Origin of the sequence: Burkholderia sola (genome assembly GCF_905400185.1) — a bacterium.
GTDB lineage: Bacteria > Pseudomonadota > Gammaproteobacteria > Burkholderiales > Burkholderiaceae > Burkholderia > Burkholderia sola.
Genome location: NZ_FR989676.1, coordinates 1,478,787 through 1,536,457, shown reverse-complemented (window position 1 = coordinate 1,536,457; position 57,671 = coordinate 1,478,787). Strand labels below are relative to the sequence as shown.

Genomic DNA, 57,671 nt, shown 5'->3' with positions numbered 1-57,671 from the left:
AGCATCGTCAGCCAGCTCGCCTGGTCGGCCGCGCTGCCGAGGCGCATCAGCACGAAGCCGGCCGCGATCGTGAACAGGCCGCCCGGAATCACGACGCCCGGCCCGTAGCGCAGCGCGAGCCGTTCCCCGACCGGCGGCACGATCAGCGTCGGCAGCGTGTACGCGAGCAACGCGAGGCCGGCCGTCACGCTGTCGTAGCCGAGCGCGACCTGGAACCAGATCGGCAAGTAGATCATGAACGGCCAGAAGCTGAAGTTCATCCCCATCGAGCCGAAGATTGCGCCGGTGAACGCGCGGATCCGGAACACCGAGAAGTCGAACATCGGCCGCGCGCTGGCGCGCTCCGCGATGACGAAACCGGCCAGCGCGAGCACGGTCGCACCGAGCACGCCGAGGCCGGCCGCGCTCGTGAGCCCGAGTTCGGCGCTTTGGGTGATGTAGAACGCAAGCCCGAGCACCGCGAGCGACAGCGTGACGATGCCCGCGACGTCGAGCGTGCCCGCATGCGGATCGCGCGATTCCCGCACCGCGCCGCCGATCAGCACGAGCGCGACGGCCGCGAGCGGCGCATGGACGAGGAACACCCACGGCCAGCTCGCGAGCGCGACGATCGCGCCGCCGACGATCGGCCCGAACCCGAGCCCGATGCCGAACACGATTCCCCAGATCCCGAACGCGCGGCCACGCTCGCGCCCTTCGCGAAACTGGTGCGACAGCACGGCGATCTGGCAGATCAGCATCGCGCCGCCGCTCGCGCCCTGCAGCAGCCGGCCCGCGACGAGCACCGGCACGTTCGGCGCGAGCCCGCACAGCAGTGACGTCGCGCCGAACAGCACGGTGCCGATCACGTACACGCGCTTGCGGCCGAACCGGTCCGCGAGCGTGCCGGCCGCCATCAGCACGGTCGTACACGCGATCGTGTACGCGTTCATGATCCACTGCATGCCGTTGAAATCGCCATGCAGCACGTGTTCGAGCGTCGGCAGGATCACCGGCACGCTCGATATCTCGAGGCCGAACATCAGCGACGTGAGACAGACGGCCGCGAGCGCGACCGCATTCCTGCGGGAGTCGGATAGCGTCATGCGTATTGCGCGGCGGCCCGGCGACAGGCCGCGCGCCTCCAGGTCAGTAGGATTCGCCGCGTGCGGCCGGCAACGCACGCTGAGCGGGAATCGGTACTATAGTGAGAATTCATCTCCCCATTGACGCACGCCTTTCCATACACTGGGGAATATCAGGACCCAATCGACGCAACACCTCACCCACGATGACCGACAGACTCGACGGCGTCACGACCTTCGTCCAGGTCGTGGAATCGGGCAGCTTCGCGCTGGCCGCGGAGCGGCTCGACATCACGCGCTCGGCGGTCGGCAAGACGATCGCGCGGCTCGAGAAGCGGCTCGGCGCACGGCTGCTGCAGCGCACGACGCGCAGCCAGAGCCTGACCGACGACGGCCAGGCGTACTACGACCGCTGCGTGCGCGCGCTGGCGGAGCTGGAAGCGGCGGAAGCCGATCTCGACTGCGGCCGCCACGAGGCGCGCGGCAAGCTGCGGCTGAGCGTGCCGCTCGCGTTCGGGCACCACTGCGTGACGCCGATCGTGCTCGACCTCGCGCGCCAATACCCGCATCTGCGGATCGACGTGTCGATCACCGACCGCTTCGTCGATCTCGTCGAGGAAGGAATCGATCTCGCGGTCCGGATCGGCACGCTCGCGGACAGCACGAGCCTCGCGGTGCGGCGGCTCGGCACGCAATACGGCAGCCTCGGCGCGGCGCCGTCGTATCTCGCGCGCTACGGGACACCGAAGACGCTCGACGACCTGAAGCACCACCGGACGATCGCGTATTCGCGTTCGGGCGTGGTGCAGCCGTGGGATTTGCGCGCGCCGGACGGCTCGACAGTGCGGATCGACATGCCGCATCAACTGAGTTTCGACGACGTGCAGGCGATCGCCGCGGCCGGTGCGTCGGGGTTCGGGATCGCGTGGGTGCCGAGCTGGCTGCTCGACCATTACGTGAAGCGCGGGGAGATGGTGGTCGTGCTCGATCGCTGCTTCGTCTGCGAAGGCGACATTCACGCGATCTGGCCGAAGACGCGCTACCTGCCGCGCAAGACGCGCTGCGTGATCGACGCGCTCGCGCAGGCGATTCCGCCGATGATCGAGCGCCCGGATGACGCGCGCTGAGATGAGTGGAAGCCGACGCGCCGTGCGGCGCGTCGGGCCCTCACGCAGCGATCACGCCGCGCCGAGATCGGCGAGCGGATGCGCGAACAGCTTCCACGGCGACGTCAGGAAATGCCGCACGCGTTCGGCGCGCAGCTCGACGAGCGACGCGGGCGCCCAGCGCGGCTTGCGATCCTTGTCGACGAGATGCGCGCGCACGCCTTCGCAGAAATCGCCTTCCTCGATCGCGCGTGCGACGATGCCGAGCTCCATCCGGAACGATTCCGCGAGCGTCATCTGCCGGCCGCGCAGCAATGCCTCGCGCGTCACGGCGAGCATCGTCGGCGAATGGCTCGCGAGCGCATCGAGCGTCGCCTGCAGCCATTGGCGGTGCTCGCGCGCGAGTTCGTCGCGCGCCAGATCCTGCGTGAGCGTCGCGACGATCCGCTCGACGGTCGAACGCTTGTCGAAGTGGCGGACGATCCACGGCATCTGGCTGTCGAGCGCCGCATGCGGCACCACGTTGCACGGCGGCTCGAACACCTTGCGCAGCAACGGCAGCGCGTCGCCGTCCCACTTGACGCTTTCGATCCGCGTCTCGAACGTGTCGAGCCACGCGGACGGCACGCACAGGTCCGCGAGCTTCGCGCTCAGCGCGTCGGCGCCCGACAGCATCGCGCCGGTCAGCCCCACGTACAGTTCGAGTTCGACCGGCATGCGCGACAGGAAATGCGTCGCGCCCACGTCGGGCACGAGGCCGATGCGCGTTTCCGGCATCGCGATCTTGCTGCGCTCGGTCGCGACGCGCAGCGCCGCGCCCTGCGCGAGGCCCATGCCGCCGCCCATCGTCACGCCGTCCATCAGCGCGACCACCGGCTTCGGGAACGTGTGGATCGCGTAGTCGAGCCGGTATTCGTCGACGAAGAACGGCAGCCAGGTTTCGCGCTGCGCGACCATCCTGTACAACGCACGCACGTCGCCGCCCGCGCAGAAGCCCTTCTCGCCCGCGCCGCGCAGCACGACCGCGACGATCTGGTCGTCGTGGCGGCAGCGCTCGAACAGCGCCGCGAGTTCGCCGATCATCGCGTACGACAGCGCGTTGAGCGCGGCCGGCCGGTTCAGCGTGATCAGCGCCACGCGGTTCACCACGCGAAACAACACCTCGGGCGCATGCTCCGCGAATGCGTCGTGATTCGTCACCGGCGTGCTCATCGTTGCGGCTCTCCATCGGTATGCCATTGCGGCGCGCGCTTGCCCAGGAACGCCGCCACGCCTTCGCGCGGATCGGCCGTGTCGAACAGGTCGACGAAGCGTTCGCGCTCGACCGCGAGCGCCGCGCTGCGCGGCACGCCGCGACGCGCGAGGCCGATCAGCTCCTTGCTGTAGGCGACCGCATGCGGGCTTTGCCGCGCGACGTTGCGCGCCAGCGCGAGCGCCGCATCGCGCGCCGCGCCGCTTTCCACCACGTCCTCGACGAGGCCGATCCGCAGCGCGGTGGCCGCATCGACGCGCGCGCCGGTCAGGATGATCTTCTTCGCCCAGCCTTCGCCGACGAGCCAGGGCAGCGTCTGCGTGCCAAGCCCGCACGGCAGCAGGCCAACCGACGGCTCGGGCAGCGCCATCTGCGCATGCGTTTCGGCGATCCGCAGATCGCACGCGAGCGCGCATTCGAGGCCGCCGCCCATCGCATAGCCGTTGATCGCCGCGATCGTCACGACGCGCGCGTCGTGCAGTGCCTCGAACGCCGCGCCGAAGCGCGCCGCCATCGCGCGCGCGACCGCGCGATCGCCGTCGGCGAACGTGTTGAGGTCGGCGCCCGCGCTGAAGAACTTCGGGCCGTCGCCGGTGATCACCAGCGCGCGCACGTGCGGGTTCACATTCAGTTCGGCAACGGTCTGCTGCAATTGCTGCAGCCCGTCGGCTGTAAAGGCGTTCGCGGGCGGACGCTTGAGCGTCGCGCACGCGATCGCGCCGTCGTCGACGAAGTCGAGTTCGATCATGAGGCGTCCTTCTTCGTGACCGGTTGGTACAGGCGGATCACCGCCGAGAAATCGAGCTGGCCGTCGCCGCGGCTGCTCATCGTCTGGTACAGCTGCTGCGCGAGCGCACCGAGATAGACGGGCTGGCGCGCCTGCTTCGCCGCATCGTTCGCGAGGCCGAGATCCTTCAGCATCAGGTCGGTGCCGAAGCCGCCCGTGTAGCCGCGCGACGACGGCGCGGTGTCGATCACGCCCGGATACGGGTTGTAGGTATCCGAACTCCAGCAGCGGCCCGTCGACGTGTTGACGATGCCGGCCAGCACCTTCGGGTCGATGCCGAGCGCGACGCCGAGCGACATCGCCTCCGACACCGCCGCCATCGAGATGCCGAGCACGAGGTTGTTGCAGACCTTCGCGACCTGCCCCATTCCCGTCGCGCCGCAGTGGACGATGTTCTTGCCCATCCCGGCGAGCACCGGCTTCACGCGCTCGAAGTCCGCGTCGCTGCCGCCGACCATGAAGGTCAAGGTGCCGGCCGCCGCGCCGCCGGTGCCGCCCGACACCGGCGCATCGACGAACGCGCCGCCGTGCTCGCGCACCAGCGCGCCGAACGCCTGCGCGCTCGCCGGGTCGATCGTGCTCGAATCGATCACGGTCGCGCCCGCGCCGAGGCCGGCCAGCACGCCGTTCTCGCCGGCGAGCACCGAGCGCACGTGCGGCGCGGCCGGCAGCATCGTGATCACGAACGTCGCGCCCGATGCCGCATCGCGCGGCGACGCGGCCACTTGCGCGCCGGCGTCCTGCAATGCGCGCAACGCGTCGGCGCTCAGGTCGAACGCATGCACGTCATGGCCGGCTTTCAGCAGGTTCAGCGCCATCGGCGCGCCCATGTGGCCGAGGCCGATAAATCCGATTTTCATGTTCGTTTCCTTCGCCGCTCAATGCAGCCGGATCGTCGTGTTCACCGGGCCGGCCGTCGTGTCGTCGTCGAACCAGCGCGCGGTGACCGTCTTCGTCTGCGTGTAGAACTGCACGACCTGCTTGCCGTACGGGCCGAGATCGCCGAGCTTCGAGCCGCGCGAACCGGTGAAGCTGAAGAACGGCACGGGCACCGGGATCGGAATGTTGATGCCGACCTGGCCGACGTCGATCTCGCTCTGGAACTTGCGTGCGGCCGCGCCGCTCTGCGTGAAGATGCCCACGCCGTTGCCCATCGGGTTCGCGTTGACCAGCGCGATCGCGTCGTCGAGCGTGTCGACCTCCATCACGACCAGCACCGGCCCGAAGATTTCATGCGTGTAGATCGACATGTCGGTTTTCACGCCGGAGAAGATCGTCGGGCCGATGAAGTTGCCGTCCTCGAAGCCCGCGACCTTCACGTCGCGGCCGTCGAGTTCGAGCGTCGCGCCTTCCTTGATACCCATGTCGATCAGCGACAGAATCCGCGCCTTCGCGCCGCGCGATACGACCGGCCCGACGTCGGTGCCCGCTTCCGAGCCCGCGTTGACCTTCAGCGTCCTCGCCTTCGCGACGAGATCGGGCAGCCATTCGCGCGCGCTGCCGACGAGCACCGCGACGGACGTCGCCATGCAGCGCTGGCCGGCCGCGCCGAAGCCCGCGCCGACCAGCGCGTTGATCGCCTGCTCGCGGTTCGCGTCGGGCAGCACGATCGCGTGGTTCTTCGCGCCCATCATCGACTGCACGCGCTTGCCGTGCTGGCTGCCGAGGTTGTACACGTGGGTGCCGACGGCCGTCGATCCGACGAACGAGATCGCCTTCACGAGCGGATGCGTGCAGATCGCGTCGACGACTTCCTTGCCGCCGTGCACGACGTTCAGCACACCCTTCGGTACGCCGGCCTCGAGCGCGAGCTCGACGAGTTCCATCGTCGACATCGGGTCCTGCTCGGACGGCTTCAGCACGAACGTGTTGCCGCACACGATCGCCATCGGGAACATCCACAGCGGAATCATCGCGGGGAAATTGAACGGCGTGATGCCGGCGCACACGCCGATGGGCTGGCGCAGCGTGTAGGTGTCGACGCCGCCCGCGACGTTCTCCGCGAATTCGCCGAGCTGCAGCGTGCCGATCGAACACGCGTGCTCGACCACCTCGAGGCCGCGGAAGATGTCGCCTTCGGCATCGGGAAGCGTCTTGCCCTGCTCGGCCGTCAGCGTCTTCGCGATGCGCTGCTGGTTCGCGCGCACCCGATCCTGGAACTTCAGCATGATGCGCATGCGTGCGGAAATCGGCGTGTTCTTCCACGTCGCATACGCGGCGTGCGCGGCCCGCACGGCCGCGTCGACTTCCGCGACGGTCGCGAACGGCACGCGCGCGAGTACCTGCTGCGTCGCCGGGTTGACGACGTCGCGCCACTCGTGGGTGGCGGACTCGACGAAAGCGCCGTCGATCAGCAGCTTGACCGTCGGCACGTCTTGCCCCGTACGGGGCGTCGGATTCGCGTTCATCAGTGCACTCTCCTTGCAGTGAGCCGCGTGGCGTCAGGCGACACGCGGCCGGTTCGGTTCAGTCAGGCTGCGGGCGGCGCGCCGTGAAATGCGACGCGCTCGGCCCGTTTCCGGTCATTTCAGTTCGTTGGCGAAATCTTCTTCCCAGTATTCGCCGGGCATGCGCGCGGTTGCATCGTCGCCGCGCTCGATCTCGCGGCGGCGCAGCTCGACGCGGCGGATCTTCCCCGAGATCGTCTTCGGCAGCTCCGCGAATTGCAGCCGGCGGATGCGCTTGTACGGCGCGAGCTTCTCGCGCGAGAAACGGAAAATCTCCAGCGCGAGCGCGGGGCTTTCTTCATAGCCCTGGCGCAGCGTGATGAACGTCTTCGGCACCGACAGCCGCACCGGGTCCGGGCTCGGCACGACGGCCGCCTCGGCGATCGCCGGGTGCTCGATCAGCACGCTTTCGAGTTCGAACGGGCTCAGCCGGTAGTCGGACGACTTGAACACGTCGTCCGCGCGGCCGATGTACACGTAATAGCCGTCGTCGCGACGCATCGCGATGTCCGACGTGCGGTAGTGGCCGTCGCGCATCGCGTGGGCCGTCGCGTCGGGATTGTTCGCATAGCCCGTCATCAGCCCGACCGGGCGCGTGACGCCGTCGCCGATCGGCAGCGCGACTTCGCCTTCGGTCACCGGCGCGCCGTCCGGGTCGAGCAGCGCGATCCGGTAGCCGGGCAGCGGCCGGCCCATCGAGCCCGCGACCACCGGCTGGCCCGGCGAATTGCCGATCAGGCAGGTCGTCTCGGTCTGGCCGTAGCCGTCGCGAATCGAGATGTTCCATGCCTTCTTCACGCGCTCGATGATCTCGGGATTCAGCGGCTCGCCCGCACCGACGATCTCGCGCAGCTTCACGTCGAACGACGCGAGCGGCTGCTGCACCAGCATGCGCCACACGGTCGGTGGCGCGCATAGCGTCGTCACCCGGTATTTGACGAGCGCATCGAGCACGACCTTCGGCTCGAAGCGCGCATAGTTGAACGCGAACACGCACGCCTGCGCATTCCACGGTGCGAAGAAGCAGCTCCACGCGTGCTTCGCCCAGCCCGGCGAGCTGATGTTCCAGTGGATGTCGCCCGGCTGCAGGCCGACCCAGTACATCGTCGACAGATGGCCGACCGGATAGGTGCGGTGCGTATGCTCGACGAGCTTCGGCTTCGACGTCGTGCCCGACGTGAAGTACAGCAGCATCGGATCGTTCGCGTGCGTGACGGCGTCCGGCTCGAACGCAGCGCTCGCCGCATAGCCGTCGTTCATCGCGAGCCAGCCTTCGCGCGGCGCGCCGGCGACGATCTTGTGCTTCAGGCCGAGGCCGGCCTGCTCGAACTTCGCGGTTTCGTTTTCGTCGACGATCGCGTAGGTCGCGCCGCCGATCTGCACGCGATCGCGCACGTCGTCGGGCGACAGTTGCGTGGTGGCGGGCAGCACGATCGCGCCGAGCTTCATCGCGGCCAGCATCGCGTCCCACAGCTCGACCCGGTTCGGCAGCATCAGCAGAATGCGATCGCCGCGCACGACGCCGATCGAACGCAGCCAGTTCGCGATCCGCGACGAACGCTCGGACATTTGCGCGAACGAGTACGGATCGCCGGTGCCGGTCGCCGCGTCGACGATCCACAGCGCGGGCTGGTCGTTGCCGCGCGCCATCGGGTCGAAGTAGTCGAGCGCCCAGTTGAACGCATCGAGCACCGGCCATGCGAAATCGCGGTACGCGGTGTCGTAGTCGGTGCGATGGCGCAGCAGGAAGTCGCGTGCGTCCAGGAATGCCTGTACCGTCATGTGTCGTCTCCGTCCAGTCTCCATGCCCAGCGGTCAACCGGCACAGGTGCCGCGGCACCTGAACCGTTCCGTGTTGCACGGCGCACGGTCACGTCGTTGCGTGCCGCGTTCGCCGCGCTGCCCTCGTGCCTGCGTCGTGCGCCTGCTCGTTCGATTGCGTGATGCCGGATCGGAGCGCCGCGGCTCAAAGCTGCCGCGCGATCACCATCCGCTGCACTTCGCTGGTGCCTTCGTAAATCTGCGTGATACGTGCGTCGCGATAGTGACGCTCGACTTCGTAATCGACCAGGTAGCCGTAGCCGCCGTGAATCTGGATCGCATCCGAGCAGACGCGCTCGGCCATCTCGGACGCGAACAGCTTCGCCTGCGACGCTTCCGACAGGCACGGCAGCCCGGCCGTGCGCAGTTTCGCCGCGTGATGCACGAGCAGGCGCGCGGCGTTGATCTGCACGGCCATGTCGGCGAGCTTCTGCTGGATCGCCTGGTGCTCGGCGATCGGTTTGCCGAACTGCACGCGCTCGCCCGCATAGCGGCGCGCCTTGTCGAATGCGGCGCGCGCGATGCCGAGCGCCTGCGCGGCGATGCCGATGCGCCCGCCTTCGAGGTTCGACAGCGCGATCTTCAGCCCTTCGCCGCGATTGCCGAGCAGGTTTTCTTCCGGAATCGCGCAGTTTTCGAACGTGATCGGGCACGTGTCCGACGCGCGGATGCCCATCTTCTTCTCGGGCTTGCCGACGATGAAGCCCGGCGTGTCGGTCGGCACCAGGAATGCGGAAATGCCGCGCTTGCCGGCTTCCGGGTCCGTCATGGCAAAAACGATCGCGACACCCGCGCGCTGGCCGTTGGTCACGAACTGCTTCGCGCCGTTCAGCACCCACTTGCCGTCGCGCAGTTCGGCCCGCGTGCGCAGGTTGTTCGCCTCGGAACCGGCATGCGGCTCGGTCAGGCAGAATGCGCCGATCACGCGGCCGGCCGCCATGTCGGCCAGCCAGCGATCCTTCTGCGCGGGCGTGCCGAAGCCGAGGATCGGCCCGCAGCCGACCGAGTTGTGCACGCTCATCATCGTCGCGCACGCGGCGTCGCCGGCCGCGACTTCCTCCATCGCGAGTGCGTAGGCGACGTAGTCCGTATACGAGCCGCCCAGTTCCTGCGGCACGATCATCCCGAGCAGGCCGAGCTCGCCGAGCTGCGCGACGATCGCGTCGGGCAGGTGCGCGTCGTGGTCCCACTGCGCGGCGCTCGGCGCAAGCATCTCGGTGGCGAAAGCGCGCGCGGCGTCGCGGATCATCCGCTGGTCTTCGGTGTAAAGCTCGTCCATGGTGCTGCTGTCTCCCGCGGCCGCCGGGCGCGACCGTCCTTGCGTTTCGATGCAACAAGTGTAGGCAAGCGCGCGCGACTGTTCGATGCTCGCGTCGCTCATTTACACTGAGCGTTTTTGCCACACCGGCGACACCGATGAAGCAGGAAGACAAGGGAACCGTCGCGATCAGCCTCGTCGCGTACAGCGTCGCGCTCGCCACGCGACGCGGCGTCGCGGCCGAGCCGCTGCTCGCGCAGGCCGGCATCGCGCCGGCGCTGCTCGCGCAGCCGCGCGCCCGCGTGTCCGCGCAGCAATACGGCGCACTGTGGAACGCGATCGCACGCACGCTCGACGACGAGTTTTTCGGGCAGGATCGCCACCCGATGCGCAGCGGCAGCTTCATCGCGATGAGCCAGGCCGCGCTGTCCGCGCGCGACGGGCTGCACGCGATGGCGCGCGCCGTGAACTTCATGCACTGCGTGCTCGACGACCTGCATGCGGAACTCGACGCGAATCCGCAGCGCGTGCGGCTGCGTTTCGTGCACCGCAACAACGGCGCGACGCCCGCGATGTTCACGTACGCGACCTATTTCATCATCGTGTACGGGCTCACCTGCTGGCTGATCGGCCGGCGCATTCCGCTGCTGCATGCGAGCTTCCGCTGCGACACGCCGCCCGCCGACCACGAATACCCGTCGATGTTCTGCGACGACATGCGGTTCAACGAGCCCGATTCGTATGTCGATTTCGATCCCGAATTCGCGACGCTGCCGGTCGTGCAGAACGCGAAGACGCTGAAAACGTTTCTGCGCAACGCGCCGGCCAGCTTCATCGTCAAGTACCGCAACCCGAACGCGCTCGCGCAGCGCGTGCGCGCGGTGCTGCGCGGGATGCCGCCGGCCGCGTGGCCCGGCGCGGGCGGGATGGCCGCGCGGCTGCACGTGGCCGAGGCCACGCTGCGCCGCAAGCTGCACCAGGAAGGCCACGCGTACCAGTCGATCAAGGACACGCTGCGGCGCGATCTCGCGTTCGAGGCGCTGGCCGACCCGGCCCGCACGATTGCCGACGTCGCGGCCGCGACCGGGTTCGCGGAGCCGAGCGCGTTCTACCGCGCGTTCCGTAAATGGAGCGGGCGCAGCCCGGCCGACTATCGCGACGAAGTGCTCGCGCGCGGCGGCGGCGCAAGCTGACGCCGGCCGGTGCGGCCGCACCTTCGCGCTTTCGGCCGAAACCGCCTAATCTTCAAGCATCGGGCCCACGCCCTTTTCGCGAGCCGGACGGCACGCGGCCGTGCGCCGCCCGGACGCCCCGATGCGTTTTCACCGTCATGAGCCGCCGCCGGCGCCTGCCGCGCCGGCCGGCCGCTCCCGTCACCCGCTGTCCGCGCGGGTCGCGCGCGCCGCGCTGTTCGCGGCGCTGCTCGTCGTATGCGCCGCGGTCGCCGCGCCGCCATCGGCCGACGCGCCCGCCGCGCATCCGGTCGTCGTGATTCCCGTCAACGGCGCGATCGGCCCGGCCAGCGCCGATTTCATCGTGCGTTCGCTCGACCGCGCGGCCCGCGAGCGCGCGCCGCTCGCGATCCTCCAGCTCGACACGCCCGGCGGCCTCGATACGTCGATGCGGCAGATCATCAAGGCCATCCTCGGCTCGCCAGTGCCGGTCGCCGCGTTCGTCGCGCCGGGCGGTGCGCGGGCGGCGAGCGCGGGCACCTACATCGTCTATGCGAGCCACTTCGCGGCGATGGCGCCGGGCACCAACCTCGGCGCGGCGTCGCCCGTGCAGATCGGCATCGGCGGCGCCGCGCCGCCGGGTGCGAATCCCGCCGCGCCGCGACCGACCGGTGCATCGGGCGCGTCCGGTGTGTCGGACGCGGCTGCCGTGCTGCCGACCGATACGCAATCGACCGAGATCCGCAAGGCGATCCAGGACGCTTCCGCATACATCCGCGGCCTCGCGCAATTGCGCGGACGCAATGCCGAATGGGCCGAGCGCGCGGTGCGCGAGGCCGTGAGCCTGTCGGCGAACGAAGCGCGCGCGCAGCACGTCGTCGACCTGATCGCGCAGGACCCGGCCGACCTCGCGCGCCAGCTCGAGGGCCGCACGGTGACGACGACCGCCGGCACGCTGCATCTCGCGAGCGCGCACGCGCCGCTCGTCGTGCTCGCGCCCGACTGGCGCAGCCGCTTCCTGGCGATCATCGCCGATCCGAACGTCGCGCTGATCCTGCTGACGATCGGCATCTACGGGCTCTTCTTCGAATTCGCGAACCCGGGCTTCGTGCTGCCGGGCGTCGCCGGCACGATCTGCCTGCTGGTCGGCCTGTTCGCGATGCAGTTGCTGCCGGTCAGCTATGCGGGCCTCGGCCTCGTATTGCTCGGGCTCGGCTGCCTCGTCGCCGAGGCGTTCCTGCCGACCTTCGGCGTGCTCGGGTTCGGTGGAATCGTCGCGTTCACGATCGGCGCGCTGATGCTGATCGATACCGACGTGCCCGGCTACGGGATTCCGTGGCCCGTGATCGCGAGCCTCGCGCTCGGCGGCGCGCTGCTCGTCGCGGGCGTGTCGAGCGTCGCGCTGCGCGCGCGGCGCCGCCCGGTCGTGACCGGCGCCGAGGCGATGCTCGGCAGCATCGGCGAAGTGCTCGACGACGGCCTGCAGCCGGACCAGCCGCAGGGCGCGGCCGGCACGCCACCGTCGGCCGCCGGCTGGGCGCGCGTGCACGGCGAGCGCTGGCGCGTGGCGAGCAGCACGCCGCTGGCAGCCGGCTGCCGCGTGCGCGTGACCGGCCGCCACGGGCTGACGCTGACGGTCGCGCCGCTCTACGACGTGCCCGGCCCCGCCCATCCCCAGGGAGAACCTTCATGATCGGTTACACGTTCGGCTTCAGCAGCGTCCTGGTCGTCTTCGTCGTGGTGCTCGTCGCGTCGTCGATCCGCATCTTTCGCGAGTACGAGCGCGGTGTCGTGTTCATGCTCGGCCGGTTCTGGAAGGTGAAGGGGCCGGGGCTCGTGCTGATCATCCCGATCGTCCAGCAGGTCGTGCGGATCGACCTGCGCACCGTCGTGTTCGACGTGCCGGCGCAGGACGTGATCACGCGCGACAACGTGTCGGTGAAGGTCAATGCGGTCGTGTATTTCCGCGTCGTCGATCCCGAAAAGGCCGTGATCCAGGTCGCGCGCTTCTTCGAGGCGACGAGCCAGCTCGCGCAGACGACGCTGCGCGCGGTGCTCGGCAAGCACGAACTCGACGCGCTGCTCGCCGAGCGCGAACAACTGAACGCCGACATCCAGAAGACGCTCGACGCGCAGACCGATGCGTGGGGGATCAAGGTGTCGACGGTGGAGATCAAGCACGTCGACCTGAACGAGACGATGATCCGCGCGATCGCGCGGCAGGCCGAAGCCGAGCGCGAGCGGCGCGCGAAGGTGATTCATGCGGAAGGCGAATTGCAGGCGTCGGAGAAGCTGCTGCAGGCCGCGCAGCGGCTCGCGCTGCAGCCGCAGGCGATGCAGCTGCGCTATCTGCAGACGCTGACGACGATCGCGGCGGACAAGAATTCGACGATCGTGTTTCCGCTGCCGGTCGATCTGCTGGGCGCGTTGCTGGATCGGTTGGGGACGAAGCGCGAGCCTTGAGACGCGCGTGGGCCGGCCCGCACGGCGCCGCGGGCCGATACCGATAAGCGCGGGCGCGTGGGCTGCGCCGCCGCGCCCGCGTCAGGCCAGCAGCTTGCGTTCGGCCTTGCCGTACTTGATCGACTTCTCGTCCGGGATCATCAGCCCCGTGTGCTCGTCGCGGCCCTGCAGCAGGAAGCGCGCGTCCGGGTTGCCGATCTGTTCGGCCGCGAGCTTGCTGTCCGCGCCGATCTCGCCCTTCTTCATCCGGTTGACGATCACGCCGGCCGCGGTGTCCTTGAAATCGCGCAGCATCCACGCGTCGCCGTCGCTGTCGCCGAACACCAGCAGCGGGCCGTAGCCCTTCTTCGACGCGAGCACGTTGCGAATGCCCACCGTCTTGCCCGGCCCCCAGTTGAAATGCCAGCCGGCCGGATAGGTGCTCGTGTACTTGCCGTCCTGCATGTCGAGACGCAGGCCGATCACGTTCTCGGGCGGCACGCCGTAGCCGTAGTTCGGATTGCCGGCGAATACGCGCACGACGTCGTCGAGCGACGCGGTGCTCACGTACACGTCGATGCCGTTCGCACGCAGCGTATGCATCACCGCGCGGATTTCCTCGTGAATGCGGATGCCGTGGAAATGCGTATCGGCCACCACGCCTGCCTTGCCCGGCAGCGCTTTCGGGCTTTCGTAGCGGACCTTGCGCAGCGCGTCGCCGATCCCGTGGTTGTTCGACGCTTCCGCCATCGCCTGCAATTCAGCGGTCGTCATGTTCTTGTAGAAGTAGATGATCCACTTGTAGCCGACTTCGAGCGGGTGCGTGTCGCAGATCGCGTCGTACATGAAGTACAGCTTCGCGCGGAAATCCTTGAACGGATCGGTCTCGCGAATCTCGTCGAGGCTCTTGTCGCCGCCGAGGCCCTTGTAATTCGCATGGAGCCAGCGGTAGTCGGACTCCACGTCGGCGGCGAGGTCCTCCATCGTCACCGGCTTGCCGTCGACGGTCGTGTAGTCCTTCATGAACGCGCCCTTCGGCACGTCCTTCCACATCACGGCGACGAACTCGTCTGGCGTCAGCTTGTACTGCAGATGGTTGATCTGGTACATCAGCAGCGCTTCTTCGCAGTCGTTCATGATGCACGTGTTGTCCCAGTCGAACACCGCATACGGGCGGCGCTTCGCGTCGTAGCGCGCGCTCTTGACGCCATGCCGGTCGAGCACCGCCTGCAGGCGCGCGGCGTTGAACGGCGACCAGCGGCCCGGGTCCAGCGCATCCGGCGCGGTGGCGCTCTTCGCGCCGGCGATGCCGGCCTTGAGCATCAGCGGCGTCGCGGCGGTCGCCGCGGCAAGGGTGTTCATGAACCGGCGGCGTTGCATGGTCTCTCTCCGTGGAAATGTCGAATCGGCTCGGTCGCTGCCCCGCGCGACGCGCGGCACACCGGCCTCGCGAAGCCGAAAAGGCTTCGAATCGGGGCGGATGATGTGACGAAATTATTTCGGCAATTTGACAGCGTCGTGCCGCGACGCGACGGGGAGTTGATCCGGCGCGACATGCCGGGCGGGCGCCGGAGCCTCGCGGGGGGGCTCCCGGCCGGCTCCCCGCCTAGGACGCGTGAGCACGCCCCAACCCTCCGGCCCCGACCGCCGCAAACCTAGAGCTTCCCCTCCATTTCGACCGTTCATTAGGAGAAGCCCTCATCCCCAAGGGCTGGCGTATGAGACCAAACCGGCTATGATTGTTACATCGAACAATGGCACATTAAATGCTGGCTGAATAATCCGCTCGGGATCATCGGCGGAGGCGTTCCGGATCAGCGCCCCAGCCTCGCACTGGACCCGCGTCGCGCCGAGACGCAAACGCGGGCCGACACATGGAGACGCATCATGACCGCCCACCATCCGCTGCCGGAAGTCCACCTCGACGAACTGCCGCAATTCCGCGCGGTTCAGCAGCTTGCCTACCGCTGCGTCGAGACCGTCGGCGCGATGCTCTATCCGGGCATCACCGAAAAGGAAGCCGCGCGCCTGCTGACCGAATGGCTGCAGGATCACGGCGTGCACGACTGGCTGCACAAGCCGTTCGCATGGTTCGGCGACCGCACCGCGTTCGACGGCTTCTCCGGCCTCAAGCACATGGGCGGCTTCAATCTCGCGTTCTTCCCGAGCAACCGCCAGCTCGAAACCGACATGCCGGTAATCCTCGACGTCGCGCCGGTGCTCGACGGCATCGTCGCCGACGTCGGCTACGCGCACTGTCTCGGCCGCAACCCGATCCTCGAGCAGTTGCAGGACGACCTGATGGACCATCGCGACCTGATCGTGCGGCTCGTGAAGGCGCGCCGGCCAATGGCGGAAGTCGCACAGGAAGTCGACGCGCTGTGCCGCCGCCAGGGCGTCGAGCCGCGCCACAAGGCCTATCCGTTCAAGGTGCTCGCGCATCGCGTCGCGAAGATCCACAAGCTGTCGAAGCCGCGCTTCGTCGCGCGCTTCGGGCTGAATGCGACGCGCAACCTGCTGCTCGACCAGGGCCGCGCGGCGAAACGGCAGGGCTGGTCGCCGCTGTGGTCGATCGACCGCCGCTCCGAGCATGCGCCGGTGCCGGGCCTGTGGGCCGTCGAGCCGCATCTCGGCTTCGCCGGCGTCGGCGCGAAATTCGAGGAACTGCTCGTGATCACCGACGACGACGCGTACTGGCTCGACGACGACCTGCCGCACGTGCGCCGCTGGCAGTGCCGCCAGGCTGAACGCGCGCAGGCCGCGGCGAACGTTCCGGCCGCCGCCTGACGCGCCCGCACCTCTCCCTCGACTCCCTGAACGACGGACTCACGATGCAGCCTCTTTCCGACGAAGCGCCGCTGGCCCTGTTCGAATCGGTTCACGGCGAAACGGCGGTCGCCTCCGGCGACCTGACGCTCGCGGTCCGGACCTGGGGCGACCCGGCCCGCTCGCCGGTCGTGCTCGTGCACGGCTATCCCGACGACAGCAGCGTCTGGCAGCACGTCGCGCCGCTGCTCGCGCGCCGACACTACGTGATCGCGTACGACGTGCGCGGCGCGGGCCTGTCCGGCGTGCCGACGCGCACGGCCGACTACCATCTCGCGAAGCTGACCGACGATTTCGTCGCGGTGATCGATGCGCTCTGCCCCGGCCGGGCCGTGCACCTGGTCGCACACGACTGGGGGTCGATCCAGGGCTGGGAATTCGTCACCGATCCGCGCCTGGCCAGCCGTATCGCGTCGTATACGTCGTGCTCGGGGCCGTGCCTCGACCACGTCGGCTTCTGGCTGCGCGAACGCGTGCTGCACCCGACGCCCGCATCGCTCGCCAGGCTCGGCGGCCAGCTCGTGCGCTCGTGGTACGTGTATCTGTTCCACCTGCCGTTTCTTCCCGAACTCGGCTGGCGGCTGTGGCTGGGCCGCGCGTGGCCGGGCCTGCTGCGCCGGCTCGAGAAAACGCCTGTCGCGCCGCGCCCGACCCAGGCCGACGACGGCGCGCGCGGCGTGCGCCTGTATCGCGCGAACTTCATCCGCTGCCTGTTCGCGCCGCGCGAACGCTATGCGCACGCACCGGTGCAGACGATCGTGCCGCTCGGCGACAAATACGTGAGCCCCGCGCTGTCGGAGAACCTGTCGCGCTGGGTGCCGCAGTACTATCGCCGCGAAGTCGCGGCCGGCCACTGGCTGCCGCTCGCCGATCCCGCGCGCATCGCGGATCTCGCCGGGCAATTGATCGACGCGGTCGAATCCGGCAACGAACCGCCCGCGCTCGCGAACGCGCGCCGCCGCGCCACCAGCGGGCGCTTCGGCGGCGAGGTCGCGGTCGTCACCGGCGCGGGCAGCGGGATCGGCCGCTGCGCGGCGCTGGCCTTCGCCCGCGAAGGCGCGACGGTCGTCGCATGCGACATCGATTTCGCGAGCGCCGAACGCACCGCGCTGCTCATCGGGCTGACCGGCGCGCACGCGCATGCGAAGCGCGTCGACGTCGGGTCCGCCGACGAAATGGAAACGCTCGCGGCATGGGTCGGCAGCGAACTCGGCGGCGCGGACGTCGTGATCAACAACGCGGGCATCGGCATGGCCGGCGGCATCCTCGACACGAGCACGCGGCACTGGGAGCGCATCCTGCACGTGAATCTGTGGGGCGTGATCCACGGCTCGCGGTTGTTCGCGCAGCAGATGGCCGCGCGCGGCACCGGCGGGCACATCGTCAATACCGCATCGGCCGCCGCGTTCGGGCCGTCGCGCGACCTGCCCGCGTATGCGACGACGAAGGCCGCGGTGCTGATGCTCAGCGAATGCATGCGCGCGGAGCTCGCGGACAAAGGCATCGGCGTGACGGCCGTGTGCCCCGGTTTCGCGGAGACGGGAATCATGGCGTCGACGCACTACGCGGGCGCCGACGCGCAGGACGAAGCACGGCTGCGCAAGCGCGCGACCAGGCTGTACCAGATGCGCGGCCTGAAACCCGAAACCGTCGCGCAGGCGATCGTCGACGGCGTGCTGCGCAACCGCCCCGTCGTCGCGGTCGGCGGCGAAGCGCACGCGCTGCGCTTCGTCGGCCGCTTCATGCCGTGGCTGGGCCGGATGATCGCGCGCATCAGCATGGCGTCGCATTGACGGCGCACGACGCCGCACAAGGACAGGGGGACAACATGACCGATACCGCCGACTATCACAAGATCAGGGCCCGGCACGTGAAGTTCGACTTCAGCGACACGCCGGTCACCTGGGTGCCGAACGATCCGGGCAGCACGCACATCATCAACACCCTGAACCTGCTGTTCCCGGAAGGCGAGCTGTGGTTCTGCCGCGTGTACAACAAGGCGCTGCCGCTGATCGCCGATGCACGCCTGCGCGACGAAGCCGAAGGCTTCCTGCGGCAGGAAGCCGTGCATTCGCGCTCGCACGGCGGCGTACTGAAGCACTACTACGACCGCCACGGCATCGACACGAAGCCGTTCACGCAGAAGCTCAACCGGCTGTTCACGCGCGTGCTCGGCGAAGCCCCGCTCGGGCTGAAGATCGGCCATACGCGCTTCTGGCTGCGGCAACAACTCGCGGTGATCGCGTCGCTCGAGCATTTCTTCGGCTATCTCGGCAACTGGGTGCTGAACGCGCACGGGCTCGACGAAGGCCGTGCGGACCCGACGATGGTCGACCTGCTGCGCTGGCACGGCGCCGAGGAAGTCGAGCACCGCACCGTCGCGTTCGACATCTACCGGCACCTGGGCGGCACCTATCCGGAGCGCTGCGTGCACATGGCGTTCGTGATCCTGCTGCTGCTCTACTACATCACGACCGGGGCGAAGTTCATGTACCGGCGCGACCCGGACGCCGGCCGCTACCCGGGCTTCGTGCTCGCGTGGTGGCAGGGTTCGCGGCGCGGGCACCTGCCGTCGTTCTGGAAGGTGATCGGCGCGGCGCTGCGCTATTTCAAGCCGGGCTATACGCCGCACCGCGAAGGCTCGACCGAGCAGGCGCTCGCGTACCTCGCGCGCTCGCCGGCCGCGCAGGCGGCCGCGCACGGCGGCAACTGGGGCACGACGAAAGGCGCATAAGCGGGCTTCCGGCCGGTTCGGGGGCGGCGCCCGCCGAAATGCGTACAATCGCGGCTTCAATTTCCCGGAGGTGCCGCGATGGCCATGAAGAAAACCGATCTCGAAAAGAACAAGGCGCTCAAGCTGACGCATGCGATGAAACAGTCGAGCTCCGCGCGTTTCGGCAAGGGCGCCGACGAAGCGGCCAAGCTGGACCGTCGCGCGCAGCGCAAGCTCGACCAGGAACAGGGCCTCGTGCCGTTCGCGTGCAAGCTCAACGCCGAGCTGGTCGAACAACTGAAGGCCCGCGCGGCCACGCACCCGGCAGGGATGACGGGCCTGCTGTCCGAGCTGCTCGTGAACGGCCTCGCGCAACGCGACGCGTAACCCGCGCCCGCATCGAAAACTGTCGTTGACGCCGCCGCTGCGCGGCGACGCGCTCGCTCGCGTGCCGGTGTTCGCGCTCATCGCCATCGCGCTCCATCGCCGGGCACATGCACGAATCGGCGCGTCATCGGTGGCGCTGGTGCGTGAGCGCGCCGATCAGTACCGCCGCCCCTCACACAAGGCCTCGCCGGAAACGGTCGAGGCCTTTTTTTCGAGCTTGCGCGCCAGCGGGAACAAGGGACCGAAAGCACTCGCGTATTGAGATTCTTTTCAGGAAGTTGGTCGCATCGATGCCGCGTGGACACAATACGAATCCCGAACGCCTTGTGTCACCCCAAAAGGCGTTCCCACCCATCGAAACCGGAGATTATCTGATGAACGCATCCCGAGTGATACTTGCTCTCGCCGCAGCATTCGCCGTCAGCGGCAACGCCGTGGCCTGCGACGATCCTGACCACGACGCGCCCGCTGCCCAGCAACAGACCAGCGACCAGGCGAGCACGGAGGAAGCAGCCAGCCGCTGAGCGCCGCGCGCGTTGCCCGAGCAAGCCGGCACGATGCCCGGTCGCCCGGGCATCGCCGACTCGTTCACGGCATGCACTGAACCGGGCTCGCACTCGTTTTTCATCTGGTGTGCGGACCTTCCACATTATTCGCATACCGTATCAATATGACCAAACGAACACTGCTCCAGTTGACCGTGCTTGCGAGCCTGCTCGCGAGCCTCCCCTCCATCCTGAACGCGGCGCCCGCACCGGCAAGTCACGGCGCGCCTGCGGCGTCTTCCGGCGCGATCGCGCTGCCCTCCGGCACCCGCATTGCGGAGCGCGACACCGGCCGGGTTCTCGCGTCGATGGCGCGCGACCACGCGATCAAGACGGTTCGCGGCAACGGCAAGCGCACGCTCTATGTCTTCTCCGATCCGGATTGTTCCCATTGCAAAAGACTGGAGCGCACGCTTGAACGGATCGACAACGTCACCATTCACACCTTCCTCTATCCGCTCGAGGGACTCCATCCGCAGGCCGCCGTGCATGCGCGTGGCGTCTGGTGCGCGAATGACCGGAATGCGGCGTGGAAAGCGTGGATGATCGACAACGCGCAACCTGCCGCCGGCACGTGTGCCGCACCGCTCGCGCAGATCCGCTCGCTCGGCCTTGCGTTGGGCCTGCGCGGCACGCCGACGCTGTTCAACGCGAACGGCCGCATGATGTCCGGTGCGGTTTCCGCACCCGCCATCGAAACGTTGCTGAACGACTGAACCTGCTCGAAGAAATGCGCGCATCAGGTGCTGGCGGCGAGACGCGGGCCCGTGCTCCGAGGAGTGGAATCGAGGTCGGGGCGTTGCGCCGCCTGCGAGATCGCCCACGGGTCGATGCCTTGCTTTTGCACCTCCTCGAGAAATGACACCCGTGTGCGCCAGTAATCCGCCTGTAATTTCGCATCGATGACGGGCCTGCTGTCCGAGCTGCTCGTGAACGGCCTTGCACAACGCGACGCGTAACCGCCACGTATCTCGAAATTGCCGTTGACAGCGCCGCGCTGCCACGACACACTCGTTCGCATGCCTATGCTCAAGCCCAACGCCATCGCGCATAAAACACGAGTGAACGCCCATGCGTGGCGATCACCGGGGGCGCTTGTGCGTTAGCATCGAGATTCAGTTGCGCATGTCACGAGGCCTCGCCGGAAACGGATGAGGCCTTTTGTTTTGGTGCGCGTCATCCCGCCCGGCTCAACGGATGGAGATGACGATGGACCAAGCAAGCCGGCTGGTTGTTTGTCGCGATCGGCGCCGCACCGACGCAATCGCATTGCCGAGCGTCGAGCTGCATTTCACGGTCGCGCCGCGCAGGACGCTGGCGTGGCGTGCCCGGCACGACGCCGAGATCCGTGTGCACGATGCGACGCTGTGGATCACGCGGCTGGGCAGCGTCGACGATTACTGGATTCGAACCGGCGACGTGCTGCGCGTGCAGCGCGGCGATCGCATCTGGATCAGCACCGACGACGAGCGGCCCGCCGCAGCCTCGATCACGACCGTGTAAGTGACGAAGCGCGACGCGTGGCTTGCGCGCGCGCTCGCGCAGTTGCGCACCATGCTGGGCGAACGACGTCGATGATGTCCCGAGCGACGCATCGTGCATCGCTGCGCGCTCGATCCGCGCGCGCAGCGACCTCGTGAAACGCAGCACGCGCGCGGCAACGTATCGCCCGCGCCTCTCCCGAAAATAGTCGTTGACAACACTGCGGCCCGACAACAAAATCGATCGCATGCCTACGTTCAAGCTCATCGCCGTCGCGATTCATTGCTCGATGAACATTCGAAAGAATGATTCACGGGAGGCGCTTGTGCGTTAGCAATCGAGCAGTACCGCATGTCACACAAGGCCTCGCCGGAAACGGATGAGGCCTTTTTGTTCTGGTGCGCGTCATCCGTCCGGCTCACTGAATGGAGAAGACGATGGACCAGGCAAGCCAGCTGTTTGATCGTCCCGATCGGCGCCGCACCGGCACGATCGCACTACCGACTGTCGTGATCCGTTTCGCGATCGCGCCGCGCACGACGATGACCTGGCGCGCGCCGCAGGATGCGGAGCTCCGCGCGCATGGCGCGGCGCTGTGGGTCACGCGCCCGCCGAGCGTCGACGACGACTGGGTGCGGCCCGGCGACGTGCTGCGCATCGCGCGCGGCGAGCGCATCTGGATCGGCACCGACGCCGACCGATCGGCCGAAGCGACGATCACGACCGCGTACGTGCGCCGCGGCGAGCGCTTCAGGCGCGCGCTCGCGCAAGTGCAACGTTTGCTCGTCGGGATAGGGAGAAGCAGCGGATGAGCGACGTGCCGTCAAGCACGCGAGACGCGGAACGGCCGCGACCGGAAACGGACGCACCCGCGGCGCAGCACGCCGCAGGTGCGCATCGAATGCCGCGGCACACCAGTGCGTGCCGCGAGCGATCGCACGCCGTGCGCAACGACCGGATGCAGTGTGCGCATCAGGTGCTGGCGGCGAGGCGCGGGCCCGTGCTCCGTGGAGTGGAATCGAGGTCGGGACGTTGCGCTGCCTGCGAGGTCACCCACGGATCGATGCCCTGCTTCTGCACCTCTTCGAGGAATGACACTCGTGTACGCCAGTAATCCGCTTGTAATTTCGCATCGATGACGCGCTGTTCGGCTGCGAACAGTTCCATGCGCGCCGTCACGAGCATCGATGCAGCGGTTTTTTCCGGCGTGGGGGCGTGTCGCATCGCCCAACGGCTGATCCAGTTCAACATGCTGACCTCCGTGATTTACGGACGAACCCGCATCGGGCAATCGCAATCTGCCGCGCCTGACCGGCCGTGCCTGCCCAAACGCGCAACGGCCTTGACCGCCATTCACCGCCTGGCCTGCACGGACTGCGACTCCCCCGCGTCGGCAATTACCGGCCGGCGTGTGCATGCGCGGTGTATCTATCCTAGAAAGACTTGCCGGTTTATGCGATGGGGTCTTGCAATCTTTTACACAGAAACCACAGTCGCGCCCGCATCGCGAAATGACAGTTGCGGACGGGACGGCTTCGGCGCAGGATAGCCCGATATCTGCAGCCGCCTGGGCTGATGAATGGCAGCTGCCGGGCATTCGTACCGGCCGCGCGCACGTGCGGGCGCGCGGTTTCAGTCGCAAGCCGTCGCACACTCGCCATGCGCGACGCGGCCGCCGTGCCGTTGCGCACGCATCGGCCGGTTTTCCGCATTCCTCCTGCTTCCGCTTCCTTCGTTTCGCCCGTTTCCGCCATTTCTGCCGGTCCGCGCCGCGCGAACCGGTAAAATGCGCGCCTTCGTCGCGCGGCCGGGCTGCCAGGCCGTTCGCGCGCAGGCAACCGATCGTGCCCTCCAACTATATCGTCCGAGCTATCCGCGCTATTACAATCCGCCGATAGCCGCGCAATAGTGGCTGGTTACATTAAGCCCGCCGCGCGCTGCCTGTAGAACAATTCGGCACAACAATCAACACGATCCGACCGGAGAAACGCCTTCATGGAATCCATCAAGCGGTATTTCGGCTTCGCTGAAGCCGGCACCGACTTCCGCACCGAGATACTCGCGGGCGTCACCACGTTCCTGACGATGGCCTACATCATCTTCGTCAACCCCGCGATCCTCGGCGATGCCGGCATGCCGAAGGAATCCGTGTTCGTCGCGACCTGCCTCGTCGCGGCGCTGGCGTCGATCATCATGGGGCTGTACGCGAACTACCCGATCGCCTGCGCGCCCGGCATGGGCCTGAACGCGTATTTCGCGTACACGGTCGTCAAGGGGATGGGCTTCACGTGGCAGGCCGCGCTCGGCGCGGTGTTCATCTCCGGCTGCCTGTTCCTGCTCGTCACGCTGTTCCGCGTGCGCGAGGCGATCGTCAACGGCATTCCGAAATCGCTGCGGATCTCGATCACCGCCGGTATCGGCCTGTTCCTCGGCATCATCTCGCTGAAGACGTCGGGCGTGATCGTCGGCAACCCGGCCACGCTCGTCACGCTCGGCGATCTGCACAAGCCCACGACGATCCTCGCGATCGTCGGCTTCTTCACGATCGTCACGCTCGACCACCTGCGCGTGCGCGGCGCGATCCTGATCGGCATCATCGGCGTCACGGTGCTGTCGTTCTTCTTCGGCGACAACCAGTTCCACGGCGTGTTCTCCGCGCCGCCGTCGATCGATGCAACGCTGTTCAAGCTCGACATCGGCGCCGCGCTGTCGACCGGCATCATCAACGTGATCCTCGTGTTCTTCCTCGTCGAGCTGTTCGATGCGACGGGTACGCTGATGGGCGTCGCGAACCGCGCGGGCCTGCTCGTCGAGGGCAAGATGAACCGCCTGAACAAGGCGCTGCTCGCCGACAGCACGGCAATCGTCGCGGGCTCGGTGCTCGGCACGTCGTCGACCACCGCGTATATCGAAAGCGCATCGGGCGTACAGGCCGGCGGCCGCACGGGCGTGACGGCGATCACCGTCGCGGTGCTGTTCCTCGCGTGCCTGTTCATCGCCCCGCTCGCCGGCGTCGTGCCGGCCTACGCAACGGCGCCGGCGCTGCTGTACGTGTCGTGCCTGATGCTGCGCGAGATGGTCGAAGTACCGTGGGACGATGCGACGGAAGCCGTGCCGGCCGCGCTGACCGCGCTGCTGATGCCGTTCACGTACTCGATCGCGAACGGCGTCGCGTTCGGCTTCATCGCATACGGCGGCCTCAAGCTGCTGACGGGCCAGGCGCGCACGGTCAAGCCGATCGTGTGGATCATCGCGGCCGTGTTCCTGTTCCGCTTCTTCTATCTCGGCAGCGAGTAAGCGAAGCGCATCGCAGCGCGGCATGATGAAAAAACGCCACCTCCGGGTGGCGTTTCTGTTTCCTCGCGATTTTTTCTGCGATCCCGAGAATCGCCGCGCCGCGCTGCGTCGTGCGTGCGCCCGGTCGACCGGCGCCGCCCGCATACGAAAATGCCGCCCGGCCCCACCGAACGGCATTGCGTGAAAGGCGGCGTCTTCGCGTGCGCCGCGCCCGGGCGCGCCGCGAGACGGGCGTCGTGCCGTCAGCGCCAGTTCGCCTCGTAGAAACGCACGTAGCCGCTGCGCAGCGTCACGCATTGCGCGCGCGTTTCCGACAGCAGGCGCCGTGCGGCCGCCTCGATACGCTCGCGGTGCTGGTCGAATGCGCCGACCATGTCCTCGAAGCGCGGCGATGCCGCGCCGAAGTGGTCTTCCAGCGCCTCGGCGGTGATCTGGCATTGGACCCGCTCGCCATTGACCAGCGCCGTGAACCCCAGCATCAGGTCACGCCCCGAATACTCCGGCTTCTCGTTCGTGAAATGGATCTGCATGGGAGCCGCCTCGACCGGTAGAAAACGAATGACCGCGTCCGTCGTCCGCTACCGGCCGGACGAAATGTACGCGGGCTCGCCGGCGGAGGCCCCGACCGCGGAGTGTGGCGCGGTCGCTGCATGCCGGTTGAATTCCACTTTAGACGGTTTCGCGCGGGACACAAAAATTTCGGTGTGCGTCGTTCCGACGCGCATTTCGTCTGATCTGCGCGGCATCCGGCACCGTTTCGGAAAACGGCGTCAGTGCGGATCGGTCGGCCAGATGTTGAGCGCGATCGCGGCGGTCGTGACGCCCACCGCAATCGCGGCCGCCCCGTATCTCACCGCATCGGTCAGATCGAACAGCAATCCGTGGATCGCCACGGCAATGCCGCCCAGCATGATGAAGGTGGCGATGGCCGCCAGCACGACTCTCAGTTCCGTCCGAACCATGATGCGTCTCCCGAACGGATGCATGTCGCGTCGCATGCATGTTGCAGTGCGGAACACGGCGCGTGCGTGCTCCATTTCCATCATTGCAGGCGGGCGCTTGAAAGCAAGGGGATTTTATCGGCAGTCGCGCATCGCACGTGGCGCTTGTATGATGATGCGTACCCGGACGAACGGCTGTCGCGCCCCATGGTGCGCCGCGAGCGGAGACGCACTCCGCCGCCGCTTCCGATCCGGTCGGCCCCGGCGGCTCCGGGGAACAGGAGACACATCATGCCGCAACCCTTCGTGCTGCCCGCCACCGCGGGGCGTACCGACCTGCTCGCGCAGGCGCATGCGCGTTCGACCGCGGTCGGCCTGCGCGCGCACGAGCGTCCCGATTTCGCGCCGCTGTCGCGCGTCGCGCTGCGCGAACTGCTCGACACAAACCACACGCTGTTCTCGCACGCCCGCCCGGTGATGGAGGATCTCCATGCGCAGATCGCCGAGACCCAAAGCCTCGTGCTGCTGACCGACGCCGACGGCGTGATCCTGCACAGCATCGGCGATGCCGACTTCATCGAGAAAGCCAACCGCGTCGCGCTGTGCAACGGCGTGTCGTGGGCCGAAGGCGCACGCGGCACCAACGCGATCGGCACCGCGCTCGCGTCGGGCCAGGCCGTCGTCGTGCACGGTGCCGAACACTTCCTGCGCGCGAACCACATCCTCACCTGCGCGTGCGCGCCGATCGTCGATCCGTTCGGCCGCACGCTCGGCACGCTGGACGTGAGCGGCGACCCGCGCGGCTCCAGCCCGCATACGCTCGCGCTCGTGCGGATGTCCGCGCAGCTGATCGAGAACCACCTGTTCGCGAACCAGTGCGGCGAAGCGCTGCGGCTGCGCTTTCACGCCCACGAGGATTGCGTCGATTCGCTGTTCGCCGGGCTCGTCGCGTTCGGCCCCGACGGCGGGCTGATCGCCGCGAACCGCAGCGCCCAATTCCAGCTCGGCGCGTCGTTCGACGCGCTGCAGCATCAGGCCAGCGACGCGTTGTTCGGCATGCGCTTCGCCCAGCTCGCGCAGCAGGCCGCGCGCGCGCCGGGCGCCACGTTCCGTCTCACGCTGTCGACCGGCGTGCGCGTGCTCGCCCGCTGCGAATTCCCTGAAGCGCAGAAAACGACCGTCGCCGTCACCCCGCCGGCACCGGCCGCACGCGTGCGGGCGCCGGACCCCGATGCGATCACGTTCGCGACGCTCGACACCGGCGACGCGCGCATGGCCGCCGTGCTCGAACGCGTCGCGAAGATCCGCGGGCGCGACCTGCCGCTGCTGATCCTCGGCCAGACCGGCACCGGCAAGGAATGGCTCGCCCGCGCGCTGCACCAGGCGTCGCCGCGCGCGGACGGCCCGTTCGTCGCGGTCAACTGCGCGGCGCTGCCCGATTCGCTGATCGAGGCCGAACTGTTCGGCTATGAGGACGGCGCGTTCACCGGCGCGCGCAAGCGCGGCAGCCCCGGCAAGATCGCGCAGGCCGACGGCGGCACGCTGTTTCTCGACGAAATCGGCGACATGCCGCTCGCGCAGCAGGTTCGGCTGATGCGCGTGCTGCAGGAACGCGCGGTGATGCCGCTCGGCGGCGCACGCGCGGTGCCGGTCGACGTGCGCGTGGTATGCGCGACCCACCGCGACCTGCGCGCGATGATCGCGGACGGCACGTTCCGCGAGGATCTGTTCTACCGGATCAACGGGCTCGCGGTCACGCTGCCGGCGCTCGCCGCACGCACCGACCTGCCGGCGCTCGTCGAGCGGATCCTCGCGCGGCTCGCGCGCAGCGAGCCGATGCCGCGCCGCCTCGCGGCCGACGTGCTCGACGCGTTCGCGCGCCACCGCTGGCCCGGCAACCTGCGGCAGATGACCAACGTGCTGCGCACGGCCGGCATGCTCGCCGAAGACGAAGCCGAGATCACGCTCGCGCATTTGCCCGACGATTTCTGGCTCGACTGCGACGATGCGGCCACTACGTCGGCGGCAGCCATACCGGCCGCATCGATCCCATCGGCCGGCAAACGCGAAGGCACGACGTTGCACAGCCACCAGGCCGCGATGATCGATGCGGTGCTCGCGCGGCATGGCGGCAACGTATCGGCGGCCGCGCGCGAGCTCGGCCTCGCCCGCAACACCGTGTACCGGTATCTGCGGCGGCACTGACGCACGCGGCTGGCGGCCGTCGGCCGCCGGCGGCTTCGGGTATGCTTGGCGCGTTGCCGCCGAACCGCCGCCCGCTTCACTCATGACCGATCCAGAACACCCGCCCGTCGTGCGCATCGAGCCGCTCGGCGCAAGCTTCGACGCACCCGATACGCTGACCGTGCTCGAAGCCGCCGCGTTCGCACGCGTATCGCTGCCGCGCTCGTGCCGCAACGGCACGTGCCGAAGCTGCCTTTGCCGGATCGTCAGCGGCAGCGTACGCTACACGATCGAATGGCCGGGGCTCTCCCGCGACGAAAAAGCCGACGGCTATACGCTGCCGTGCGTGGCCGTCGCGACGTCGGACCTCGTGCTCGACGTGCCCGACGCAGCCATGCTCGACTAGACGCGGCGCGCGGCCGCGCGCGTCGTTCTGCAACGCTCGATCCTGCATGGAGAACATGATGGTCCAGCAAACCGATCGCATCGAAAAACAGACGCTGCTCGCCGCGTCGCCCGACCGCGTGTGGGCAGCCGTCAGCAACTCCGGCGAATTCGGCCAGTGGTTCGGCGTGTCGTTCGACGGCCCGTTCGAGGCCGGCCAGTCGCTGTTCGGTCGCATCACGCCGACCCGCGTCGACGACGACGTCGCCAAGGCGCAGGAGCCCTATGCGGGCACCGTGTTCGAAATCGTCGTCGACCGTATCGAACCCAAGCAACTGTTCTCGTTTCGCTGGCATCCGTTCGCGATCGATCCGAATGTCGATTACGCGTCGGAACCGATGACGCTCGTCACGTTCACGCTCGCGGCACAAGCCGGCGGCACGCTGCTCACGGTCACCGAAACGGGTTTCGACCAGTTGATCGAAGCGCGTCGCGCGACGGCGCGCGACATGAACGACCAGGGCTGGGCCGCGCAGATGACACTGATCGCGAAGTATCTGGCGCTGCACGCATAGCGCGCCGCGATGCCGCAGGTGGGTGCCGACCGGCGAACCGACGTGCGTGGCATAATCGCCCGCATCGTCAGTCCACCCGCCGCCGTGCATCGCATGCTGAGTCGTCGCCTCCGGAAGATCGGCAGTCTGATCGGGATGTTCGCCATCCTGATGACGGCGCTCGCGCCGACAATCTCGCAGGCGCTGACCACGCAGGGGCGCGTCGACGCGCTGCTGGCCGGCTACTGTTCGGCCGCGCCGGCCGCCGGCGACCGCTCCGCCGATGCGTCGACGAAAAGCCTGCAGGCCCATCTGCAGGCATGCGGCTACTGCAGCCTGCTTGCCCATACGCCCGCGCTACCCGCTCCCGAACTGACGTTCGCGGCCCGCGTGCACGCGATCGAGCATCGCGCGGCAACCCGCTTCGAAAGCCTGCGCCGCGCGCTGCCGCTCACGGCCGCGCAACCGCGCGCCCCGCCGTTCACGTCCTGATCCGTCGCCATTGCGCGTGATGCCGTCGTGCATCGCGTCGCCCGCGCACGCCGCCCGCGTGCGCGACATGTCACGTTTCGAAGGACGATCATGTCTCACCCTGCTGCGCGCGGCGTCGTGCCGGGTGCGCGGTTGGCCGCCACCGGTTCGGATTGCCGTGCCTGCATTCGCCCGCATGCGAATGCGCGCCCTCGCACGTCCGCGCTAAGCGCCGCCGACATCGATGCCGCTCGCGCAGCCGTCCGTCGAATCCGTCTTTTTCCATCCGATTCGTTACTCGCACACCCAGCCATGAAAACCGCTACTTTCGTTCGCGGCGCACTCGCCGCACTCGGCTTCGTCGCCCTCCACGCCGCGCATGCGCACGCGCTCCCGAAAATGCAGGACCCGGCGCCCAACGCCACGCTGTCGAGCGCGCCGCACGCAGTCACGATCGATTTCGGCGAAGCGCTCGAGCCCGCGTTCAGCTCGATCGCCGTGACCGACAGCCAAGGGCAATCGGTCGTCGACGGGAAGTCGGCCGTCGACGCCGGCAACCGGAAGCGGATGCACGTCGCACTGGCGAGCCTGAAGCCCGGCGCCTATACCGTCGCGTGGATCGCGGTGGCCAGCGACGGCCATCGCACGCACGGCCGCTATGCATTCACGCTGAAGTAACGCACGTCACGCCGGGAATGCGCATCGGCGCCCCGTGCCGACCGCATTCGCATCGATGCCGTCGGCATCGCACCCGATAAGGAGAACAAATGATGAAACGCCCTCTTCCGACTGCCCTGCTCATCGCGCTGGCGCTGCACGCGTCCGCCACCTTCGCCGCGCCGGCCATCCAGGCCGATGCGTGCTGGATCCGCACGATGCCGGCGACGGTGCCGTCGTCCGGCTACTTCACGCTGAAGAACGGCGGCGACGCGCCCGCGACGCTGACCGGTATCGACACGCCCGCCTACGGGATGGCGATGGTGCATGAAACGCAGACGAGCGGCAGCACCGCGAAGATGGTGCACGTCGACTCGGTCGTCGTGCCGGCGCACGGCACGCTGACGTTCAAGCCGAAGAGCTATCACGTGATGCTGGAGGAACCGCGCCAGGCCGTCGCGCCCGGCACGAAGGTGCCGCTCCGGCTGCATTTCGCGGACGGCTCGACCGTGTCCGTGACCTGCGACGCGAAGGCGCCGACCTACGCCGGTCAGTAACGCCGCCGACCTCACGACCGAAGGAGAGGCACATGAAAAACCGCCTGCCGCTGGCCGACCTGATCGTCCGCTACCGGACCCCGCTGAACGTCGCGGTACTGATCGCCTGCGGATTATGGGCCGCGTGGATCGCGTGGATGACGCGGCCTGCCGCCATCGACACGCCGCCGTCGATTCCCGCGTACTGCATGCGCGACGCGCGCTGACGCGCCGCTACCGCACGGTTCCGGCGGTAGCGGTCCGCGCCATTATTGGCGTGCGATCATCGCTTCATCCCGACCGCCGGAACCGCCTTTCGGAGCGCCGCATGTCCATTCAGACCTGGATGCTGTTTGCCGCAGCCTATCTCGCCACGACGCTGTCGCCGGGCCCCAACGTGCTGCTCGTGATTCGCAACACGGTGCGCTACGGCGCGCACGGCACCGCCGCGACGATCGCCGGCAACCTCGTCGCGCAGGGCGTGGTCGTGCTGCTGGTCGCGCTCGGCGTCGGCGCGGTGCTGGCGGCGATGCCGCCGCTGTTCGTCGCGATGAAGGTGATCGGCGCAGCGTACCTGATGGTTCTGGGGGTCCGGCAGTTGCGCGGCGACCGCCAGGCCGGCGTCGCATCGAGCGGCGCGGTGGAACTCGCCGTGCCCGATCGCCGGAAGCTGTTCCGCGAAGCGCTGTTCGTGTCGGGCAGCAATCCGAAGACGATGATCTTCCTGTCCGCGTTCATGCCGCAGTTCGTCGTGCACGATCGCCCGCTCGCGCTACAGTTCGTCGTGATGTACGCGACGATCGCGTGCACGGTCGTGGTCGTTCACAGCGTCTATTCGGCCGGCGTGCGCCGCCTGCATCGCGGCGTCGGCATGAGCCGCGCGGTGCGCGCGCTCAAGCGTGCGAGCGGGTTGCTGTTCGTCGGGCTCGGTATCAAACTGCTGACCGCGCGGCAGGCGTAAGCCGCCCCCATCAGCCCATGCGAGCGGCCAGCGCGGCCGTGATCTCGTCGAACGACGGCCGCGCGTCGACGTCCTCGTTCATGCACGCCGCCGCCAGCGCATCGAGCGCGCCGGCGTGCGGTTCGCAGCGCTCGAGCAATTCGCCGAGCAGATAGCCGAACGCGCGCACTTCGAGCCGCTCGAACCTCGCGCCGCGCGTGCGCTCGTTCACGTCGTACAGCGACGCCGCCCCGAAATCGCCGAGCAACGCGCCGCCTGCGCCGTCGTGCAGGATGTTGTGCGCATACAGGTCGCCATGCATGATGCCGCGCGCATGCAGATGGGCGGCGACCGACGCGATGCCGTGCGCGATCCGCAACGCGTGCGCCGGATCGAATTTGGTATCGGCGACATAGACGTCGCGCGTGCAGGACGCGAAGCTCGGTGGCCCGGCGAGGTTCGTCAGCGCAGGATCGACCTGCTCCATCACGAGGCCGTGCGTGCCGTCCGGATGCCCGCGCACCTTGCCGATCACCGGGATCAGGTACGGGTAGCGGCCGGCATGCAGGCATGCGGCCATTTCGCAATCGGGCAGGCCGTCGCTCGTCACCGCGCCCTTGAACAGCTTGAGCGCGACCGTCCGCGGCGGATGGCCGTCCGCCCGCCATTGCGCGCGATAAATGACACCCGACGCGCCCTCGCCCAGTTTCCGTTCACATGACAGCGCGGCCCAGTCGATCTCCGCGACGTCCGACCCGGCGGACGCCGCGGCCTCCGGCGCCGCGCCGAACGGATTGCCGGCCACGGCGAGCCACGCGAGACGCGGCAGACGCAGCAGCCAGTCCGGCAACGCGGGCAGCCGGTTCGCCGACAGGCGCACCAGCTCCAGCGCGCGGCATGCGGCCATTTCCGCGGGCAGCGCCCGCAGCCGATTGCCGGCCAGCATGAGCTTCTGCAACCGCGCGCAGTCGCCGATGTCGGCCGGCAGTTCGTCGATCGCATTGTCGGTCAGGATCAGCCAGCGCAGCGCACGCGGCAGCGCGCCGCGCGGCACCGTGCGGATCCGGTTCGCCTTGAAGCCGATCATGTCGAGTCGTTCGCACGCGCCGAGCACGTCGGGGAACGCGGTGAAGCGGTTGCCCGACGCGAACAGAATGCGCAGGCGATGCAGCCGCGGCAGATCGTCCGGCAGCGCGGACAGCGCATTGCCGGTCAGGTCGAGCACTTCGAGCGTGTCGGCCAGATCGAAGATCTCGCGCGGGAATTCGGTCAGTCCGCACGCGAGCTTCAGTTGCCGCGCGCCCGACAGTTGGCCGGCCTGCAGTTGTTCGAGGGTGTGGGTCACGGGGAGAAAACGGGAGGCGGTTGCGGGGACCCGTCGGGTCGATCGGACGAATTCTACCGGGATCGACGAGGTGCCCGTACACGACCTTGTCATCCCCCCTTCACAAATGCGAAATGTGACGTTAGAATTGCGCCCCTTGCAGTGCCGACGTGGTGAAATTGGTAGACACGCTATCTTGAGGGGGTAGTGGCGAAAGCTGTGCGAGTTCGAGTCTCGCCGTCGGCACCAGATGCGCTTTCCTCGCATTCCCGCATTTCAGAAACCCGCGACAGCAGATGGCTTCGCGGGTTTTTTGTTGCCCGCTACGCGAGCAGCAGAAAATTCCGCACCACCGCGGACGGCTCGTCGCAGCGCGACGCAATGGCCAGCCTCGCGCGAAACCGATTGCCCGCGAACGGCCGGTATACGACCCCGGGAACCTGCACCTGCGTAATTGCCTTCGGCACGACCGACACGCCGAGGCCCGCCGCCACCAGCGTCACCGCGGACGCGATCTGCGGCGCCGGTTGCGCCATGCGCGGCTCGAACCCGGCGGCCTTGCACGCGGCGACGATATCGTCGAACAGCGCGCCGCCGGCCGCGCGCGGCACCTGCACGAACGACTCGTCGGCCAGCTCCGCCAGCTCGATGCGCCGGCGCTGCGCCAGCCGATGCGCGACGGGCAGCGCGACGAACATCGGCTCCTCGTCCCAGTCGGCTACCCGCAGCGTCGCGGCCACGCGGCGCTCGGGCCGCACGATCGCGACGTCGAGGCGCCCGGCCTCCAGCGCCTCCAGCAGCACACCCGACGTCGCTTCCTGCAACGTCAGTTCCGCATCCGGAAACGCCTCGCGAAAGCGGCGAATCAGATCCGACACCTTCGGATTGAACGCGGCCGTCCCGGTGAAGCCAACCCGCAAATGGCCGGTTTCCCCGCGCGCGGCGCGTCTCGCCGCCCGTGCCGCGCGCTCGGCATCGTCGAGCACGCGTCGCGCCTCTTCCGCGAAAACCTCGCCCGCCAGCGTCAGCTCGGCGCCGCGCGCGGTCCGCTTGAACAGCTCCACGCCGAGCTCGTTCTCCAGCGCCTTGATCTGCTGGCTCAATGGCGGCTGGCCGATGCCGAGCGTTTCGGCGGCCTTCGTGAAATTCGATGCGGCCGCGACGGCCAGAAAGTAGCGGAGATGCCGGAGTTCCATGCGTGACGTGACCTCGCGGGGTGAGTCGGGTTGGCGCGTGAGCCAGTGTTAAAACATATTACTGCGGTTCATTTCATATATTGGACATATACATGACCGTGCGCAAGAATTCGTGTATTCCGTCGCACATCGAGTGCCCTCATGTCCTCCGCTTCGATTTCCCGCTCCATGCCCGGTACGCAACCGTCCGCGCCCGATGCGCTGCCGGCCGGCGTGTCCCCGCGCTCGGCCGCGTACAAGCGCATCGCGTTCGCGCTGTTCCTCGCCGGCTTTTCTACCTTCTCGCTGCTGTACTGCGTGCAGCCGCTGCTTCCCGCGTTCGCCCGCGAATTCAACGTCGGTGCGGCGTCGAGTTCGCTGTCGCTATCGCTGTCGACCGGGATGCTCGCGGTGTCGATCCTGTGCGCCGGCGCGCTATCCGAACGGGTCGGGCGGCGCGGGCTGATGTTCGTGTCGATGACGCTGGCCGCGCTGTTCAATCTGCTCGCCGCGCTGTCGCCGAACTGGCACCTGCTGCTCGTCTGCCGTGCGCTCGAAGGCTTCGCGCTGGGCGGCGTGCCGGCGGTGGCGATGGCCTATCTCGCGGAAGAAATCGCCGCGGACGGGCTCGGCTTCTCGATGGGGCTCTATGTCGGCGGCACCGCGTTCGGCGGCATGATCGGACGGATCGGGATGAGCGCGCTCGAGGAGCACTTCTCGTGGCGCACGGCGATGCTGTCGATCGGCGTCGTCGATCTGCTCGCGGCGCTCGCGTTCGTGATGCTGCTGCCGGCGTCGCGACGCTTCGTGAAGCGCACCGACCTGACGCTGCGTCACCACCTGCGGCTGTGGCACGCGCAATTGCGTCACGCACGCCTGCCGTTCGTGTTCGCGATCGGCTTCCTCGTGATGGGCGCGTTCGTGACGATCTACAACTACGCCGGGTTCCGGCTCATGGCGGCGCCGTTCGACCTGAGCCCGACCGCCTGCGGGCTGATCTTCGGGGCCTATCTGTTCGGGATGGTGTCGTCGTCGAGCGCCGGCGCGCTCGCCGATCGTCTCGGGCGGGCGCCGGTCCTCGTCAGCGGCATCGTCGTGTTCGCGGCGGGCCTCGCGCTGACGCTGTCGCACTCGCTCGTCGCGATCGTCGTCGGCATCGTGCTCGTGACGATCGGCTTCTTCGTCGCGCACTCGGTCGCGAGCGGCTGGGTCGGCGCGCTCGCGGGCGCCGCGAAAGGGCATGCGGCGTCGCTGTATCTGCTCGCCTACTATGTCGGGTCGAGCGTGCTCGGCTCGGTCGGCGGCACATTCTGGCAACGCGGCGCGTGGACGAGCGTCGCCGCGTATGTCGCGGTGCTGCTCGCCGTCGCATTGCTGGCCGCGCGGCGGTTGAGCCGTGCTTGAGCGGCGCGTGAACCGTGCATGATGCGACGCGGTTCGGCGCGACGCGCGGCCCGCACCACGCACCGCGCGCCGGCCGCGCAACCATCACGACACCAGCGCATCGTCCCCCTTCACCGCATACGCCGCCTCGCGCCGCCGCAGCGTCATCGCGATCAGCGCCGCCAGCACCGCGAGCGCGACGCCCGTGAGAAACCCGCCGGTATAACCCACCTTCGCGGTCAGCGACAGAATCGTCGACGACGCAATCAGCTCGCCGAGATCGCGCGTGCTCTGCACGGCCGTCACGTCGGTGCCGGCCTGATCGCTGCCGCCCGCGAAGCGCATGCCGGCCGTCATGATCGACACCGACGTGATGCCGGTCGCCAGCGAGCCGAGCACCGTGCACAGCCACGCCCACGACGGCGACACCGGCAGCCACCCGCTCGCCTGCGCGAACCACAGCAGCGCCGCCGCGCCCGCGCAGCTCACGCCGGCCGTAAACGCGCGCCACAGGCCGAGCGCCCTCACGAGCCACGCGCCGCCGCCGCACCCGAGCACGACCGTCACGACGCCGCCCGCCATCCCGAGCGTGCCGATCGCATCGAGCGACCAGCCCGCGTCGTTGAGGAACAGCTTCGACAGGCCGAAGCCCGATACGGCGGTCATCGCCGACAGCAGCGCGAGCGACAGCAGCGACCACGAACGCGGCCGCTTCGCGAAACGCACGAGGCTCGCCTCATGTTCGGGCCGGGCGCGCGCGCGATCCGCGTCGCGCGGCAACACCCCCAGCACGCAGACGAGGCTCGCGAGCGGCACGGCCGCCAGCGCAAGAAACGCGGTGGGCTGGCCGAACATGCCGATCAGCGTCAACGTGCCGGCGCCGCCGCCGAAGAAGCCGATCATCACGCCCGCGATCTGGATCGCGTTGATCTTCGCGAGCGTGTCGCCGCTGAAATGCTCGGCGGCCATCCCGTCGTTCGCGATGTCCTGCGTCGCGCTCGCGAGCGACGCGACGGCCAGCAGCCCGACCGCCCAGCTCGCCGTCGCGACCGTCATCCCGATCTGCGCGAGGCAGACGAGACACAGCACGACGATCGTCTGCATCGGCAGCATCCAGCTGCGCCGCCGGCCGATGCGGGGCGACCAGCGATTGTCGACGACGGGCGCCCACAGGAATTTCACGACCCACGGCAACCCGACGAGCGGCAGGAACGCGAGCGCATGAAGCGGCGCGCCGTCGTGGCGCAGCAGCGTCGGCATCGCGTCCATCGCGATGCCGATCGGGATGCCCTGTGACAGGTAAAGCAGCGTGATCGTGACGACCAGGCGGCGATGTTCGAACAGATCGCGCATCGAAGTCTCCAGTTGAATGAGGTTAAAAAGGTTCGGCGCAGGCCGGCACGCGCGCGGCCAGCATCGCGTCGCGCCGCGGACGGCGCGCTGCCCGCAGCAGCAACGCGCCGAAGGCGACGAGCGCCGCGTCGATCGGCCAGTACACGGGTCTGCCCGCGCCCAGCAGCGCGATCGCGCAATGGGTCGCGCCGGCCAGCGCGTACGCGACGCCGGCCGCACGCATCAGCACGCGCAGCCATGCCGCGCGATCGGCGACACAGGCGGCGAGCGCAATCGCGCCGCCCCACACGACCCAGAACAGCAGCGCGAGCGCATGGTCGACGTGCACGCCATCGGGCAACGCACGACCGGCGAACAGCAGCACGCCGCCCGCGAGCACGAGCCCGCCGCACACGCCGACCGCGGCGGCGGCCAGCAGGTCCGCCGCACGATCGCGCTGCGCGCGCCGCCGCTCGATCCACAGATGCAGCCCCGTCGCGCACAACGCACAGGCGGCGAGCCCCATCAGGAAATGCAGCACGCGCAGCACGCCGCCGGCCGCGCCAACCCAGCCGTATTGCGCGAAATGCAGCGGCTGCACCGCGATGAACGCGCGCAGCCAGAAGCCGCGGCCGCGCGACGTCGCATCGGCGAGCCATTGCCCGTCCGCCGCGCGATACAGGTGGCGTTCGAACACGGCCGTGCTCGGCAGGCCCGCGGTCGTGCCGGCAATCTCGACGCGCGCGTTCACGTCGCCCCAGCGCTGCAACGCGACGGCTTCGGGCCGGAAATCCGGCCTGCGCGCCGCATCGCGCCGCAGCAGTGCATCGAGATCGGGCGCATGCCGCCACGGACCGCCGGCCTCGACGGGCAGCGACCCGCCGAGCAGTTCGGCGAACGCACGCTGCGGTTGCCCCGGATACGCGACGCCCGCGAGCGCCACCGTGCCGAGCGCACCGAGCCCCGACAACGCGCCGGTGAACGCGAACAGCACGAGCCACGGCGTACCCCACAGGCCGATCCACGCGTGCAGGTCGAACAGCGCGATGCGCAAGCCGTGGCCGCGCCGGATGCGCGCTGCGTCGGGCCAGCGCTTGCGATGCACGACGACGCCCGCGACGATGAGCACGAGCAGCACGATGCCCCACAGGCTGACGAAGATGCGCCCGGGGAAGCCGGCGAACAACGTCTTGTGCAGCGTGACGATCGACGTCGCCCGCGCGGCATCGGGCAGCGGCGCGCCGGTCGCCGGATCGAGCGCGAGCGTGCAGGTCTGGCGCGCATCGCAGAAACGGATGGCCGGATCGTCCGGCCTCGGCAGCACGATGCGCGCATCGCGCAACGCGACCCCGAGCGACGCCGCACGCGCGACGAGCGCATCGAGCGGCAACGTCGGTCGCGCGACGGCGAGCGCCGGCGGCCGCCACCAGCCCTGCATCGAATCGAACGCGAGACTCCACGCGCCGCTGAACAGCACGACGAACAGCACCACGCCGAACAGCGCGCCGGCGCCGCGATGCAGCGCGCGCCAGCGCGAACGCGACGATGCGTCCATGTCAGCGCCCTCCCCACAACATCGCGCACGGCACGAGCACCGCGAGCCACGCACCCGCGCGCCAGGCGGCCTGCCGACGGCCAGGCGCGACGAGCACCCACAGCAACACGGCGACACTCGCCGCGAGCGTCAGCAGCACGGCCGCATAGAGCCGGTTCAGGCCGTCGGCCGGGTAATGACGGGCCAGCGTGATCGCGAGCGCGACCGCACCCGGCAGCACGCCGCCGATCGCGATCGCCGCTCGCGCACCCCAGCCGGACGCCATCAGAATTGGCCGCGCACGGTCAGCATCACGTTGCGCGGTTCCCCGTAACGGTTGTTCCAGCCCGGCTGGCCCAGGCTCAGGTAGTAATGGCGGTCGAACAGGTTGTTGACGTTGAGCGCGGCGCTCCAGTGCTTGTCGTAGCGGTAGCCGAGCCGCACGCTCGCGAGCGCGTAGCCGCCCTGAGTCATCGTGACGCCGTTCGCCTGCGCCGAGTAGCTGCTCTGCACCTGCACGCCGCCGCCGATGCTCCAGCGCCGCGCCTGCCACGGCAGGTCGTAGTTGGTCCACAGCCGGAACAGGTGGCGCGGGTTCAGCAGCGGCGCGAACGTGCCCGCGTTCGCGAGATTGTCCGCATAACGCATCGTGTCGTACGTGTAGCTCGCCCACACGCTCCACCACGGCGTGACGCGGCCGTTCGCCTCGAACTCGAAGCCCTGGCTGCGCACGCTGCCGCCGTTCACGTAGTAGCAGTTCGGCCCCGCGCACGGATGCGCGAGATCGACCTGCGGGTTGTTGTCGAGATCGATGCGAAACGCCGCGAGCGACACGTTCAGCTTGCCGCCCGCCAGTTCGCCCTTCACGCCGGTTTCATAGGTGCGCCCCTTCACCGGCGTCAGGATGCCGCCGCCCCACATCGACTTGGTCTGCGGCTGGAACACCTCCGCATAGCTCGCGTACCACGACCAGTCGCGCGCGAAATCCCAGATCAGCCCGCCGTACGGCGTGAACTGGTGGCCGGTGTTGTAGTGCGCGCCGAGGCTGTCCTGGTTCCACCAGCTCATCCGGCCGCCGAGCACGAGCGTCAGCGGCTCCGCAAGCTTGATGCGGCCGAGCCCGTATACGCCCTTCTGCGAAATGTCGTTCTGCTGCGACTGCTGGTACGGCCCGACGCCGGGCTCGGGCACGCTGCTCGGGTTCCAGCGGTACACGTTCACCGGCGTGCCGGCCACGTCGCCGAGCAGCGGCGCGGTCAGCTGTCCGCTGCTGCTGTTCGCGTAGGTGAGACCGAACAGCAGGTCGTGCGTGAGCCCGAACGCATGCACCGGACCCTGCACGTTCGCATCGACGCTGCGGCTGTAGCTGCTGAACTGATACGCGGCGCCGGTCAGTCGGCCGCCGGCGCCCGTCGCCGGATCGATCGCGCCGAACGAACCCGCGTACTTCAGGTCCGAGCGCACGCTCTGGTATTCGCCGCTGACCTTCGCCTTCCAGCCGGCGCCGAGCTTCTGCTCGACCGATGCGAACGCGCGCGTCGTATCCCAGTTGAAACGGCCCCACGCGGTGTCGAGGAACGTCGAGCGCGACAGGCCGAGGCTCGATCCGTCGCGCGCCATCGGCACGCCGGACATGTCGGGCACCGACGACGTCGTCTGGTACTGCGCGCCGAACGTGAGCAGCGTGTCGCGCGTCACGTCGACTTCCGTGACGCCGTAGATCGAACGCGTGTCCTGCTTCGCATGGTCGTAGAAGAAGTGGCGATCCTCGTACGCGGCGACGAGCCGGCTGCGCACCGTGCCGGCCGCATTGAGCGGGCCGCCGATGTCGGCTTCCGCGCGATAGCGGTCCCAGCTGCCCACGCTTGCGGTCGCATGCGCGGAGAACTGGTATTGCGGACGCTTGCGCACGAGGTTGACGGTCGCGGCCGGATTGCCCGAGCCGTGCAGCAGCCCGTTCGCACCGCGCAGGATTTCCACGCGTTCGTACACCGAGATGTCCTGCGGCGCGCTCGCCATGTCGCCGATCACGACCGGCACGCCGTCGAACTCGAACGAATCGACCTTGAAGCCGCGCACGAAGTACGCGGTGGTGAGCAGCACGTAAGGCTGCACGGTCACGCCGGCCGACTGCTGCATCACCTCGTCGAGCGAGAACAGGTTCTGCTGGTCGATCCGCTCGCGCGTCGTCACGCTGACCGACTGCGGAATCTCGCGCAGCGCGAGCGGCATCTTGCCGACCGTCGCCACCGACGGATCGTCGGCCACACCCCGCGACGCATTCACCGCAATCGCCTTCAACTCGCCTTCGGCAGGCTGCGCGGCGGCCGCCTCTTCCTTCCGGACTTCCGCGCCGCCCGCCCGCGCCGCATCGGCGAACGCCGCCGCCGGATGCGCGGCAATCAGCAGGCCGAGATACAGCGACGGACGCCAGCGCCCGAAACGGACGACGCGTGCGCCCCTCATCATCGATCTCTCTGGTTCTCGTACCGCGTACCGCATTCCCGCCCCCGTATTTGATAATCATTCTCATTATCAATTGGAATCGGCGGGCGAATTTTCGATCGACGGGCTTTTCCTATCGATTCCGGGCACGGCGGCCCGCATTGTTCACGTCAGTACTCGGATTCGGCCGGCCGGGTTTCCGCGTCCCGGCCGGCGGGCAACGCCCCGTCGGGCGGCCGCCCGGCGCGAGCGAACGTCGCGTACCACGCATCGGTCTCGATCAGATGGGCATGCGTGCCGGTCGCCCGCACACGGCCCGCATCGAGTACGACGATCGTGTCGGCGACCGCCGCGAGCGCCGGCTGGTGCGTGACGACGATGCGCGTGCGTTGCCCGCGCAGCGCGACGAGGGCATCGCGCACGCGCCGCGCGCTCAGCTCGTCGAGGCTCGCGGTCGGTTCGTCGAACATCAGCACCGGCGCCCGCGCCAGCAGCGCACGCGCCAGGCACGCCCGCTGGCGCTGCCCGCCCGACAGCAACTGGCCGCCCGGCCCCACGTCGGTGTCGAGGCCGTCCGGCAGGCGCTCGGCGTCGTGCAGCAGACCAACGGCATCCAGCGCGGCGCGCAATTCGGCATCGGTCGCGTCGGGTCGCCCCATCCGCACGTTCCACGCGAGGCTGCCGCGAAACAGCCCGTTGTCCTGGAACACGAGGTTGCGCGTCGCGGCAAGCGTCGCCTCGCTCAGGTGCCGCGCGTCGGCACGGCCGAGCAGCACGCGCCCCGCGCACGGATCGTCGAGTCGCGCGAGCAGGCCGAGCAGCGTGCTCTTGCCCGCCCCCGTGGGGCCGACGATCGCGACGAAGCCGCCCGCTGGGCAATGCAGGTCGATCCCGTCGAGCAGCGTCGCGCCGCTGGCCGATCGATAGCCGACGCGTACCGCGTCGACGCTCGCATCGTGTACCGGCGTGCCGCGCTCGGGGCTGTCGAAACGCGGCGCGTGCAGCACGGCGAGCACCGTGTCGAGCGCGCGCCAGCCGCCGCGCAACGCCTGGTCGAGCTGCGTGAGTTGCGCGAGCGGCTCGATGAAGCGCACGAGCAGCACGAGTACCGCCACGGCCGTCGCCGCGTCGAGCCGGCCAGCCGCGACCGTCCATGCGCCGCCGAGCAGCATCGCGACGAACACGCCCTGCACCGCGCCCGCGAACCCGAGCGCGATCGGCAGCGAGCGCCGCATCAGCGCCCGCGTGCGACGATGCTGTTCGTCGAACGCGCGCTGCAGCGCCGCGCGCGCATCGCCTTCGCGGCCCGCGAAGCGCAGCAACCCCTGATGCGCGGCGAAGGTCTGAAGCTGCACGGCCATGTCGCGATCGCCGGCGGCGCGCGCCTGTTCGAACGTGAGCGTGCGCGCACCGCCGCGCTCCAGCAGCGCGAACAGCAGCACGGCCGCCGCCGCGAGACACAACGCGATGCGCCAGTCGATCCATGCGAGCCCCGCGACCACCGCGAGCGGCGTGACGACCGCGCCGATCAACGGGCCGAGCAGGTGCGCGGGAATGCCCATCGCCTGCATCACCGGCCCGCGCAGCAACCCGGCCGGATGACTGTCGCGCACGGCCTGCCACGATGCGATGCGCGGCAGGTGTTGCACGAGGCGTTCGACGAGACCGACGGCCAGCGCACCGCCCGCGCGATAACCGCGAAGTTGCGCGACGTAAAGCACGAGCGCATGGCCCAGCGTCAGCGCGCCTAGCACGGCCGTCCAGTGCAGCGCGGCAGCCTGCGCGCCGGCGAACCAGGCGCGGATCAGCGGCACGAGCAGCAGCCCGCACGCGCCGTCAAGCAACGCGGCGGCCACGGCCCAACTCACGCCGCGCCATAGCGCGCGGCGCGTGTCGCGCGGCAGGCACTGCAAACGTTTGAGTTTGAGCGATTGCGTCATCATGCGGCCTCCCCGCCTGCTGCGTCGCGTTCGCGCCAGAGCCGCGCATACAGCCCGTGCGCGGCCAGCAGCGCCGCATGCGTGCCGCGCTCGACGATGCGGCCGCGTGCCATCACGAGAATCTGGTCCGCATGCCGGATCGCGTCGAGATCGTGACTGACGATCACGCGCGTTCGCATGTCGGCGCGCAATGCGTTGCGCAATGCGCGCCCGGTTTGCGGATCGAGCGCCGACGCCGGTTCGTCGAGCAGCAGCACCGGCGCGCGCGACAGCAGCGCACGTGCAATCGACAGCCGCTGCAGTTCGCCGCCGGACAGCCGCACGTCGCGACCGCACACGCAGTCGTAGCCGCCCGGCAATGCGTCGATGCGTGCGTCGAGACAGGCCGCGCGCGCGGCGGCGCAAATCGCGTCGCGATCGGCATCGGGGCGGTACAGCGCGATGTTCGCGGCAATCGACACATCGTCGAGCGCGGTCGCCTGCTGGAACACCATCGCGATCTGTTCGCGGCGCGTTGCCGACGCGAGCAGCCGCAGATCGGCGCCGCCGAGCCGCACCGTGCCGCGATCCGGATCCATGAAGCGCGCGAGCAGCATCAGCAGCGTGCTCTTGCCCGCGCCCGACGGCCCGACGATCGCGGTGGTCGTGCCGGCCGCGATCGTCGCGTCGATGTCGCGCAGGATCGGCTCGCCGTCGATGTCGACCTGCACGCCGCGCAGTTCGATCGATGCATCGCGCGGCGCCTGTGCCGCGCCGTCGACGGGTTCCTGCAAGCCCGGCTGCGCGAGCAACGCATCGAGCCGCGCGGCGGCCGCGCGTGCCTCGCGCAACGCATCGGCGCCGTGACCGAGCGCGCGCACCGGCGCCGCGACCGCCCAGATCAGCAGCGCGAACGCGCACAGCGTGCCGACCGGCAACTGCCCGGCCGTCAGCCACGTCGCGCCGGACACGACCCACGCGAGCAGGAACGGCGTGCCGAGCAGCACCTGCGTGCAGGCGCCGAGGCCGCCGATGCGGCCGACCCACGCCGAGAACGCGTGCGAGAAATTCCCGGCCGACGCCAGCGCGGCCGCCTCGATGCCGGCGCCCGGATATTGCCGCACGAGCGCCGGATTCTGCGCGAGCTGCGCGTAGTCGCCCATCAGCCGTTCGAGCGCCGCGTTGCGCGCCGCGAAGCCCGGCGCGAATCGGGCCGACCGCATCCAGCGGAACAGCGCCGCACCGGCGACGAGCGGCACGAGCGCGAACGCGAGCAGCGCCGGATTCAGGTAAAGCAGGCACGCGAGCGCCGCGCACGGCACCACGACGAGCTGCGTGAGATCGGCCGGTGCATGCGCGACGAGCTGGTGCAGCGCGCGCACGTCCTGGTCGACATGGCGCGCGACGCGGTCGCTGCCCGCGCGCGCGAACCAGCCGAGCGGCAAACGCTGCAGATGATCGGCGAGGCGCTTGCGCAAGCGGTCGCCGAGATCGGCGTCGACGCGGTGCGTCAGGTGCAGCGCGACCGTCTGGCCGCCCAGCCAGCACGCGCCGGCCGCCGCGGCCGCGACGAGCCAGCCGCGCGCCGCCGCGTCGAGCTGCGCCGTCGCGCGCCATGCGTCGGCGAGATGCGCGAGCGCAAGCCAGGGCACGAGCGACGCGACGCCGGCCAACGCCTGCAACGCCACCGCCGTGACGAGCGGCACCGCGAACGGCCGCAACATTGCAAACAACGCCCCCTTCATGCGGCACGCTCCAGCAGCATGCCGAGCGTCGCGGCGCGCGCATCGCCCGGCGGCTGCTCCGGAAAACCGAGCTGCGCGGTCAACTGCTGCCAGACGCGCGCCACGTCGATGCTGCGCTGGTTGCACGCGTGCAGCCCGTCGCCGGCCACGATCCGGTCGACCGCGCGCACGGCCGCCTGCGGCCAGCAGCGCGCATGAATGTCGCCCCACGTGTCCTGTGCGTCGTCGCAGATCTGGATGCTCGGCATGGCATCGCCGGCCGGCTCGCCGAAAATCGGGAACAGGCCGTTTTCATCCATCGCCGGCTCGCGCAGCGCGGGCGCCCACCACAGCGGGCCGTGCGGCGACGCGAGCGTCCACGTGCCGGCGTCGGTCGTCAGCGTGATGCCGAACAGCAGGCTCATCCGGCCGTCGTCGGCCGCCGCCATCTCGTTGTGCACGCGCAGCGACACCGGCGTTTCGGCGAGCACCATCGCGCATTCGCGCATCGACGACAGCGCCGGCCCGATCGGTTCGACCGACCACGGCCCGACGCCCTGCAACGCGGCCGCGAGCACGTCGAGCGCCGCGTAGCTCGCCTGCACCGAACACACGACATCCGCATGCACCGGCGCGCTCGTCTCGCGCAGCCGTCGCGCGACCGCGATGAAGCGCGCGACGACCGGCAGGTTCGGATAGAAGCTGTTGAGCAGGCAGCGGCGCCCCTCGCGCGACGCGGTGCGCAACACGCTGTCCCATTCGTCGGGCAGCAGCGGATGCTCGATCACGACGTCGATCCCGCGTTCGAGCAGCCGGCACGCGAGCGCTGCGCCCTGCTCGCCACGCGCCGCGCCGCCGACGGCGACGCAGGCGACGCGTACGTCGTCCGGCAACGCGTCGACGCAATCGAACACCGGCGCGCCGACGCGCGCGGCCAACGCCGCCGTGCGCGTGCTGCCCTGCCCGAGGATGCCGGCGACGCGATACGAACCGGACGCCGCGAGGCCCGCCGCATAGAACTGACCGAAACGGGAGCCGGCCACGACGACCGGCAGCGGATGGACCTTCATCGTGCCTCCTTCAGGCGGGTATCGACGAACGCGGCGTTCAGGCAGTCGAAATGACCGCCGGGGATATCGACGGCGGTGATGCCGCCGAGCGCCTGCGCCGTCCAGTAGTCGGTGAGCGCCGCGCGCTGCTGCGGAATCAGCGGGTTGCAGCGCTCCGGCACGAACAGCCGCAACGCGCCCGCATACGGCGCATCGCCGGCCCAATGGCACGCCTGCACCGAATGCATGAAGAGCCGGTAGAGCCGCTCGCGCTCGTCGAGCAGCGGATGTGCGAGCGCGTCCTGCATCGACAGGCCGGCCCCCGCGCGCAACACACGGTCGCGCAGCACGTCGAGCGGCTCGCAGCGATCGCCGAAGATTTCGAGCTGCGCCTGCAAGCTGCCGGGCGCGAGCCGCGCGGGGGCCGCCTTCAACGCGTCGGCGAGCGCGTCGGCCAGCACGTACGTCTCCGGAAAACCGAGCGCGTCGAGCGGCAGTCCGAGCGTCGCCGCGAAGTTGAACAGCACGAGCCGTTCGTCCTCGATCAGGTAAGGAATCCGGTAGCTCGACACGATGTCGAGCGTGCGCACCGCGACGCCGAGCTGCACCAGCGACTTCGCCATTTCCAGCGCGACCAGCCCGCCCGAGCAATAGCCGAGCACGTCGACCTCGCGCGCGCCGCTGCGCCACAGCGCCTCCGCATAACGCCGGCCGAGCGTCGCGTTCAGGTGCCGCGCCGGCAGGTCGAGATAGTCCTGCGCGTCGCGCACCGCGAAGCCGAGCACCGGGCCGAGCCGCGCGAGCGCGGGAAGCACCGGACGATACGCATGCACGGTGCCGAGCCCTTCGTGCACGATCACGCGCGGCACGCCGTCGCCCGGCGCGAGCGGAATCGGCCGCACGCCGGCGCGCACGCGCGGCGCCGGCGCGTGGACGACCGTCGATGCACGCGGTGTGCGCAACGCGGCCGGCGCGGCCGTCGGCGGCGCGCTCGCCGGCTGTTCGCCTGCGTCGCGCAGGCATTGCGCGAACGCGGCCGGCGTCGGCTGCGCGAGCACCCAGCGCAGCAGCCGGTCGAACGGATGCGCATGTGCGAGCGGTTCCTCGCCGCGCAGCCGCGACACGAGCTGCGCGATCAACAGCGAATCGCCGCCCGCGGCGAAGAAGTCCTGATCCGGCGAGACGTCGCGCGTATCGAGCACGGTTTCCCACAAGCCGATCAGTCGCGCCAGCAGCGGATCGGCGGCCGGCGTCGCCACCGGTCGGACCACCGGCGGCGCCGGCTCGCGGATATCGGCGATGCCAGCCAGCATACGGCGGTCGATCTTGCCGTTCGCGGTCACCGGCAAACGTTCGAGCACGCGCAGTTGCGACGGCATCATGTAGCCCGGCACGCGCTCGGCGACGAACGCCAGCAGCGCATCCGGCGCGATGCGCGCCGCGCCGCGCTTCACGTGGGCCAGCAGGATGTCGTAGCCGAGCGCGGCGAGCGGCGTGTCGGGCGCGACGCACCCGAGCGCGCGATCGCCCGCTTCCGCCTGCAGCCAGTCGAGCCACTGCGCGTGCGGCACGAACAACCGTGCCGATGCGGCCCGCGCGTCGTCCGGCGTCTCCATCATCAGCGCCTGACTGATGCTGATTTCCGGATGCTCGGCCGTCAGCTCCTGGATCACCCACCACGCATCGGCGGCCGATAGCGCGCGCAATCCGGCGATCAGCGCGACCGTATCGCGCGCATTGTTCAGCGCGCCGGAGCTGATCGTCAGGTCGACCGAATGCGGCGCAATGCCCTGCGCGTCGCAGCGCGCGTTCATGTCGAAGCGCACGAAGCGCATCCACGGATACGCGGCGAAACGCTCGCGCGCGGCCGCGAGGAAGTAGCTCGACACGTCGCTGAACAGGTAATCGATGCGCGTCCCGGCTTCGACCAGCGGCGCGAGCGCGTCGACGATCGCCCGCGTCGCGGCGGCCGTGCCCGCACCGATCTCGAGGATGCGCCACGCGCGCTGCGGCTCGCGCTCGATCACCGCGCGCACGGCCTGCGCCATCCCGCGATGCAGCGCGCGGGCATGTTCGCCGTCGCTGTACATCGCTTCGGCGATATGCGGAGCACCTTCCGGGAACATCAGGCCGGCCGGCGATACGCTGCCGTCGATCTGCGCGTCGAGACATCCGGCGCTATCGCGGAAGTAGTCGACGAGCACGGCCGGCCACAGCTCGGGCGACGCGTGTTGCGCGAATGCGTCCCAGCAGGCAAGCGCGTCGACGATGTGCGCGTCAGGCCGCATGCGCCAACCGTCTTCGGCGTCCGCATCCAGGACGCGATGCGCGACCAGCATCGCGAGCCAGTGGCGCAGCAGATACCGTCGCGCCGCCGGCACGCGCAGCCGCTCGCACAGCGTCGCGAAACCGGTCGAGCCGTCCGTCGTCAAGCCGCCGGCCGGCACGATCCACGCGGCGAGCGACGCCACGCATGCCGTTTCGAGCTGCGCGACCGAACGCGACACGTCCGCCTGCGTGGGCCAATGCGCGGCGTCGAATGCCGCACGCACCTGCGTCGCTACGTCATGCAGCGCATCGTCCTGCGCCGACGGCGGCGCTTCCGCGCCCTGCAGCGACACGAAGCTCGCGAGCCGGCGCTCCGCGCCGTCGCCCAGCACGATCGTCGCGGCCGCGCCGACGAGCGGATGCGCGGTCAGCGCCGCGTCGATCTCGGCCAGTTCGATCCGGTAGCCGCGGATCTTCACCTGATCGTCCTGCCGCCCGAGGAATTCGAGCGAGCCGTCGGCGCGCACGCGCCCGAGATCGCCGGTGCGATAAAGCCTGCGCCCGTCCGGATGACGGATGAAGCGTTCGGCCGTCCGCACGGGATCGTTCGCATAGCCCGTTGCGAGCCCGACGCCGCCGATATGGATCTCGCCGCGCACGCCGGGCGGGCACGGCCGACCGAGTGCGTCGAGCACCTCCATCGTCTGCCCTGTCAGCGCGCGGCCGTACGGAATGCTCGCGAGCTGCGTGTCTTCGGGGCAGATCGGATGCTCGATCGACCAGATCGACGCTTCGGTCGCGCCGCCCAGGCTGAACAGCGCGCTGTCGGGCCAGCGGCGCCACCAGCGGGCCGGCAGCGTCACCGGAATCCAGTCGCCCGACCACAGCACGCGGCGCGGGCCCGGCACGTCGAGCGCCGGTTCGCCTTCGAGGTAGTCGATCAGCATTTGCCCCTGCGCGGGCACCGAGTTCCATAGCGTCACGCGATGGCGCGCCATCAGTTCGGCCCAGTGCGACGGATCGTTGCCGCGCGCCGGATCGGGCAGCACGATGCATGCGCCGCGCGCGGTTGCACCGAAGCAGTCGTAGACGGACAGGTCGAAGCTCAGTTCGGCCAGGCCCAGCACCACGTCGCCCGGGCCGACCGCATGCCGCGCGCTGATGTCGGCGAGCGTGTTGCACACCGCCGCGTGGCTCAGCATCACGCCCTTCGGCTCGCCGGTGGAACCCGACGTGTAGATCACGTAGGCCAACGCATCGCGGGCGACGTCGCACGCGGCGCGCGGCGGCCATTGCGGATCGATCGGCAACGCATCGATATCGATGCGCATGCAACCATCGTGTTCGAATGCGAGCGCCTGCACGCTGACGACCGCACGTACCCGCGCATTGCGCAGAATGGCCTGCTGCCGCAGCGCCGGCTGGCGGCTGTCGACCGGCACGTACGCGGCGCCCGTCTGAACGATCGCGAGCACGGCCGCGAGCTGGTGCGCGCACTTCGGCATCAGCACCGCGACGGTGTCGCCCACGCCGACGCCTGCGTGCTCCAGCGCCGTACGCAGCGCCGCCGCGTGTTGCGCGACGTCGCGATACGTGCGCGCCCCCTGTGCGTCGATCACGACCGGCGCATCGGGCGTGCGCAACGCCTGCGCGGCGAAACCGGCCGCGATATGCGTATCCGCATCCGGATGCACGTCGGCGACCGGCGCAGCGGACGGCAGCACGATGTCGCCCGCACGCGACCACCATGCGGCATCGTCGGCCAGCCGGCCCAGCAGCGCGACATACGCATCGAACATCGCGGCCGGCATGCCGTCCGGAAACAGGTCGTCGCGTACGTCCCAGCCGATTTCCAGCCCGCCGAACTGGTCGGTCACCTGGCAGTCGAGCCATACCTGCGGCGTCTGGCTGATCATGTAGCGCGGCGGTTCGGCGCGAGTCGCCTGCTCGCCGAGCAGGCGCCCGACGCTGCCGATCCCGCTCGTGAACACCACCGGCATCAGCGCCGCCTCCTTGCCGCGCCGCCGCGCGAGTTCGCGCATCACGTCGACGCCGGTGAACGCGCGATGGTCGAGATCGTCGAACATCCGCGCGCCGATCGTGCGGGCGCGCTCGACGAAATCGCGCCCGTGCGTCGCATCGACGGCGAGCAGACTCAGTGCGGTGAAATCGCCGAGCACCGCATCGATGCGCGGATGCACGGGCGGACGGTTCAGCACCGTCAGGTTCAGGCAGAACGCCGGCGCCTGGCTCCAGCGGCCGACGATCTCGGCGAACGCGGCCAGCGCGACGCTCGCCGCGCTCAGCCCGAAACGGCTCGCATGGCCGCTCAGCGCGGCCCATTGCGTGCGATCGAGCCGCGCATGCCGATGCGTGAAGCGCGGCGGCGCGCCGGTGTGCAGCACGGGCACGACCGGCAAATCGGGCCGCGCGGGCAGCGCGTCGATGCGAGCGAGCCACCACGCCTTGTCGCGCGCATGGTCGGCCCGCGTGCCGGCCTGTGCTTCATGCATCACATAGTCGCGAAACGTCGCGTCGAGCGGCGCGGGCCGCCATTGCGGATCGTCGTAACGACGCCGCCATTCGGCGAGCAGCAATTGCAGGCTCGCGTAGTCGATCAGCGTGAAATCCACGGACAGGTGCAGCACCGCGACGTCCGGCCCGACGCTCACTTCCGGCTGCAGCACCGGCCAGCGGTCGAGTGCATGCACCGCATGATCGAGGCGCTCGCGCACGCGGTTCAGGTGTGCGTCGAATGCGTTCGCGTCGGCGTCGCGCAGGTCGTGCACGGTGAGCGGCTGCCACGGCACGTCGGGCAGCACGCGCTGCCATGCGTTGTCCTCGACGATCGCGCGCAGCATCGGATGGCGCGCGACGCATGCATTCCAAGCGGCTTCGAAGCGCACGCAGTCGAGATCCTTCGGTTCGTCGTATTCGACGTATAGATGGCATGCGCTGCCGCCGAACTCGAACGATGCGTGGCGGCCCAGCACATACGCGGCCTGCACCGGCGTCAGGGCGAACCGTTCGTACTGGCGCGCCGGATCGCTGCGCCATGCGCCGTCCTGAAGGAAGCGGACGAACGCGTCGCGTTCGGCCTTGATGCGCGCGGCGAGATCCGCATCGAGCGCGCCGGCCGGTGCGCGATAGCGCAACTGGCCGCCGTCGTCGCACCATAGTTCGATCTGCCGTTCGCGGCAGAGATCGAGCACGTCGTCGAAGCTCACAGCACGCCCTCCTCGATCGTCGCGACCGATGCGTCGCTGTCGGCGGGCACCGCCGACGTCAGTTCGTCGAGCTGCGCCGCGAGACCGGCCAGCGTCGGCTGCCGGTAGAACGCGGCCATCCCGATCCGCACGCCGAGCCGCTCGCGCAGTTGCGCAAGCAGGCGCGTCGCGAGCAGGCTGTCGCCGCCGAGCGCGAAGAACGTCGCGTCGCGCGCGTTCGCCGCGCGGCCGAGCGCCTGTTCCCAGCAGGCCAGCAATATCGCGTGCCGTTCGTCGGTCGGCACGAACGCGTCGTGCGCGGCCGGTGCGTCGCCGAGTGCGCGCGCGAGCGCATCCCCGACTGCGCGGCGGTCGATCTTGCCGTTCGCGTTGAGCGGCCAGCGAGGCACGCACCACAGCGCATCGGGGCGCATCGCGTCGGGCAACCGGTCGCGCAGCCAGTCGGCCAGGGCCGCCGGTGCGATCGGCTCGCCGACCCGGCGCGCCGCGATGCAGACGAACGCCGCCGAGCGCCAGCTCCGCGCATCGAGCGCGAAACCGCAGGCGTGGGCGGCTGCCGCGAGCGCATCGCCGGCGAACGGCCGCGGCGGCGACGCATCGCCCGCGACGCTCGCGACGAGTTCGCGCAGCGGCGAATCGCGCAGCACGTCGGCGAGCAGCAGGCGGCCGTCGGGCGCAAGCAGCGCAGCCGCGATCCGGAACGTGTCGCGCGGATCGTCGCGCAGATGCGCGGCCGCGAAACTGATCACGCAATCGAATGCGCCGAGATGGCGTGCGGGCAGCAAGCCGTCCTGCATCGGCTGAAGCGCCGGCATCGTTCGGGCGAAGCGGGCCCGGGCGGTGTGCAGCAGGCCCGGCGACACGTCGAACAGCGTCACGTCGAAGCGTGGATCGTCAAGCACGCCGAGCCCGGCATCGAGCGGCTGCCCAGCGCGGACGTCGAGCACCGCGACGCGCAATGCGCGTTCGTTTGCCGCGGCCTGTGCGTCCAGCGCGCCCGCAAATTCGTGCAGTGCGCGCGCGCCGTCGGGCAAACGCGTCGCGAACGCGAGCGGCGCCACGCACGGGTCCAGCGGCACGCGCTGCGCGGCGGTGTCGGGCTCGGCGGCGAGCGCGCGCAGCGCTGCCGTCAGGTCGTCGAGATCGGGGGCCTGCCAGTCGAGTCGATCGAGCGCATCGTCGATGGCAATCGATGCGTCGCCCTTCGCGCGCCAGTGCGCACGCAGCGACGGCGGCAAGCCCGCGTCGCCGTCGCGCAACCGGCCGGCAACGGCATGCGCGACGGCCGCTTCCGCCGGCATCGTGTCGGCCGTGCCGGCTTCCGCGAGCGACGACGGCGCGGGGTCCGATGCTGCGCAATCGGCCGGCACGAACGCCGCGACGATGCGCGCGGCCTCGCCGTGGACGACGCTCGCGCACGCGCCGTCGATCCGCGGATGCGCGGCCAGCGCCGCCTCGATCTCGCCGAGTTCGATCCGGTGCCCGCGCACCTTCACTTGCCGATCCTCGCGCCCGAGGAATTCGAGCGTCCCGTCCGGCCAGTAGCGGCCGCGGTCACCGGTGCGATACCAGCGGCCCGACGCGTGCTGCACGAAACGCTGCGCGGTCAGCTCGGGATCGTTCCGGTAGCCGCGCGCAAGACTGTCGCCGCCGATCAGCAATTCGCCCGGCACGTAATCGGGCGCATCGCGCCCGTCGGCATCGACGACGCGATACGCCTGCCCCGGCAACGGCCGCCCATACGGAATCGAACGCCAGTGCGGCGGCACGTCGCGCACCGTCTGCACGTTCGACCAGATGCCGGCCTCGGTCGCGCCGCCGAGCGCGTGGAACGCACACGCGTCGCCGCAGCGCTCGCGCAGGCGCGCCGGCAGGTCGAGCGCGATCCAGTCGCCGGACAGCAGCGCCGCGCGCACGCTGCGGCACGCGTCGCGCGGCGCCGGCACGGCGAGCGCCATTTCCAGCAGCGCGGGCGCCGAGTTCCACAGCGTCACGCGGTGCTGCGCGATCAGGTCGATCCAGCGCGCCGCATCGCGCGCTTCGTCCTGCGTCGGCAGCACGAGTTCCGCGCCGGCGCCCAGCGCGCCGAACAGGTCGTACACCGACAGATCGAAATCGAGCGCCGACACCGCGAGCAGCCGATCGTCCGCGCGCACGCCGAGCAGCGCATCGATCGCGTCGATCGTGTTGAGCGCCGCCGCGTGCGTCATCTCGACACCCTTCGGCACGCCCGTCGACCCGGACGTGTAGATCACGTAGGCCGTCGCCTGCGGCGCGACTGCAAGCGGCGCGGCCAGCGGCGCATGTCGCAGCAGCGCGGCGACGCCGACGTGCGGCAGCGGCCCGTCCGCGCACGCGGTGTCGCCGATCACGGCCTTCACGCCCGCCGCACGCTCGATCAACGCCTTGCGCGCGACCGGCTGCGCGATGTCGAGCGGCACGTAGCACGCGCCGGCCGCCAGCACGCCGAACACGGCCGCGACCTGCGCGGGCCCGCGCGGCAGGCTGATCTCGACCGCATCGCCGTGGCCGATCCCGGCCACCTGCAACCCGCCCGCGATCGCGAGCGCCTGCGCGGCCAGTTCGCCGCGCGTCATCGTGCGGTCGCCGCATCGCACTGCGACGGCAGCCGGCTCGCGTGCGGCCAGCGCGAAGAAATCGTGATGCAGCGTGCGCACGCGGCCAGGGGCCGGCAACGCGTTGAGCGCATCGCGCACGCGCCGCTGCGCGGACGGCAGCCCGACCGCGATCGGCAGCCGCCAGTCGCGATCGCACAGCGCCTGCACGAACGCCACATACGCGCCGAACATCGCGTCGATCATCCCGTCCGGGAACAGGCCGTCGACGCTGTCCCACGCGAGCAGCGCGCCGCCCGGCACGCGATAGAGCTGATGGTCGAGCCACACCTGCGGCGTCTGCGAAATCATGTCGTGCAGATCGCCGAACACCCGCGCGAACGCATCGGGCACGAACGATTCGTCGCCGAGATTGCACGAAAACACGATCGGCGCCGCGCGCGGCGTGCCGTGCCGACGCGCATCGCGCAGCACGTCGAGCGCCGGATACGCGGCGTGCGCGATCGCACCGTGCAGCCGCTGCTGGAACGCGCGCACCGCGTCGGCCGTGCTCGCATCGGCGTGCACGTCGCATTCGACGAGCAACAGCGTCGTGAAATCGGCGATCACGCGGCCCAGATCGGGCGCATCGCCGTGCCGGTCGAACAGCGGCACGTTGAGCAGGAATGCGTGCCGGCCGCTCCAGCGCGCGAGCACGGCCGCGAACGCCGCGCCGAACACCGACGACAGCGTGACGCCATGCTGCGCGGCGCGCGCCTGCAGACGCGCGAGCTCGTCCGTGCTCAGCGTATGCGAGACGCGGCTGAAACGCGGCGCGCGAATCGTGTCCGGCGCACGGGCGAGCGGCAGCGCCGGCCCTTCCGGCAGCGTCGCGAGCCGCGCGTGCCATGCGTCGCGCGCCGCGGCCCGCGCATCGCGCGTTTCGGCCGCGCGACGCGCGAGCCAGGCCGGGAACCACGTCGACGGCGCAGCGGGCAGCGCCGACGGCTCGGCATACGCGACGCCGATCTCGTGCATCAGCAGCCGCACGCTGTCGACATCGGCCGCGAGCAGGTCGACGCTGAGCCACACGCGATCCTCGCCGCCGGGCATCTGCACGAGCCCGATCATGAACACTTGCGCGTGCTCGACGTCCAGACATTCGTGCGAGCGGAACGCGCGCAGCGACGCCCATTCGGTTTCCGCATCGGCCGCCGTCCGGTCGCGCCAGTCGGCGTGCGCGAACACCGGTGCGTCCGACTCGGCGAGGATCTGCTGGCGGCCGCCGTCGAAACGCGCGCGCAGCATCGGATGACGCTCGCGCACGCGCCGGCACGCGATGTCGAGACGAACGGGATCGATCGCGCGGCTGCGGAATTCGAGGAACGCGTGGCAGCTCACGTTGCCGAGCACCTCGCCGTCGCCGCGGCCGAGCCAGTACGCCTGCTGCACCGCGGACAACTCGAACGGCGCATGCACGTCGACTGCTTCGGAAGCAGCGGCGGCTTCCGCCCGCGCGATACGCGGCGCGTTCGTAAGCAACGCAGTCCACGCACCGAGCGTCGGCGTGCGTGCGAGCGCGTCGAACGTCAGCGCGTGGCCGAGCCGGTTCACGCGCGTTTGCAGATACATCAGCCGGATCGAATCGAGGCCGCAACTCAGCAGGTCCTCGTCGTCGTCGAGCGACGCGATCTCGTCGACGGATTCGTCGAGCAGCTCGGCGATCAGTGCGACGAGCCGTGCGCGAAAGTCAGGGGGAGCACAACAGGAAGGATCGGAATGGTCGGTAATGGAATCGACAACGGTCTGGCTCATGGGCACGCCTTGTATGGGTCGTTCGACGGCGGGTCCGCGCGGCGGCGGCCACCCGTGAATGAGAATCTATCTCATTAACACCCATGAGCCCGGTCGATTCCTTTAGGCTGCCGGTCAGTTGTTTTAGATCGCCGCGCCCACCCGTTCGTGGTCGTCGATCGCGTTCGACGACACGCGGATATCGCTCGGCGAAATGCCGTAGCGCTTGCGGAACGCGATCGAAAAATGCGCGGGGCTGTAGCCGACGCGGTACGCGACGGTCGACACGTTCGCATCCTCCGCGCACAGCATCGCGTGCGCGGTCCGCAGCCGGTATTCCTGCAGATACGCGTACACGCTCGTGCCGAATACCTTGCGGAAGCCGGCCGTCAGCTTGCGCGAATTCATCCCGACGCGGCTCGCGAGCGCGTCGAGCGTCGGCGGATGCTGAAGCTCGCGCGTCAGGATGTCGCTCGCCGCGTACACGCGCTCGACATCCGACGACGTGACGCGCACGTCGGCCGGCGCCGATTGCCGCTGCGTGGCCAGCAACTGCGCGCTCAGCGCGGTCAGCTCGAACGCCTTCGCCTTCAGGTAGTACTCGCGCACCGCGCCATCGAACGGGCAGGTGGCGATCTGCACGGCGAGCGCCTGCAGCGCCTTCGACGCCGGGCAGCTGACGATGCGCGGATCGCCGCCCGTCGGCGCGAGCATCTTCTCCGGCAGCAGGCTCAGGTTGCGATCGAGCGCGTCGAGGCCGAGCTGCACGATCGTGTAGCGCAGCGGCACGTCGCGATCGTAGATCTGGTGCGTCGTGAATTCGCCGTCGTTGGCGATCACGCACAGGCCCGGCCCCTTGATGCATTGCTCGGGCTGGCCCGGCACGCGGCAGCGTAACTGCCCGCTCTGCACGAGGACGAGCTTCAGCCCTTTTTCGAGCGGCTCCTCGTACCAGTCGCGGCTGTCCGAGCACAGCGTGCCGCTCATGAGTTTCATGCCCGCGTCGATGTGCACCACGCCCGGATGATTGCCGGGCACGAGCACCGGCGGGTGACGTCGTGACGAAGCGAAGGAAGTCGATCTCATCGGAGGTCCGTTGGTGAGGCGGCACGCGCGGGCCGGCGCACGCCGGCGGCAACCGGCCGATTGTCCGGCCGGACCGGGCGGGCGCCGCGCGATCGACGCCCGATCGAACGAAATTGCCGCGATATCAAAAGAAACGGCGCTATCGCAGCACCTGTTCCAAATGATAATACCTCTCATTTACAATTTTTGACAACTTGCCGGAGCTCGAGGTCAGCGCATGCAATCCTCCCCTTCTTCCGTGGCGGCGGCCGTGCCGGCCGACGCGCCCGACTGGCCCGACGCGTTCGTGCGCCGCTACCGCGACGTCGGCTACTGGCAGGACACGACGTTCTTCGACGCGCTCGATGCCTGCGCGCAGCGCCATCCCGACGCGCTCGCGATCGTCGACGGCACGCTCCGGCTGTGCTATCGCGATCTGCTGGCGCGCATTCGCCGCGTCGCGGGCGGCCTCGCGCGGCTCGGCCTGACGCGCGGCGATACGGTCGTCGTCCAGTTGCCGAACGGCGCGCGCTTCATCGAGACGTGCTTCGCGCTGTTCCAGCTCGGCGTGCGGCCAGTGCTCGCGCTGCCCGCGCACCGTCACTACGAGATCGGCGCGTTCTGCCGCTTCGCCGGCGCGCGTGCGTACCTCGGCGCGTCGCCACTCGGCGATTTCGACTGCCGGCCGCTCGCGGCCGCGTTGCAAGCCGACTGCCCGACGCTCGAGCACGTCGTGATGGCCGGCGACGATCACGCGTTCACGCCGTTCGATACGCTGTACGGCGCGCCGCCCGTGCACGCCTGCGCGGCAAGCGCCGACGACATCGCGTGCTTCCAGTTGTCGGGGGGCACAACCGGCACGCCGAAGCTGATTCCGCGCCGCCATCGCGAATATCTGTACAACGTGCGCGCGTGCAGCGCCGCGAGCGGGTTCGACGCCGACACCGTCTATCTCGCCGCGCTGCCGATGGCGCACAACTTCACGCTGTGCTGCCCCGGCACGATCGGCGCATTGCTCGCGGGCGGCCGGGTCGTGACGACCGTACGGCCCGAGCCCGATCAAAGCTTCGCGCTGATCGCGCAGGAACGCGTCACGCATACCGCGCTCGTGCCGCCGCTCGCGTTGCTGTGGCTCGACGAGCAGCCGCAACGACAGGCCGACCTGTCGAGCCTGCGCGTGCTGCAGGTCGGCGGCGCACGGCTGATGGACCACGCGGCCGCGCGCGTGACGCCTGTGCTCGGCTGCCGGCTGCAGCAGGTGTTCGGCATGGCCGAAGGGCTCATCTGCTGCACGCGGCTCGACGATGCGCCCGAGCGCATCGCGCACACGCAGGGCCGCCCCGTGTCGGACGGCGACGAAGTGCGCATCGTCGATGAAACCGGCGCACCGGTCGCGCCCGGCGAAATCGGCGAACTGCAGGTACGCGGCCCGTACACGATCCGCGGCTACTACCGGCTCGCGGAGCACGACGCGACGGCATTCACGGCCGACGGCTTCTATCGCAGCGGCGACCGCGTGCGGCGCACCGCCGACGGCGACCTCGTCGTCGAAGGTCGCGACAAGGATCAGATCAACCGCGGCGGCGAGAAGATCTCCGCCGAGGAAGTGGA

General features: G+C 69.4%; 46 protein-coding genes, 1 tRNA gene and 1 pseudogene (2 of these 48 cut by a window edge). 25 read left to right on the top strand and 23 right to left on the bottom strand.

Annotated features, from left to right (window positions below):
- Positions 1–1,085, bottom strand: the 5' portion of a protein-coding gene (locus KR541_RS23395) for an MFS transporter (RefSeq protein ID WP_050012397.1). The gene continues 454 nt to the left of window position 1, outside the view; only the first 1,085 of its 1,539 coding nucleotides appear in the window; it begins with the start codon at positions 1,083–1,085; its stop codon lies off the left edge, out of view.
- Between the two features lie 185 nt (positions 1,086–1,270).
- Here KR541_RS23395 and KR541_RS23390 point away from each other — a divergent pair, with 185 nt between their 5' ends.
- Positions 1,271–2,191: a LysR family transcriptional regulator gene (locus tag KR541_RS23390; RefSeq protein WP_050012396.1), complete on the top strand. Its 921-nt coding sequence runs from the start codon at positions 1,271–1,273 to the stop codon at positions 2,189–2,191.
- 51 nt (positions 2,192–2,242) lie between these two features.
- On the opposite strand, the gene KR541_RS23385 is transcribed toward KR541_RS23390, so the two are convergent.
- The 6 genes from KR541_RS23385 to KR541_RS23360 all read right to left on the bottom strand — a co-directional run bounded on the left by KR541_RS23385 (position 2,243) and on the right by KR541_RS23360 (position 9,756).
- Positions 2,243–3,382, bottom strand: coding sequence for an enoyl-CoA hydratase/isomerase family protein (locus KR541_RS23385; protein ID WP_050012395.1), 1,140 nt, complete (start codon positions 3,380–3,382; stop codon positions 2,243–2,245).
- A complete protein-coding gene (locus KR541_RS23380; RefSeq protein WP_050012394.1) occupies positions 3,379–4,170 on the bottom strand; it encodes an enoyl-CoA hydratase in 792 nt (263 codons plus the stop codon). The genes KR541_RS23385 and KR541_RS23380 overlap by 4 nt, the downstream gene beginning before the upstream one ends.
- The gene (gene mmsB, locus KR541_RS23375) at positions 4,167–5,069 is read right to left on the bottom strand and encodes a 3-hydroxyisobutyrate dehydrogenase (RefSeq protein ID WP_050012393.1); all 903 of its coding nucleotides are present in this window, start codon (positions 5,067–5,069) and stop codon (positions 4,167–4,169) included. Before mmsB ends, KR541_RS23380 begins: the two co-directional genes overlap by 4 nt.
- Before the next feature lie 18 nt (positions 5,070–5,087).
- Positions 5,088–6,617 (bottom strand): CoA-acylating methylmalonate-semialdehyde dehydrogenase, encoded by a 1,530-nt coding sequence (locus KR541_RS23370; RefSeq protein ID WP_124631604.1) that lies wholly within the window; start codon positions 6,615–6,617, stop codon positions 5,088–5,090.
- Positions 6,618–6,731: 114 nt separating this feature from the next.
- The gene (locus tag KR541_RS23365; RefSeq protein ID WP_050012391.1) at positions 6,732–8,438 is read right to left on the bottom strand and encodes an AMP-binding protein; all 1,707 of its coding nucleotides are present in this window, start codon (positions 8,436–8,438) and stop codon (positions 6,732–6,734) included.
- Between the two features lie 184 nt (positions 8,439–8,622).
- Complete coding sequence (locus tag KR541_RS23360; protein WP_216089819.1) at positions 8,623–9,756, bottom strand: acyl-CoA dehydrogenase family protein; 1,134 nt, start codon at positions 9,754–9,756, stop codon at positions 8,623–8,625.
- 137 nt (positions 9,757–9,893) lie between these two features.
- On the opposite strand from KR541_RS23360, the gene KR541_RS23355 reads away from it, so the two are divergent.
- From KR541_RS23355 to KR541_RS23345, 3 genes are all read left to right on the top strand, one after another.
- Entirely contained in the window at positions 9,894–10,928 is a 1,035-nt protein-coding gene (locus KR541_RS23355) for an AraC family transcriptional regulator (protein ID WP_050012390.1), read from the top strand.
- Positions 10,929–11,049: 121 nt separating this feature from the next.
- On the top strand, positions 11,050–12,600 hold the full coding sequence (locus KR541_RS23350; protein WP_216089818.1) for an NfeD family protein: 1,551 nt from the start codon (positions 11,050–11,052) through the stop codon (positions 12,598–12,600).
- Positions 12,597–13,370 (top strand): slipin family protein, encoded by a 774-nt coding sequence (locus KR541_RS23345; RefSeq protein ID WP_050012388.1) that lies wholly within the window; start codon positions 12,597–12,599, stop codon positions 13,368–13,370. The genes KR541_RS23350 and KR541_RS23345 overlap by 4 nt, the downstream gene beginning before the upstream one ends.
- An 81-nt stretch (positions 13,371–13,451) precedes the next feature.
- Here the strand turns inward: KR541_RS23345 and KR541_RS23340 are convergent, their stop codons facing one another.
- Entirely contained in the window at positions 13,452–14,729 is a 1,278-nt protein-coding gene (locus tag KR541_RS23340) for an HAD family hydrolase (protein WP_050012387.1), read from the bottom strand.
- Between the two features lie 507 nt (positions 14,730–15,236).
- On the opposite strand from KR541_RS23340, the gene KR541_RS23335 reads away from it, so the two are divergent.
- From KR541_RS23335 to KR541_RS23295, 9 genes and pseudogenes are all read left to right on the top strand, one after another.
- The gene (locus KR541_RS23335) at positions 15,237–16,136 is read left to right on the top strand and encodes a M24 family metallopeptidase (protein WP_176016328.1); all 900 of its coding nucleotides are present in this window, start codon (positions 15,237–15,239) and stop codon (positions 16,134–16,136) included.
- A gap of 44 nt (positions 16,137–16,180) precedes the next feature.
- Complete coding sequence (locus KR541_RS23330; protein WP_216089817.1) at positions 16,181–17,968, top strand: SDR family oxidoreductase; 1,788 nt, start codon at positions 16,181–16,183, stop codon at positions 17,966–17,968.
- Positions 17,969–18,003: 35 nt separating this feature from the next.
- Entirely contained in the window at positions 18,004–18,909 is a 906-nt protein-coding gene (locus tag KR541_RS23325; RefSeq protein ID WP_089489596.1) for a metal-dependent hydrolase, read from the top strand.
- Positions 18,910–18,987: 78 nt separating this feature from the next.
- Positions 18,988–19,275: a hypothetical protein gene (locus KR541_RS23320; protein WP_050012383.1), complete on the top strand. Its 288-nt coding sequence runs from the start codon at positions 18,988–18,990 to the stop codon at positions 19,273–19,275.
- Between the two features lie 25 nt (positions 19,276–19,300).
- Positions 19,301–19,537, top strand: a complete 237-nt coding sequence (locus KR541_RS23315) for a hypothetical protein (protein ID WP_050012382.1) — start codon at positions 19,301–19,303, stop codon at positions 19,535–19,537.
- Between the two features lie 112 nt (positions 19,538–19,649).
- A complete protein-coding gene (locus KR541_RS23310) occupies positions 19,650–19,799 on the top strand; it encodes a hypothetical protein (RefSeq protein WP_160300503.1) in 150 nt (49 codons plus the stop codon).
- A 176-nt stretch (positions 19,800–19,975) separates the two neighbouring features.
- Positions 19,976–20,536, top strand: a complete 561-nt coding sequence (locus KR541_RS23305) for a DsbC family protein (protein ID WP_235356169.1) — start codon at positions 19,976–19,978, stop codon at positions 20,534–20,536.
- Positions 20,537–21,029: 493 nt separating this feature from the next.
- A pseudogene (locus KR541_RS23300) lies at positions 21,030–21,398 on the top strand (DUF2917 domain-containing protein).
- A gap of 341 nt (positions 21,399–21,739) precedes the next feature.
- On the top strand, positions 21,740–22,114 hold the full coding sequence (locus tag KR541_RS23295; RefSeq protein WP_050012379.1) for a DUF2917 domain-containing protein: 375 nt from the start codon (positions 21,740–21,742) through the stop codon (positions 22,112–22,114).
- 160 nt (positions 22,115–22,274) lie between these two features.
- On the opposite strand, the gene KR541_RS23290 is transcribed toward KR541_RS23295, so the two are convergent.
- Positions 22,275–22,553 carry a hypothetical protein gene (locus KR541_RS23290; protein WP_006480752.1) on the bottom strand — a complete coding sequence of 93 codons (279 nt, stop codon included), beginning with the start codon at positions 22,551–22,553 and terminating at the stop codon, positions 22,275–22,277.
- 744 nt (positions 22,554–23,297) lie between these two features.
- Here KR541_RS23290 and KR541_RS23285 point away from each other — a divergent pair.
- Entirely contained in the window at positions 23,298–24,599 is a 1,302-nt protein-coding gene (locus KR541_RS23285) for an NCS2 family permease (RefSeq protein WP_050012378.1), read from the top strand.
- A 242-nt stretch (positions 24,600–24,841) separates the two neighbouring features.
- On the opposite strand, the gene KR541_RS23280 is transcribed toward KR541_RS23285, so the two are convergent.
- Positions 24,842–25,129: a DUF1488 family protein gene (locus KR541_RS23280; RefSeq protein WP_006486743.1), complete on the bottom strand. Its 288-nt coding sequence runs from the start codon at positions 25,127–25,129 to the stop codon at positions 24,842–24,844.
- Positions 25,130–25,369: 240 nt separating this feature from the next.
- Positions 25,370–25,645, bottom strand: a complete 276-nt coding sequence (locus tag KR541_RS37065; RefSeq protein WP_235356163.1) for a DUF2964 family protein — start codon at positions 25,643–25,645, stop codon at positions 25,370–25,372.
- A 186-nt stretch (positions 25,646–25,831) separates the two neighbouring features.
- Between KR541_RS37065 and KR541_RS23270 the strand changes: the two genes are divergently transcribed.
- The 8 genes from KR541_RS23270 (at position 25,832) to KR541_RS23235 (ending at position 31,287) form a co-directional block, all read left to right on the top strand.
- Positions 25,832–27,745: a sigma-54-dependent Fis family transcriptional regulator gene (locus KR541_RS23270; protein WP_050012377.1), complete on the top strand. Its 1,914-nt coding sequence runs from the start codon at positions 25,832–25,834 to the stop codon at positions 27,743–27,745.
- Between the two features lie 82 nt (positions 27,746–27,827).
- The gene (locus KR541_RS23265) at positions 27,828–28,130 is read left to right on the top strand and encodes a 2Fe-2S iron-sulfur cluster-binding protein (RefSeq protein WP_050012376.1); all 303 of its coding nucleotides are present in this window, start codon (positions 27,828–27,830) and stop codon (positions 28,128–28,130) included.
- Positions 28,131–28,188: 58 nt separating this feature from the next.
- The gene (locus KR541_RS23260; protein WP_050012452.1) at positions 28,189–28,683 is read left to right on the top strand and encodes an SRPBCC family protein; all 495 of its coding nucleotides are present in this window, start codon (positions 28,189–28,191) and stop codon (positions 28,681–28,683) included.
- 93 nt (positions 28,684–28,776) lie between these two features.
- The gene (locus tag KR541_RS23255; RefSeq protein ID WP_050012451.1) at positions 28,777–29,154 is read left to right on the top strand and encodes a DUF2946 domain-containing protein; all 378 of its coding nucleotides are present in this window, start codon (positions 28,777–28,779) and stop codon (positions 29,152–29,154) included.
- A 291-nt stretch (positions 29,155–29,445) separates the two neighbouring features.
- Positions 29,446–29,811 carry a copper resistance CopC family protein gene (locus KR541_RS23250; protein WP_050012375.1) on the top strand — a complete coding sequence of 122 codons (366 nt, stop codon included), beginning with the start codon at positions 29,446–29,448 and terminating at the stop codon, positions 29,809–29,811.
- 92 nt (positions 29,812–29,903) lie between these two features.
- Entirely contained in the window at positions 29,904–30,347 is a 444-nt protein-coding gene (locus KR541_RS23245) for a copper chaperone PCu(A)C (RefSeq protein ID WP_050012450.1), read from the top strand.
- 32 nt (positions 30,348–30,379) lie between these two features.
- Entirely contained in the window at positions 30,380–30,553 is a 174-nt protein-coding gene (locus KR541_RS23240; RefSeq protein ID WP_165948044.1) for a hypothetical protein, read from the top strand.
- A 101-nt stretch (positions 30,554–30,654) separates the two neighbouring features.
- A complete protein-coding gene (locus tag KR541_RS23235; protein WP_089489599.1) occupies positions 30,655–31,287 on the top strand; it encodes a LysE family translocator in 633 nt (210 codons plus the stop codon).
- Positions 31,288–31,297: 10 nt separating this feature from the next.
- On the opposite strand, the gene KR541_RS23230 is transcribed toward KR541_RS23235, so the two are convergent.
- Positions 31,298–32,611 carry a leucine-rich repeat-containing protein kinase family protein gene (locus tag KR541_RS23230; RefSeq protein WP_089489600.1) on the bottom strand — a complete coding sequence of 438 codons (1,314 nt, stop codon included), beginning with the start codon at positions 32,609–32,611 and terminating at the stop codon, positions 31,298–31,300.
- Between the two features lie 143 nt (positions 32,612–32,754).
- Between KR541_RS23230 and KR541_RS23225 the strand changes: the two genes are divergently transcribed.
- A tRNA-Leu gene (locus KR541_RS23225) sits at positions 32,755–32,839 on the top strand.
- 74 nt (positions 32,840–32,913) lie between these two features.
- Here KR541_RS23225 and KR541_RS23220 read toward each other — a convergent pair.
- Complete coding sequence (locus KR541_RS23220) at positions 32,914–33,786, bottom strand: LysR family transcriptional regulator (RefSeq protein ID WP_050012372.1); 873 nt, start codon at positions 33,784–33,786, stop codon at positions 32,914–32,916.
- A 141-nt stretch (positions 33,787–33,927) separates the two neighbouring features.
- On the opposite strand from KR541_RS23220, the gene KR541_RS23215 reads away from it, so the two are divergent.
- A complete protein-coding gene (locus tag KR541_RS23215; RefSeq protein ID WP_216089815.1) occupies positions 33,928–35,169 on the top strand; it encodes an MFS transporter in 1,242 nt (413 codons plus the stop codon).
- 84 nt (positions 35,170–35,253) lie between these two features.
- Here KR541_RS23215 and KR541_RS23210 read toward each other — a convergent pair whose 3' ends face one another.
- The 10 genes from KR541_RS23210 to KR541_RS23165 all read right to left on the bottom strand — a co-directional run bounded on the left by KR541_RS23210 (position 35,254) and on the right by KR541_RS23165 (position 56,081).
- Complete coding sequence (locus tag KR541_RS23210) at positions 35,254–36,501, bottom strand: RhtX/FptX family siderophore transporter (RefSeq protein ID WP_050012370.1); 1,248 nt, start codon at positions 36,499–36,501, stop codon at positions 35,254–35,256.
- Between the two features lie 22 nt (positions 36,502–36,523).
- A complete protein-coding gene (locus tag KR541_RS23205) occupies positions 36,524–38,035 on the bottom strand; it encodes a PepSY-associated TM helix domain-containing protein (RefSeq protein ID WP_050012369.1) in 1,512 nt (503 codons plus the stop codon).
- A gap of 1 nt (position 38,036) precedes the next feature.
- Entirely contained in the window at positions 38,037–38,300 is a 264-nt protein-coding gene (locus KR541_RS23200; protein WP_124594972.1) for a hypothetical protein, read from the bottom strand.
- Positions 38,300–40,483 carry a TonB-dependent siderophore receptor gene (locus KR541_RS23195; RefSeq protein WP_252996674.1) on the bottom strand — a complete coding sequence of 728 codons (2,184 nt, stop codon included), beginning with the start codon at positions 40,481–40,483 and terminating at the stop codon, positions 38,300–38,302. Before KR541_RS23195 ends, KR541_RS23200 begins: the two co-directional genes overlap by 1 nt.
- 146 nt (positions 40,484–40,629) lie before the next feature.
- Positions 40,630–42,402, bottom strand: a complete 1,773-nt coding sequence (locus KR541_RS23190) for an ABC transporter ATP-binding protein (protein ID WP_089489605.1) — start codon at positions 42,400–42,402, stop codon at positions 40,630–40,632.
- Complete coding sequence (locus tag KR541_RS23185; protein WP_216089813.1) at positions 42,399–44,123, bottom strand: ABC transporter ATP-binding protein; 1,725 nt, start codon at positions 44,121–44,123, stop codon at positions 42,399–42,401. Before KR541_RS23185 ends, KR541_RS23190 begins: the two co-directional genes overlap by 4 nt.
- Entirely contained in the window at positions 44,120–45,172 is a 1,053-nt protein-coding gene (locus KR541_RS23180) for a Gfo/Idh/MocA family oxidoreductase (RefSeq protein WP_216089812.1), read from the bottom strand. The genes KR541_RS23185 and KR541_RS23180 overlap by 4 nt, the downstream gene beginning before the upstream one ends.
- On the bottom strand, positions 45,169–50,646 hold the full coding sequence (locus KR541_RS23175) for a non-ribosomal peptide synthetase (protein WP_216089811.1): 5,478 nt from the start codon (positions 50,644–50,646) through the stop codon (positions 45,169–45,171). Before KR541_RS23175 ends, KR541_RS23180 begins: the two co-directional genes overlap by 4 nt.
- Positions 50,643–55,016 carry a non-ribosomal peptide synthetase gene (locus KR541_RS23170; RefSeq protein ID WP_216089810.1) on the bottom strand — a complete coding sequence of 1,458 codons (4,374 nt, stop codon included), beginning with the start codon at positions 55,014–55,016 and terminating at the stop codon, positions 50,643–50,645. The genes KR541_RS23175 and KR541_RS23170 overlap by 4 nt, the downstream gene beginning before the upstream one ends.
- Before the next feature lie 123 nt (positions 55,017–55,139).
- The gene (locus KR541_RS23165; RefSeq protein ID WP_204384418.1) at positions 55,140–56,081 is read right to left on the bottom strand and encodes a helix-turn-helix transcriptional regulator; all 942 of its coding nucleotides are present in this window, start codon (positions 56,079–56,081) and stop codon (positions 55,140–55,142) included.
- Positions 56,082–56,298: 217 nt separating this feature from the next.
- On the opposite strand from KR541_RS23165, the gene KR541_RS23160 reads away from it, so the two are divergent.
- Positions 56,299–57,671: the 5' portion of a (2,3-dihydroxybenzoyl)adenylate synthase gene (locus KR541_RS23160; RefSeq protein WP_089489610.1), read on the top strand. The gene runs 280 nt beyond the window's last position; 1,373 of the gene's 1,653 nt are visible here — the first part of the coding sequence; its start codon is at positions 56,299–56,301; the stop codon falls past the right edge of the window.

Coding starts and splice junctions, on each gene's coding strand:
- KR541_RS23390 (WP_050012396.1), top strand. CDS start 1,271: ATGACCGACAGACTCGACGGCGTCACGACCTTCGTCCAGGTCGTGGAA.
- KR541_RS23385 (WP_050012395.1), bottom strand. CDS start 3,382: ATGAGCACGCCGGTGACGAATCACGACGCATTCGCGGAGCATGCGCCC.
- KR541_RS23380 (WP_050012394.1), bottom strand. CDS start 4,170: ATGATCGAACTCGACTTCGTCGACGACGGCGCGATCGCGTGCGCGACG.
- mmsB (WP_050012393.1), bottom strand. CDS start 5,069: ATGAAAATCGGATTTATCGGCCTCGGCCACATGGGCGCGCCGATGGCG.
- KR541_RS23370 (WP_124631604.1), bottom strand. CDS start 6,617: ATGAACGCGAATCCGACGCCCCGTACGGGGCAAGACGTGCCGACGGTC.
- KR541_RS23365 (WP_050012391.1), bottom strand. CDS start 8,438: ATGACGGTACAGGCATTCCTGGACGCACGCGACTTCCTGCTGCGCCAT.
- KR541_RS23360 (WP_216089819.1), bottom strand. CDS start 9,756: ATGGACGAGCTTTACACCGAAGACCAGCGGATGATCCGCGACGCCGCG.
- KR541_RS23355 (WP_050012390.1), top strand. CDS start 9,894: ATGAAGCAGGAAGACAAGGGAACCGTCGCGATCAGCCTCGTCGCGTAC.
- KR541_RS23350 (WP_216089818.1), top strand. CDS start 11,050: ATGCGTTTTCACCGTCATGAGCCGCCGCCGGCGCCTGCCGCGCCGGCC.
- KR541_RS23345 (WP_050012388.1), top strand. CDS start 12,597: ATGATCGGTTACACGTTCGGCTTCAGCAGCGTCCTGGTCGTCTTCGTC.
- KR541_RS23340 (WP_050012387.1), bottom strand. CDS start 14,729: ATGCAACGCCGCCGGTTCATGAACACCCTTGCCGCGGCGACCGCCGCG.
- KR541_RS23335 (WP_176016328.1), top strand. CDS start 15,237: ATGACCGCCCACCATCCGCTGCCGGAAGTCCACCTCGACGAACTGCCG.
- KR541_RS23330 (WP_216089817.1), top strand. CDS start 16,181: ATGCAGCCTCTTTCCGACGAAGCGCCGCTGGCCCTGTTCGAATCGGTT.
- KR541_RS23325 (WP_089489596.1), top strand. CDS start 18,004: ATGACCGATACCGCCGACTATCACAAGATCAGGGCCCGGCACGTGAAG.
- KR541_RS23320 (WP_050012383.1), top strand. CDS start 18,988: ATGGCCATGAAGAAAACCGATCTCGAAAAGAACAAGGCGCTCAAGCTG.
- KR541_RS23310 (WP_160300503.1), top strand. CDS start 19,650: ATGAACGCATCCCGAGTGATACTTGCTCTCGCCGCAGCATTCGCCGTC.
- KR541_RS23295 (WP_050012379.1), top strand. CDS start 21,740: ATGGACCAGGCAAGCCAGCTGTTTGATCGTCCCGATCGGCGCCGCACC.
- KR541_RS23290 (WP_006480752.1), bottom strand. CDS start 22,553: ATGTTGAACTGGATCAGCCGTTGGGCGATGCGACACGCCCCCACGCCG.
- KR541_RS23285 (WP_050012378.1), top strand. CDS start 23,298: ATGGAATCCATCAAGCGGTATTTCGGCTTCGCTGAAGCCGGCACCGAC.
- KR541_RS23280 (WP_006486743.1), bottom strand. CDS start 25,129: ATGCAGATCCATTTCACGAACGAGAAGCCGGAGTATTCGGGGCGTGAC.
- KR541_RS37065 (WP_235356163.1), bottom strand. CDS start 25,645: ATGATGGAAATGGAGCACGCACGCGCCGTGTTCCGCACTGCAACATGC.
- KR541_RS23270 (WP_050012377.1), top strand. CDS start 25,832: ATGCCGCAACCCTTCGTGCTGCCCGCCACCGCGGGGCGTACCGACCTG.
- KR541_RS23265 (WP_050012376.1), top strand. CDS start 27,828: ATGACCGATCCAGAACACCCGCCCGTCGTGCGCATCGAGCCGCTCGGC.
- KR541_RS23260 (WP_050012452.1), top strand. CDS start 28,189: ATGGTCCAGCAAACCGATCGCATCGAAAAACAGACGCTGCTCGCCGCG.
- KR541_RS23255 (WP_050012451.1), top strand. CDS start 28,777: ATGCTGAGTCGTCGCCTCCGGAAGATCGGCAGTCTGATCGGGATGTTC.
- KR541_RS23250 (WP_050012375.1), top strand. CDS start 29,446: ATGAAAACCGCTACTTTCGTTCGCGGCGCACTCGCCGCACTCGGCTTC.
- KR541_RS23245 (WP_050012450.1), top strand. CDS start 29,904: ATGAAACGCCCTCTTCCGACTGCCCTGCTCATCGCGCTGGCGCTGCAC.
- KR541_RS23240 (WP_165948044.1), top strand. CDS start 30,380: ATGAAAAACCGCCTGCCGCTGGCCGACCTGATCGTCCGCTACCGGACC.
- KR541_RS23235 (WP_089489599.1), top strand. CDS start 30,655: ATGTCCATTCAGACCTGGATGCTGTTTGCCGCAGCCTATCTCGCCACG.
- KR541_RS23220 (WP_050012372.1), bottom strand. CDS start 33,786: ATGGAACTCCGGCATCTCCGCTACTTTCTGGCCGTCGCGGCCGCATCG.
- KR541_RS23215 (WP_216089815.1), top strand. CDS start 33,928: ATGTCCTCCGCTTCGATTTCCCGCTCCATGCCCGGTACGCAACCGTCC.
- KR541_RS23210 (WP_050012370.1), bottom strand. CDS start 36,501: ATGCGCGATCTGTTCGAACATCGCCGCCTGGTCGTCACGATCACGCTG.
- KR541_RS23205 (WP_050012369.1), bottom strand. CDS start 38,035: ATGGACGCATCGTCGCGTTCGCGCTGGCGCGCGCTGCATCGCGGCGCC.
- KR541_RS23200 (WP_124594972.1), bottom strand. CDS start 38,300: ATGGCGTCCGGCTGGGGTGCGCGAGCGGCGATCGCGATCGGCGGCGTG.
- KR541_RS23195 (WP_252996674.1), bottom strand. CDS start 40,483: ATGATGAGGGGCGCACGCGTCGTCCGTTTCGGGCGCTGGCGTCCGTCG.
- KR541_RS23190 (WP_089489605.1), bottom strand. CDS start 42,402: ATGATGACGCAATCGCTCAAACTCAAACGTTTGCAGTGCCTGCCGCGC.
- KR541_RS23185 (WP_216089813.1), bottom strand. CDS start 44,123: ATGAAGGGGGCGTTGTTTGCAATGTTGCGGCCGTTCGCGGTGCCGCTC.
- KR541_RS23180 (WP_216089812.1), bottom strand. CDS start 45,172: ATGAAGGTCCATCCGCTGCCGGTCGTCGTGGCCGGCTCCCGTTTCGGT.
- KR541_RS23170 (WP_216089810.1), bottom strand. CDS start 55,016: ATGAGCCAGACCGTTGTCGATTCCATTACCGACCATTCCGATCCTTCC.
- KR541_RS23165 (WP_204384418.1), bottom strand. CDS start 56,081: ATGAGATCGACTTCCTTCGCTTCGTCACGACGTCACCCGCCGGTGCTC.